Raw genomic sequence first — 57,671 nt, 5'->3', positions numbered from 1 at the left:
ATGGGATGGTAATGGTCATCGGGGGCTCCGATCATCGTTGGGAGCGTTGCGGTTCGGGCATGGTGGCGCACCCGTCGGGCACGGTCAGGGTTGATCTTGCTGTTCGAGGGTGTCGGCGGCGGTCCGTAACCCCGTGGAATAGTCATTCAGCAGATTCGTCTTGGACTGAATGGAGTTCTTCACCCACTGCTCCTGGCCAAGGTACCCATGTGTGCCATTGGCGAACGAATGCCCGATGCTGTCATCACCCCACGGGGTGCCCCCGGTGTTGGACATCAAATCGCTGAGTATCGCCGACATTTCGCCACTGACCTCGGCGAGATGGTTGGATGTCGCGCGAAGTTGTGCGGGTGTCACATACAGATCGGGCATCATCATCTCCTCGTGATGATCGGGTGCGCCGGCGGTTCGGCGTCCCAGTCGTCGTCGTCTGCGGCCGGCGGCGCCGTGGACGGTATTGATTCATCGGTGCGGGTAGGAAACAGGTCGCGCAGGTCGGGTAGGCCCGGCACGATGTCGGACATCGGCGGCATCTGCTGGCGGCGCTCGGCCAACGGGCGCAACAGCTCTGAGGCTCGCTGGTGCAGTTCTTGCGCAGCCCCCTGCGCCGCAGCAGCGACATAGCTCCCGAGATCGGTGAAGTCGAACTCCTCGAGGTACGCCGGGTCGATCACGACCTTGGTCACGACGCCGTGAGCGTCGACCGTCACCTCGACGGTGCCGTCGGCGACGGCGTGACGAGCGGTCAGGGCCGCTCGCTTTCGTTGTATGTCGGCGAAGTCGGCCATCTGCTCCTGCGCAAGGGCGAGCACATCAAGCAATTGGTGGCGGGCCTGGTCGTTGTTCACTGCCCGGTCCTGCCACCATTGATCAGACGGTTGACCTCCGCCTCGATCTCCTGGCCGATAACCGCTATCGACGCTTCAATCTCTTCGACTATATTGTTGCCGTTCTTGATGTTTCGCAACGCCTTGCTGGCCTTGTAGTCCTTGCCCTGCGCGCCGTGTCCGGCGCCATGACCGGCCGCCCCGGGTGCACCGGGTGAACCCGACGATGTCGAGGCGGCGGCGGGTACCGTCGCCGATCCCGCCTCCGCCGCAGTCACCGCATGGCTTGCCGCAGCGGCGAGCCCCGGCACCTTGGGCGCGCCGAGCCCGCCCGCCGGCGCCGACAACGCCGCACCCCCGCTGCCGGCCGCCTTCGGATCGAGCGCCGGCTCGCCTCCGAGGGCGCCCTTTCCGAGGTTCAACTCCCCTTCACGCAGCGGCATCTTCATGTTCGCGGCGTTGGCTGAGGTTGGCGTGGCGGCACCGGTTGCGGCGCCGAGCGCCTGCTGCACAGTGCTGGCCAAGGTGCTCAGAAGCCCGCTGGCGCCCATTGACTGCATCGCGTCGGTCGGAGTCGTGATTTGGCTATCCTGCGTCGAAATCGCTTGCCGGCCCGCGTTTCTGCTCCCGCAGGTGCAGGCGGACTTGCCAATGCTGGTCGCACTCAGACTCGGGGTCAGGGAGCCGCCCTGGCAGGTGCAGGGGCAGGGGTCGCCGGCTCCGGGCGTCGGCATGGTCGGTGTACCGGTGCCAGGGGTGTGCGGTGACGCGCTGACCGGGCCCGGGCCGGTGGGGGTACCGCCGCCGGGGCCATTGGACGGCGACGCCGATGGCCCGACCGGCCCACCCGGGCTGGGCACCGCTGCCCCCGGTGCGGGCTGCCCGAATGTCATGTTGGGGGGTCCGGGAAGATTCGGAAAATCGTTGGTCACCGCCTCCACGGTTGGGTTGTAGGTATCCCGAAACAGCTGCACGGCCAGTTGATAATCCGCGATGGACCGCTTGATCTGGTTGAGTTGGTCGACGGCTTGCTGGGCGGCGACGTAGCCGTCGCTGTTGTTGCGCAGGCGCCCGCCACCGTCCAGGTGGTATTCGGAATTGAATTGGTGGATGGCGTCGTCGAGCGTCGCCTGATTGAAGTTGCCCGAGTCGATCAGCTTGTCATTGGCGTCTGTCGGAAATCGGCTCTGGATGCTGCGGAACGCGCCGCTGAGCACTTGCAGACGGTTGGCCAGCGCGTCGGCCGACGGGGTGAAATCGTAGATGGAGGTCTGCGTGACGGCTTGGGAGGCAGCGTTGGCGGCGTGGGCGCTGGCGCCCGTCCAGTGGCCGTTGATGGCGTGGTTCATCGCATCTTTGAACGCGGTGGATTCGGTCTGCAGAGTGTTTCCGTGGTTGTGCCACGCGCTGGACAGAGTATCCACCTGAGCGGGCTTGAGCGCGTCGTTTTCTTTGCGGAGATCGACGAAAGTCTTACTCTCCCAGTTGATCGCGCCCGGGCCGTGCAGTTCGCTTTCGACTTGTTCGTAGGTGCCGTGGTCGGACAGCAGCCCGGGAACCTCGCCGAGAAGCTTGCTGTCGGGGGTGTACTTGTTGCCGGCGGTGTCGGTGGGCACCGCGAGGTCCGGCAGGTGGATGAGCTTACCGTCGGGACCCAGAAGCGCTTGTCGCTCCGGGTAATTGGTGTTGGTGACCCATGAGTCGTCGTACTCCCCGCCCATGCAGGCGCCGACGTAATTGGCAAATCCGCCCATGATCTCCTACTTCGTCCCCGGTACCGGGTGTTCTAGTTCTGGTCGGTCTTGGTTGTCGCGTTGGCCGCGTCTTGAGCGGTCTTGATGAGGTCTTTGGCCGCGGACAGTTGCGCAGTCAGATAGGTGGTCAGCGCCTTGCCGCGGGCGTTGAATGCGGACTCCAGGTTCAATGCCAATGGGTTTTGCGGTGTGCCGAAATATCCCTGCGTGTTATCGAGCCGGTCGTTGATCAGCGTCTGCAGCGCCGATTCGTAGGGGTCGACGGTTTTGGTGATCTCGGTGACCGCCGACGGGCTGAGGAACAGATTGTTGTCGCTTGTTGCGGCATCGAGCGGTCCGAACGGGTTGGTCATGTTGTCCTCCTAGGTGGTGGCACTGGGCACCAGCTGTTGTGCAATGTTCGAAGGTGAGGTCACCGCGCTGTGGCGTTCAATGGCAGCACCACCTCCTTCTCGATCCGGATCAGTACGGCCGCGCAGTTCACGAAGTTGCCGGCGGAGAACAGCAACACCAGGTCACCGACCTTGGCGAGTTTGCCGTTCATGAGATAGGCGAGATTGAGACCGAAGTCGGTGACGGTGAGATGGCCGAACTGCTGGGCGAATTCGTGTAGTCCCGGGGTTGGTCGCAGGCCCGATTCGCGCGCGAGCGCCTCGGTGATTCGGCGTGGACCGATGAACGATGGTGCAAACCAGGCGATTTCGTCAGGATCGCGCTCGGCGCGCCGGTAGCACTCGACGATGACGGCGATCGCGGTCCGGAAGCTGGCCATCGCGTTGGCCGCCACCGAACCGCCGGACTGCCGGTCATACTGCTCGAACCGCGCGATCCAGTTGTCCAATGTGGGGAAGGCCGGATCGTCGGGGCCGCGGTCGGCTCTGCTGCGCATCATGTCCGCTGACGGATTGTGTGATCGCGCGGCGCTCGAGAGTATCTGTGCGAAGCCGTTATTGCGGTTCAGGATCGCGCAGAACGCGCTGTCGCCCATGAGCGAGCCCTCGGTGACAGGGCTGGCCGCGTAGTCATAGCGGTCGAAGTAGTGGAAGCTGTCGCCGCCGGTGACCATCGCGTAGTCGCCGGCCCAGCCCTTGTCCAGTAGCGCGTCGGCGAGCATCAGCCCGTAGAGGCCCCCGGAGCAGAACTGGCGCAGTTCGGTGGCGGCGCCAGCAGAGATCTGACCGAGGAGGGACTGTTGGATCGAGTTCTGCAGCGGCCAGAAGTGCTCACCCTGATAGAGGGTCCCGCAGTGGAATGAGGCGGCCATGCTGGCCCCGGCGGCCGAGAGCAGTTGCGGGTCGAGCTGGGCGGCGGCCAGTTCGACCATCTGGTGTACCGACAGCATGTCCGCCGGGCAGCGCGATAGATGCCGCGGCCGCCCGGCGGTGTCGGTTCCGTCGGGGATGTATGCCGAGACGGCGCTAAGGTAGGCCAAGGTAATCCCGGCCTGTGTTCGTGAGCGCCCACTTGGCGGCGACTTCCATTTGGCGTTGCTTGACTCGGTCGAAGGCCTCCAGCAGGTTCGGCACGGTGGCCGGGACGATCTGGAAATCGCTCGTGCCTTCGTGCACCAGGTAGGCGCCGTCGTCGGCAACAATGATCAGGGTCAGGTGACTGGGATCGCGCAGTTCGTAGTCCAATGAGAAGTCGACAGCGGCCGACAGCAGTACCGAACCAGTGATCGCCGCATCACCAAGGACCACTTCAGGTGTCCGGTAGTCGTAGCGGCCTTCGCGTCGGGCCTCGCGGCCGGGAGGCGACTGTGGAAGCGCGTCGATGACGACCTGGGGGAAATCGTCACTCGCGCAGCCGGTGATGTGGATGTCCTGCCCGAAGATCAGCTGGTCCCCGGGATCCTGTGTGGCAATCGCACACTGACCGGTGCGCCCGATCACCGCCCACAACCGGTAGACGTTCTCGTCTTCGCCTTCACCGATGCGGCCGAATCCTTGCACCACGAAGATCGGGAATCGCAGTGCCTCGAGCATGCTGACGCGGGCTGGGGTGAGTTCGCCGCGCAGACGCGCCAAGGCTGCGCGACGCTCGGCCTCGACTTCACGCATGAATTGCGGCTCTGCGTGCCGGTAAGCCAGAGGGAACGGCAGATAGTCCAGGCCGAGGGACTCCCACGCGCAGCGGAATTCGAACCCGCTCAAAGACCACCGCTCGATACCGTAGCGCAGCGGCACGACGTCGTCGGTCATTGTGCGACACCGCCTTTGGCTGGGATCGATCGGAATGCGGCACATGGGAGGCCCGGGCTCGCCGGGCGGCGAACCCGGGACCTCACACGCACGGTCAGAACGATGCGGCGTTCGCCCGGTCCATCGCCTGCATGGCGGCTTGCTGATCCTGGGCCTGCAGCGTGGTGTTGCCGATGTGGTTGAGGGCGTCATCCATCATCTGGCTGACCTTCTGGTGGGCCTGCAGCAGAGCGGTGGAGCCTTCACCTTCATACACCGACGCCAGCGTGGTGAAGATGCTGTCGATGTCGCCGCGCACCTCCTGGATGGCCTGCACGCCGCTGGACACGTCGTCCAGCGAGGCGGCGTTCTGTGCGAACTCGTAACGAATTTCCATTGCTGTTGTCTCCCTTAACCGTTGTCCAGATTGGCGATCGAGCGCATGTGGGTGGAGCCCTTCTCGACGATGTCGTTCAGGGTGGCGATGAGCTGGTTGAAGTCCTCGTGCTGCTGTGCCGAGGTGTTTCCGTAGCCACCGGCGTAGGTACCCCGCCACGCGGCGGCGAGCATGGTCTGCTGCGTGTCGGCGATCTGGTGGAGCTTGGTGACCGCCATGTCCCGGGCGTGGGTGATCTGCTGAATCTTCTGCTCGGCCTCGGCCGGGGTGAGCTGCACTGTCATGATTCCGTGTTGCCTTTCTCGGGTGATCCTTGCATCCAATGGTGTTGCGGCTCAGACGATCTGCGTGCGGGCCTAAAAGTCCCCCCATCTCTCGCCGGAAAGCTCGACAAGCCGGTCGACGGCCTGGCTGATGGCGTGCTCCGAGCCCGCCTTCAGCGTGGTCCACAGCTGCCCGGTCGGCGAGGCGCTCGGTGTCGCGATGATCCTGCCCCGCGTGGTGTAGAAGACGCCGACGGCCGCCGAGGTGCGCGTGACCCGGTCTTGCCCAGCGACCACTGCGTGATAGTCGATCTCGGCGAATGCCTCTCGAGCCGCCAGAGCGATGCCGAGCGCCATCGCCGAGCGGGAGTCAGCACCAAGTGCGCGGACCCGATCGGCCATGACCGTCGGGTCGTGGGACCCGCTGAGTGCGTCGGCCATGGCGTCCAGTGGCGCGCCGATCGCCTGAATCTGGGCGGCTGCTGACGGAGGCAGTTCACCGAGCAGTACCGCGGTGGCATCGCAAAGTTCGGCGACGCAGCCGATGTCGCGAAGCAGCACCTGATCACCGATGCGGCGGGCCAGCACGCCGGTAGACCCGGTCCGGCCGAGGCAGACTCTGCAGGTGCCCTGTGGGGTGACCAGACGCATTGCCAGGGCGCGCTGCGGCCGTTGCAGCGTCTGCAGCAGTACAGCCAGATCGGTGTCCACCGCCCCGTCCACAACCAGCCCGCGACGGGTCAGCACCACGGTGGCCCGATCCCAGGCCGCCTGCTGTCCGCTGACCGTTGCGTGCCGCCGCCTCATCGCGAGTACGGCCGGAAAACTTTGTACGCCAACGCGAGCTGCCGCCGCGTGTAGCTCGTCGTCGGACAGCGTGAACTGTGGTCGTAGCGCGGTGGTCATAGAGTCAATTTCTTGTCGACGCCGATCACCGCAGGCGCAACCCACCGGTCCGACACCGCTTCCAGGGTGCGCTCGGGATGGTCGAACTCCGGTGCCGCTGGTTCATCGGCGGTCACCAGTTCATCGAACAGCGCGGTGTTCGCGCCCCAACTCACGTGGGACACCACGAACGGCGCGTCGGTCTGCTGCGCGGCGGGCAACCAGTTCTGGCCTTCAGGTGCCCCGATACCGGCTTCACCGCCACCGTCGAGGGCAGCTGCCGGGCGCGCCGACTCGAATTCGCGGTCGGTGTCGCCGCGGACGTGCCCCGCCAGCGGCGCATAGGGTGCGCCAGCCCCGTAGCCCGTGCCTGCGGCGGTGACCGCTGACGGCATCTTCTGGGGCGCCTTGGCGTCCTGGGAGCTGTTGGCGCCGTTGGGCTTCCACGGGGTCAGCGGTGGTGGCGGTGCTGCAGCGCCACCACCGATACCCGATGCCGCCGAACTGGAACCTGCGGTCCCGCCGGAATGCGCGCCGGCCGGCGATGTGGCGTTCTTGTCCGCGGCGCTCCCGGTGAGGTGCGGTGGCATGGGCTGATCCCACCGCTCGGCCAGGGTGCTGCAGGCGTCCTCATACTGGTGCATGACGGTCGCGGCGTCGGACTGCTGACCTGCGGCCGCCTCATCGAATTCGGCGAACTGGCCGGTGAGTATCGCGCCGTTGTAGGCCGCCAGGGAGTCCATCACGTCGTGCGCCGCTTTGGCCTGTATGGCTTCGGCCACCGTCGGCATCGCCAGTACGGCAACGGTATTGGCGACGGCGGCGGCCTCGGCGCGCTGACCGTTGGCCGCCGCACTCAAGCTGACCGCCTGCAGCCAGCTGCCGAATTCCTCGAGGCGGCGCACTGCGGCGGCAGCCCCCTGGCTGTCGTTGGCGGCCTTGAACCGCTCCAGAACCGCGTCGAAATCTGTAGACACGCTGGCCAATTCGTCGGCGACCCGCACCCAGGCCGCTCCCGCTTCGCCGACCGACGACGGGCCAGGCCCGTCGGTCAGGTCACGCGCGAGCTGCTCGGTGCTGCGCGATTCCCACGCGACGTCGGTGAAACCCACGCTCGATGTCCCCTTCAGATCGGCGCCTGCCGGCGCCCGTCGGATCGGCGGTTCAGACCACCGTGTCCTGGTCTGCGTCCACCACACCGTTGTTCTGTGCGCGCAGCGTCAGTGCTGCACCGCGCAACTGGTCCACTCCGGCATCGGTGGACGTGGTGAATTCACTGTGTACCTCGTTGAGAGTGGTGGCCACGCGCTGGGACACCTCGTCGCGGCCCGGCGCCGTCACCGTGAGCGCGGGCGCCTCGGTGCGCATCACATGCTCGATCCGGGCGGCCAGCGTTTCCAATTGCTTTGTCGCATCGGCTACTTCGTCGGGCTGAAGCGAAAGACCGGTGTTGGTTGGCATGGGCGTGCTCCTCGCGTCAAATTCGCAATTCGATATCAGGTGTGTCGTTGAACTCGACCTCTCCGATCACCGGAGGGGCCGCCGTGCCGAGATCGCCGACGATCTCGTCGCCCTGGTCGGAGGTGTGCAGGAACGAGGCAGCCTGGTGTCCGCTGACACTCGCTTTGCCGGCGGCCGGCGAGCCGGCGCCCATCATCCCGGCACCGCCCATCCCCACCCCGGTGGACGCAGCCACCGTGCGGGCCCCGCCAGTCTGCGCCGGGGCCACCGTGGCAGCGACCTCGGTCGGCGGCGACGCAAGCGCCACCACCGGGCGGGAAGTGGGCGTGGCGACCGCAGGGCCACCACCGAAACCGCCGGGACCAAGGGCCGCCGCGGCCGCGCCGCCGCCTGCACCCCCCGGCAGTGCGTCGGACGTTGACACGTTCTCGCCCATGGGATTCTGGCCGGGGTCAGCGGGCGGATGGTCCTGGGACGCTTTGCCCGCGGATTGCACGCCGCTGCTGATGGCGCCGGTCCCGCTGGAAATGCCACCGGCAGCCAGCTGGGCCACCGGCGCGAGCGCGGACAGCACCTGGGGGGCCTCGGCCACCAGCACAGGCGCCCCTGCCGTGGTGACCGCCGCCGCCTCCGTGGCCAGCGCGCCCTGTAGTTGGGTGACCACGGTCGCGCCCATCGAGATGGCCTTGGTGGCCGCGGAGACCGCTGCGATCCATCCCCACGGGAAGATGATGTTCGGGCCGATCGCCGCCATCGTGGCCTGAAAGTCGCCGATGATCGTGAGCAGGTGGATCTGCCCTTGGTGCACCTGGGCGGCGGCGTTTGCGACGCTGCGCCGCAACTCCATCGACTGCTCACTGACCCGCGAGCCGTCTTGCATTGCGGCGGTGGTTTTGCTGGCCGCTGCAGTGCCGGCCTGCCCAGTCCAACCGTCCTGCAGGCCGGCCAGCGCCTGCTGCAACGGACCCGCATTGCTCTCGAACGCCTTCGAGATGCCGGTGAACATCTGGGTTGGGTCGGCGTTGCCGAAATTACCCGAACCCAGCGTTCCGAGTGCGTCGGTCACCGGCTGAATCAGCGACATCGGGTCGAATCCGCCTGTCCCCGGCGCAGACTGAGGCGTGGGGCTTGGCTGGTTGGGTGTGCCGGAGTCGTGCGAGGACGTGTTGTCGGCCGGGGCGTCTGGTTTCGGGGCGTCGGGCCGGACCGGGGCCAGGCCGAGCCGGGACAAGACGTCGCGCACCGGCAGATTGAGGTAGTCCACCAGGTTCTGTTCGTGCGCTGCGATGACGGGTGCGGCGTCGCCAACCGGCAGGTGGTGCGCCACCTGGCCTGTCGGGTTCGCCTGCGGCGTCACTACATCGGCCATGGGCGGTCCCGGTTCTAGGCCTGATCTGTCTGCTGGAACGCGACTTTTGCCGCATCAGTTGCGGCGCCGACCCCGGCGTGCACTGCGCCCACCAGCAATGTGCTCGTCAGGTTATTGGCCTGCGCCGGTGCATAGGCGGTCAGGTATGTCGCACCAATGGGGCCGACCGCCGCAGCTGCCGATCCGAGCATCGCGTTCGAGTCCGCAGCCCCTGCCGCGGAAATGGCTTCCGACGCCGCCGCGTTAACCGCGGCGAACGCGTCTAAAAGTGTTGGCACTACCTCAAATTCGGTTGCCACCACGGATACCCACTTCCCCCATCGGGATGGCCGCTGACCATTGCAACGTAAAACGGATTCGGCACGCGTGCAAATACCCGCGCAGCCGGTGCAGGCGATTTAAGTCGGACGCTGCGTAGTCTTCATTCGCCGGTAACCTTGCGCCCGCGGTCCAAGTGCACGGTGGTGCCGTCCCAGCGGGTCAACGGCTGGGCGGCGAGGTCACCCATTCGGACGGTGAATTCACGCAGCAGGAACTGCTGGCGCTCGGCCGCGTGCGTAGCCGCGGCATGGGCCGTGCTCACGATGATGTCGGCCAGCGCGTCGGCACCGTGCCGGTAAGCCGTTGGCGCCAAAAGCAATCCAGTCATCGCGCCAGAGCCGTCGACCTCGACGCTCACCGATTGGTCGGCGCTGCTCATCCGCACCCGGATCGATCGGCAGTGCTCGTCCATGGCCTGCATCAGATCGCGCTGCTTGACGATCCGCGCGATCACAGCATCAGCCAGACCACCGGTCATACCGGCCTCAGCCATGAACCCGGCGGTGCCTCGTCGGCAGCGCGCAATCGATCCTCCGCTTCAGCCAACTCGTCTTCGGTTGCCAGGCCTAACGTGCCGATCACCGGGTCGGCTACGCCTTGGCTGGTCAGCGCGCGGCGCATGTGGACCTGGGCACGCATCGCCGAAATCCTGCTCAGCAAAAGGATTTCGTGCGCCAGGTCTTCGGGCGCTCGGCGCAACTCTGCGGCATCGATCTTGATCGCGGTCGGCAGTCCACGATCGGTTGTCGTGACGCGAATACCACCGCCTGGCGAACTGACCGGCCCCAGCGCCATATGTCTCACCCCCGGCTGCCTCGAGATGCACGCATTCGCAAACTTAGTACACTCGCCCTCGATCCGGCATCGGCGATACAGTGAGGCGGATCCTCTGGATGAGATCAGGCAGCCAAATTCGCATCGTGGGCAACGTTCGATGAACGCGTGTGCGCGGCCACTAGCGTGGCCCCCGGAGTCCGACCCGAGAGAAGGTAGGAACCGACGTCGATGAATGGCACCAGGGACGCGCAACGGGTGTTCGACGCCGGCGTGTTGTCGCTCGGGATCCCCATCGACGGTATTGAGGCCGAACGCGACAACCACTATGCCGCTAGAGCTTTCAAGCGTGCCACCGAGTGCGACCCGGGCATGTGCGACGCCTGGTTGGGCCGCGCTGCGACCGGTGAAACCACCGCCGAGGTACTGCACCACCTCTACCGCACCAGTGGGGCGCTGTCACGCGAGCAGCGCCGACTCGGCCTGCCGCCGCGCGCGCTTAGTGGCCGGTTTTCCACCGGCCTTTACCTGGACTACACGCTGAGCACGTCGACTGAGGTGCATCTGGCCTATGCAGCCAGCCTCATTGCGGGCAAGGACTACGCCGAAGCGGAACGGGTGCTCAGTGAACTCGACGCGATGCGCGCTGCCACGCCGGGCGGGGATACCGAATCCGCCGAGATTTACGACTACATGTGCGGAGTGCTTCACTTCACCACTCAGCGGTGGCCCGACGTACTCAACGCGCTGACCCGCTCGCCGTCCTTCACCGACGACTATATCGCCGCCGGCGCGCACCTGATGGTGGGCTCGGCCTGCGCTCAGCTCGGGCTGTTCAGCGAAGGCTTGCGGCGACTTGACCAGGCGATCGACGGGCCCATCCCGGCGGCGCGGCGCGCAGCAGAATTCTGCAAGGGGCTCACCCTGCGCGAAACAGGCGATGAAGCCGAGGCCCGGCGGACCTTTGAGCGGATCTATAGCGAGGAGCCCGGATTCGAGGCCAATCACACCGCCCTCAACGACCCGAAATACCGGCTCATCGTCACAACCAAGGAAATCATCGACTCCCGCACCGACAAATGGGATCCCGCCAGCGTCCCGTCGGCGACGGGCCTGGACGCGGCGACCCTCTCCGAGCGTGGTGACGAGTACCTGCGCACCGCGCAGGCTGAGCTGGACCGCCAGGTCGGGTTGGCCGAGGTCAAGTTGCAGGTCGCCAAGTTGCGTTCAGCGGCTCGGCTGGCGAAAGTCCGGGAGGACAAAGGACTGACCACTGCGGCACGCAGCCTGCACCTGGCCTTTACCGGACCACCAGGAACCGGCAAGACGACAATCGCTCGAGTGGTCGCTCAAACGTACTGTGGCCTCGGACTTTTGAAGACACCCGCAGTCATCGAGGCCAAGCGGCAGGACTTCGTCGGCCAGCATCTGGGTAGCACGGCGATCAAGTCGTCGGCGCTGATCGACAGCGCCATGGACGGTGTCCTGTTCATCGACGAGGCCTACACCCTGATCCAGACCGGTCTAGCCGGTGGTGATGCGTTCGGGCGGGAGGCGGTGGACACCCTGCTCGCACGAATGGAAAACGACCGGCACCGGTTGGTAGTGATCATCGCCGGGTACGACGCCGACATCGACCGGCTCCTGGCTGCCAACGACGGATTGGCATCCCGGTTCACCAAGCGGATCCGGTTCGCGTCGTACAGTCCCGCCGAACTCGGCGACATCGGCACGGTGATAGCTCGCAGCCGCGACGCCGAACTGTCTGCCGAAGCCCACACCGAGCTGGTTTCGGCGTGTACCCAACTGTGTCGCGCACAATCGGTGGACCGCGACGGTCGCGCGCGGCCGGCCATCGACCTGGCCGGCAACGGACGGTTCGTGCGGAACGTGATCGAATCCGCCGAGGAAGAACGCGAGTACCGGCTGAGCGAAAGCCACGGCTTCGACCTCGAGTCTCTCGATGAAGCGGACCTGATGCGCATCGAAGCAGCTGACATGAAGGCAGCGCTGCATAGTGTCCTGACCAGTCTCGGCCTCAACACCCAGCAGGGAATCTCGTGACACCACATAACGACGGCGCCGACCTCGACACCGGACCAATCGAGGTTCGGACAACAAATCCGAATGCAACTGCACAGCAGCGTGATTCGTTTGCCACGAGCTTCACGACTGCCGAACCCGACGTGCCGCCCGGGCACCCCAAGTCCCTGTTGCCCACGGCCAGAGAACTAGGTCTGGCTCGAAAATCCAGACCTCAACACGGCTGGCGCAACATAATTCGCCAACTTGGCGGAGACACGCTCAACTTTGGCGACTCCGCCGGCGCATCAGTCACCATGGCATTCACCAACCGGGCCATCCGCCCCATCAGCGGGTCGTTCAGTGTCGCCGTACTTTCGTTAAAGGGTGGCGTCGGCAAAACAACCACTGCCGTCTCGCTGGGCGCCACCTTGGCCTCCATGCGCGGCGACCGAGTCATCGCCGTCGACGCCAACCCCGACCTCGGCACCCTGGCCCAACGGGGCCCGAGCGAGACCCGCGCCACGGTGCGGGACCTCCTCGCAGACCAGCGGGTCGACCGGTACTCCGACGTCCGACGGTACACCTCGCAGAGTTCATCACGACTGGAACTGCTTGCCTCAGAACGTGATCCGGCAGTATCAGAGGCTTTCTCGGAAGCAGACTACCGAGCCGTGCACGACATTCTGCAAAGGTTCTACAACATCGTCCTCACCGACTGCGGGACCGGGCTCACCCACTCGGCGATGGCCGGGGTGCTCGACGAGGCCGACGCGTTGGTTCTGGTGCTCTCACCGGCCGTCGATTCGGCGCGTAGTGCGTTGGCCACCTTGGACTGGCTACAACATCACGGTTATGCCCGGCTGGTACCGAATACCCGCGCGGTGATCAGTTGCGCTCGCCCCGGCCCGGTGCCGGTCGACATATCTCAACTGTCACAACACTTCTTACCCAGAGTGCATTCGGTGTGCGTCATCCCCTACGACCGCCATCTGGCCGCGGGCGCGGAAATCTCACTCGAGCTGATGGGCCGCAAGACCAGGCAGGCCTACGCCGATCTCGCGATGTCAATTACCCAGGACTTCGCAAAATGACGCGGATCAGGGTTTAAGCCTGCAAGACCTTGAGCTGCCCGCCGAACCCGGCCTGCACCTCAACGCCTACACCGCACCCGCGGGCACGCCGACGGCGGTGGATTTAAGGCTTCTAGCGTCTGTTGGGCGGCCACCCAACAGACGATCGCGACCGAGCTCGAAGCACCCAACGGATAGTCCAACCCGTTCAGCGGTACCAGTTGGCGGACCGGCAATTCGCCACGCGCCAGCCTCGGTAGGTGATCGGGTAGCCAACAAGCCAATCAGACGACGATTCCGTACGTTTTGACCTTCCGGTACAGGCTGGACCGTGACATCCCCAAATGAGCCGCTGCGGCAACACGATTCCCGCCCGTGTCTCTCAGTGCCGCAACGATCGCGTCGCGTTCAGCCGCTTCCAACGGTGTCAGCGCGTGTCGCGGCGCCGTCTGGCAGTACCCCGGCAGATCCGATTCTTGAATCTCCCCCGCCGGCCTGCGTCGCAGTGCATGGACCAACGCCTCACGTAGCTGAGAAATGTTGCGCGGCCACGAGTAACGTGCGATCAAGCGCTGCGCCTGAGGACTGAGTCTCACCTTTCGTTTAGGCGCAATCCCTCTCAACAGCGCTGTAGTAAGCGCCGGCAGATCGTCGGTACGGCACCGCAGCGGCGGGATCGTTATGGACGCCTCGAAATGGTGCAGCAGTTCGCAAAACGGCAGGTCGGTGGTCGCCTCGGAATCCGAACTGGTGGCCGCCACCCATACCGGCCCGTTCGCCGCAGCAACCGCGGTCAGGTACGCATCCAGCAGTTCGACGCCGTCAGTGCTCACCTGATCGATATCACGGATGATGTGCAGCGTGGGCTCAGCGGATTCGCCCAGCAGTGAACTGAGATCGGAGAGCGCACCGTCGACTCCCAATTGGCCGGCGTCCACAGAAATCGCTCTTCCTCCCGGATACACCGAATGGAACAACTCCGCCACCAAGGTGAATTTGCCCGACCCAGACTCACCGACAACGAGTGCGGCCTGGCTTCGTTCGAGGACCTGTCGCAGGTCAGCGCAGGCCCGCGTCCAGGCTGGCGTGGCGCCGGCGGCCATGGCGTCACGCGAATGCCACAACCCGCCGACGATCTGAGACGTTTGCGGCGTCGCAACCGCAACCTGGGGCAATTGCTGATCGCTGAAATCATCCGGCGAACCAGTTTGACTCGAGGTCACCGTCTCAGCGATCACCACCATGCCGGCCACCTCAACGCCGGCCAAAATTCGGACTCCTCGAACACGGACAAGGCGATCCCCCGGCAGAGTAATCGTGTCGCTCACCCGGTCCTTACCGGCCATCAGAAACACTGCGTACTCACGCATGATGCGCTGTTCGTCGGCGTCGAACATCTGCTGTGCGGCGGAGCTGGCTACGAATACCGAATCCCCGAACGCGAAAACGGCCTGGCGCGCTGAGCGCGCAACGACCTTGAGATAGGTCTCGAAGATCGCTCGCTGTGCTTGACCGCGGTCAAGCAGAAAGTTGCGCCCGATATCCTTCGCCGCGCTCTTGACCAGGGTATGCATCAACGGACTCCACGAGGACGACAGCGTCGAGATGTCCAGCACTCCCTCGACACGGCCTGTCACGGGGTCGATGACCGGGGCCCCAGTGCAGGCGAAGAGGTGCAGATTCTCACTGAAGTGCTCGGGTCCCACCACACTGATCGGCTGTCCCGATTCGAACACGGTGCCGATTCCGTTGGTGCCCATCGTCGACTCGGCATAGCTGAATCCAGGCGCCAGATGCACCCGGTCGAGCAACCGGGCCACTGCCGGCGAGCTGTCGATGCGCTGAACCACTCTCGCTTTCTTGTCAGTCAGAGCAATCACCAGCGGCATATCCGCGGTGTCGACTTGCAGTTGCTGCAGCACCGGCCGGGCGCACCGCACGAGCAGCGAGGCTGCGTCGATTTCCTCGGTGAACTGCGCGTTCGGATGCGAAATGTCCACGCCCGCGGCTTGGCTGCGCTCCCACGACGCGACCACTACGTCCGAGACCCCGGCGGCGCCACTGCCGCCGTACTCCAGGAAATCCGCACGGGCGGCCGCAACCCGCAACATGCGGGCGGAACTGTTGGGCATGGCTCACCTCCTGAGGTCATATCCAGTCTGAACGAGACGCGCATCACAGCCAAGGCAATCGGTGTCCCATCTTGGGACACCCCCGATGGCTGAGACATGGACCACGCTTTGTCCAGCGGTGTGGCGCAGAGCACAACATGCCACCCCAGTCCACGCATTCACATATGCGAAATTCCATGAACGGAGCGCCATGGGCACCCTCATAAACATCGACAACGGCGGCACGCTGACCGACATCTGTGTCTGGGACGGGAACGCGTTCGCCTTCACCAAAACGCTGACGACGCCCCACGATCTATCGGAATGTCTTTTCACCGGCATCGAAAAAGCGTCAGATGCACTGTACGGCGAGGCCGACATCACCAGGCTCTTGCACGCCACGGAGCACATTCGCTATTCCACAACGCAGGGCACCAATGCGCTGGTGGAACGACGCGGTCCAACGGTCGGCATTCTCACCACCATTCGCGGCCTGGATACCAGCATGCAGCGTGATGGCGCTGAGAAAAAGTTGTTCTCCGGACTGGTGGGCGACCGCTTCCTGACGGTCGACACCGAGGCCGACCCCGAATTCGACGCAGTGCAGAAGATCAACCGGCTCACCACCCTGGGTGCCGCCCGCGTCGTGATCGCCGCGTCCTCTCCCGAGGAGGAACGACAGCTGCGGCATGTGCTGCTGCGCAAATTCCCCCGCCATCTGCTCGGTTCGGTGCCGCTTATCTACAGCTGGGAATTGGCCGGCGACCGTAACGACGCCCGACGAGTGTGGTCGTGCGTGGTCAACGCCTTCCTGCATCCCACGATGGAACGGTTTCTCTACAGTGCAGAACGACGATTGCAGACCTACAAGGTGGCCAATCCCCTTCTGGTCTATCGCAACGATGGCGCATCGTCCAGGGTCGCGAAATCGATTGCGCTCAAGACTTATTCATCGGGACCTCGCGGTGGACTGGAAGGTACCGCAGCCCTGGCTCAGGTCTACGGCTTTCCGCACGCCCTCATGATGGACATCGGCGGCACCACCACCGATGTCGGCGTGGTCGAACATGGTGCGGTCGCTGTTGCCGAGCGAGGCGCCATTGAGGGCGTACACATCTCGTACCCGATGAGCGACGTAACCTCCTCGGGCGTCGGCGGATCGTCCGTGATCCAGGTAGTCAACGGCGAGATCACCGTCGGCCCGCAGTCGGTCGGCGCCGCACCCGGTCCCGCCTGCTTCGGCTTCGGTGGCAAACAGGCCACCATCACCGACGTCAATCTGCTGCTGGGCATCCTGGATCCCGACACCTACCTCGACGGCACTTTCACCCTGGACTCCAGCCGATCGCGCGCGGTGATCAGTGAGACGATCGCGCAGCCGCTCGGAATGTCGTTGGAAGAGGCGCTGATCCAGATGGAGCGCGCTTACTTCCAGGCGTTGTCGGAGTCGTTTGCCGCACTGGTCACCGAGGACACCACGCTGCTCGCGTTCGGTGGCGCCGGACCAATGAGCGCCACCGGCGCGGCCCGGCTGGCAGGCGTCAAACAGGTGCTTGTCCCGCGCACCGCGGCGGTGTTCTCGGCTTTCGGCATCTCTTTCTCCGACATCGGCAAGACCTACGAGGTCGCCGTCGGCGAACCCACTACCAAAGCAGCCGTCGAAACCCACAACGCGTTGCTGGCCCGTGCTGAACGTGACATGTTCCAGGAGGGTTATGCGCTGGCCGATTGCGAGACGTCCTGGCAGTTGCTCGTCGAGAACCTTGACGACGGATCGGTATCGCGACTGCCTTACCGGCCTGGCGACGAGGTGGATTACCCGGGTGCCGCGGTTTCGCTGCAGCTGACGGCGGCTGCGCCGCTGTCGCATCCGCAGCTGACCGCGGATGCCGCAGTAACCGCCACCGCGGCAGCCGCGGCGGGGACCCGGCAAGTCCGGTCTTCTGCCGCCTGTGTCGAGGACGTCGCAGTGTACGTGCTGGACGACCTGAACATTGGTGACGGAGGCGAAGGCCCCGCGATCATCGAGGGCCCCTTTTTCACCGCGCGAGTGCTACCCGACTGGTCATTCCGCGTCACCGCCGCCGGCGACCTGCTCCTCAACGATAAGTCCTGACCGCCAGACCGAAAGAAAGGAGACTTGCCATGCGAGTCCCAATGACCGAGTACCTCGTCATCGACCTGGACACCGAACGCTGGGTATGCCGGGTATGCACTCAGGACATGGGTTCGGCACACGACACCTACAAGTCGGGAACCCTTGTCTACGACCGTGATCCGCGCGAAATCCATCAGCCGATCATCGATCCCGAGCGCTACGAGTACACCTTCAGTCCAGACCCGACGTACTGCCGAATCTTGGAGTACTACTGCCCGGGATGCGGCACGCAGATCGAATGTGAATATCTGCCGCCGGGACATCCGCCGGCGGTGGACATGCTCATCGATGTTGCGGCCCTGCGCAAGCAATGGGCGGCCCGCGGCCAGGACGCCGAAGCGGTCTTCAACTACGGGCCGGGCGACGACGCCCAGAAGTACACCGCCGCTCTCAAGGCCGCCGGCCACCTGCATTGACCTTTCGACTGACCTGTACAGGAGAACACCAGATATGAAACGCATTTCGGTCGACATCGGTGGTACTTTCACCGACTGTTTCTTCGTGTGGGACGACATCTACGTCGACGCCAAGGCGCTTACCACGCACCACAACCTTGCCATCGGCTTCAACGATGCTCTAGACCTGGCGTGCAAACGCGCCGGGCTGGACCGTTCCACGGCGCTGTCTGAAGTGGACTCAGTCCGCTACGCCACCACTTTGGGCACGAATGCGCTCATCGAGCGCAACGGGCCCAGAGTCGCGGCGATCGTCACCCATGGGTTCGAGGACACCATTCCGCTCTCGAGGGGCCGCGGCTACGGCGAAGGCCTGGATTACGGTATGCAGCAGAATCTTCCGGCTGCGGAGCGTCCCGAACCGCTGGTGCCGCGGGCGATGATCCGCTCGGTCAAGGAGCGGATCAATTCCGCCGGAAAGGTTGTGGCACGCCTCGATTCCGAAGATGTCCGCACCATGGTGCGCGAGCTGGTGGACGCCGGTGCGGAAGCGATCGTGGTGTCGCTGGTCAATGCCACCGAAAACCCCGAGCACGAACTGGCGATCCAGGAGATCATCCTCGACGAGTTCCCGCCGCACGAGCTGGGCGCCATCCCGGTGCTGCTCGGCCATCAGGTGTCGGGCCGCAAGGGCGAATACGTGCGCGCGACGTCGACGATCATCGACGGCTACCTGCACGAGATCATGTTCCACGCGCTAGCACAGCTGTCGAGCAACCTGCGCGACTTCGGCTACGACAAACCGATGTTGGTGATCCACAACTCAGGCGGTATGGCGCAGATGAACTCCACTGACGCGCTGCAGACCATCCACTCCGGTCCAATAGCCGGTGTCGGTGCGGCCGAACACCTTTCGAACGAAACGCGGCTCGGCCACGTCATCGCCACGGACATGGGCGGCACGTCATTCGACATCGGCCTGGTGCCCGAGGGTGGGGTCAAGCACTACGACTTCCTGCCCACCATCGACCGCTGGCTGGTATCGGTACCCATGGTGCATCTCGACACCCTGGGCGCCGGCGGCGGTTCGATCGCCAGCTATGACCGCATCCACAACTCGGTCAAGATCGGCCCGAAGTCGGCCGGTTCCAATCCTGGTCCGGCCTGCTACGACCGCGGCGGATTGAAACCCACCGTCACCGATGCCGATCTGCTGCTGGGCTACCTGGACCCGGACAACTACGCCAACGGCTACATCAAGCTCAATCCGAAGCGGTCGTTGTTCGCCATCGAAGAGGAACTCTGCGACCACCTCGACATGGACCCCATCGACGTCGCCCGAGTGATCAAGGACGGCGTCGATGAGCAGATGGCCATCGGTATCGGTAAGGAGCTGCGTGTGCGCGGCTACCTTCCAGAGGATTTCACCATGCTGGCCTACGGCGGCAACGGGCCGCTGCACGCCTGCGGGGTGGCCCGGCACGCCGGGATCAAACGCGTTCTGGCACCGCCGTTCTCGTCGGTATTCTCCGCGTGCGGTGCCGGCAACATGAAACAGCTGCACTTCCACGAACGCGGTGTGCACGTGACGATGTACAACGCCACCACCCGGGCCCTGTTCGAGGATTACGACGAGTTCAATTCCGTGGTGGCCGAATTGGAGGCCCGCGGCCGCGAAGACCTGATCCGGCAGGGCTTCTCCGCAGAGGACGTCAAGTTCCGGCTCGAGTTGGACATGCGCTACGGCAATCAGTTGCTCACCCAGGCAGTAGCGCTCTCGAACATCAACCGCATCAACGGGGTTGGCGACGTGCTGGAGATCATCAAGATCTTCGGCGACGTCTACAGCCATAGGTTCGGCGCGTCCTCGGCCGCACCCGAGGCCGGGATCCGCTGCAGCACCGTACGGGTGGCGTCATACGTCGACGGCGACGTGGTGAACTTCGAACCCCTCGAGCACGGCGGAACCCGCGCCGCCGCGGCGCCGGTAGGCACCCGCAAGGCCCACTTCATCGGCATCGACGACCCGATCGACACCCCGCTCTACGACGAGACGGCGCTGACCTCCGACAGCGTCATCGCCGGCCCGGCGATCGTCACCACCGAGAACACCACGTTTCTCGTCGAACCCGGCTGGCGGCTGGAGCCCACCGCCCAGGGCGCCGTCTGGTTCCTGCAGGACTGACCCGAACCTCCACGTAAGGACAACACATGACCACAGTCAACGACCGCCCGGCCGGCAAGCTCACCGCGACCGAGCAGCAGTGGGTCGACCAGTTCATGGACGAGACCACCCTGTTCCTGGGGCCTGACCCGGAAATCATGCGCAGCCACAGCATCTCGGCGCGCTCACTGCACGAGGAGGTGGCGATCGCGGCCGGCGTGGACCGGCTGCAGGTGGAGCGCATCCGCAAGCGCATCGCCGGCGCCCTGGACGAGGGCTACGAGATGTGCGAGGCCCAGGGTGCGGCGCCCGGCGCCAAATGGGGTGACCTGACCACCGCCATCTACACGGGTTCCGGCGACGTGTCCTACCTTTCGTGCCACGGCGTCATCGCCTTCAGCGCGATCCTGCACCACCCGATCCGCTACATCATGAAGTACTGGAAGGACGAGCCGACCGTCGGGATCAACCCCGGTGACGGCTTCATCCACAACGACGCCCGGTTCGGCAACGTGCACAACACCGACCAGTCGATGATCATGCCGATCATCCGCAACGACGAGATCATCGCCTGGGTTGCGGCCACCATCCACGAGGGTGAGAACGGGGCCTGCGAACCCGGCGGCATGCCCTCGGGTTCGGAGACCGCGTTCGACGATGGGCTGCGGATGAGCCCCTTCAAGATCGTCGAGCGTGGCGAACTGCGCCGAGACCTGCTGACGTTCCTGCAGCATTCGGTGCGCGATCCGAAACTTCAGCTCGCGGACCTGAAGGTGAAGATCACCGCGGTGCGCAAGATCATGGAGCGCATCGACAAGGTGATCGACGAGGTGGGGGTCGACACGTTCGTGGCCGCGCTGCGCACCACGGTGGAGGACGTCGACGTCGAGGTACGGCGGCGCATCGCCGAATTGCCGGACGGCACTTACCGTTTCGACCAGTTCATGGACAGCACGCTGAAAGAGAACATCCTGATCAAGTTCGCCTGCAAGATCACGGTCAAAGGCGACCACATGACCGTGGATCTGCGCGGAACCGGTCCGGAGATCCTCAACCGGGCCATCAACTCACCGCTGTGTTCGGTTAAATCGATGATGATGCAGGCGATCCTGGCGTTCTGGTGGCCGGACCTGCCGCGCTGCACGGCCGCGATGAGTTGCATCGAGATCATCTCCGACGAGGGCACCTGGGCCGATGCCTCCTACGACGCCCCGATGGGACAGTCGCTGCAGGCCTCGTTCCGCGGCTTCTCCTGCATGCAGGCGCTCTACAGCCGGATGTCGTTCTCCACCCCGCACAAGTACTCCAACGTGGTGGCCAACTGGTTCAACCAGATCAACACGTTCTTGTGGGGCGGCATCACCCAGCACGGCGACATGGTGGGCAACCTGTGCGCCGACCTCAACGGGATGCCCGGCGGCGCGAAACCGTTCCGGGACGGCGAAGACGCGGTCTCGCCGCTCTTCTGCGCCATGGCCGACACCGCCGAGCAGGAGGTGATGGAGGAAGAGGTGCCGTTCATGCAGCTGGTCGCCAAGCGTCTGGTCCGCGACAACATGGGCTTCGGCAAGTTCACCGGCGGCATGGGTTACGAGATGATCGTGGCCGCCGAGGGCACGCCGCAATGGGGATTCATGACGGTGACCTCGGGCGCCAAGTTCTCCTCGATCTACGGTATGTACGGTGGCTACGGCTGCGGCACCTACCCGTTGGCAATGGTCAAGGGCACCAACGTGTACGAGCATTTCCGGCGCGACAACAAGACCTTCGACCTGTCCATCGAGAAGGTGATGAACGAACGCCCGTTCCCCGACGGCCGCTACTCCACCTATCACATGGGTCTGCAGTTCGACCTGGCCAAGGACGGCGAGCTCTACATGATCAGCCAGGGCGCCGGCGGCGGTTACGGTGACCCGTTGGAGCGCCTGCCCGAATCGGTGGTCCGCGACGCCGAGCTGGGCCGGATCAGCCAGAAGGTCGCCGAGGACATCTTCGGGGTCTGCTACGACGCGTCGACGTTCCGCCTCGATGTGGCCGGCACCGAGGCGGCTCGCGCCGCGGCACGCACGAGCCGGCTGCAGCGTGGAAAGCCGTTCGCCGAGTTCTGCAAGGAGTTCGTCACCCCCGAACCGCCGAAAGATCTGCCGTACTACGGCTCCTGGGGAACGTGGACCGAGGACGATCAGGACATCACCGCGACCGTGTACTCCATCGACGGTCCTGAGCGGGTATGCGCACCGCTGGCCGACCTTCCCATCGTGATGGTTCCCGACCGCCGCGAGGTCAAGATCGGCAAGCTCCAGGCTCGCATCGCTGAACTCGAGGCCAAGTACGGCGAGCAGACCACCCAACTCACCTGAGAGCGATGGCGGCCCCGGCACTTCCCGGGGCCGCCGCCACCCAAGCCCCGAGAAAGGCAGTTCCATGAGTGTGACAGCGTTGACTGCCGCCACGCCGAGCGGGCGTAGGCGACCACTGTTGATCGACGACGCCGACTACTGCACCGCGGTGGTCCGCCAGGGCGCACCGATTCCGTGGACCGACACCACCCTGGCGGCAGGGCATTTCGGCCAGGTGCGGGCCCTGCTCGATCCCGATGCGCTCTGGATCGACGTCAGCCGGCTGCTCGGCGCGCACACCGACGCACGCCCCGACCTGGTCGCCGCTATGGGTGCCCGCACCCGCACCGGCTATCCACTGCGCACCCTGCTGACGGATTCCGAAGTGCTGACGGCCAGCCGCGAGATGCTCGAGACCGTGGCGCGCACGGCACGACGCCCGTTGCTCCTGCACCTGCCGTCGCCGGCCTGCTGGCTTGCCTCGGCACACCGGCTCGCGGGCACCCCGCTCGATGAGATCGACGCCGACCGGGGCGACAGCGCGTCGATGTACATCGCCGAATGGCTAGGGCAGCTCGGTTCCCTGCCCATCGCACTGATCCTGCTCGATGCGCGCGACTCCTCTTTGGCTGAAACCTTGGCGCCCTACACCGCCGTGGCCAACGTGGCGTCGCACTTCGACTGGACGCTGGCGATGTGGAACACCGACGGAATATGCACGGCGGCAGGTGATCCCGGTATCGATATCCTCGGGCCCGAGTTCTGGGCCGACGATGCGGACCTCGCGCACACCGTCCCGGACGCCGACGTGCTGGTGACCTGCATTCCCGCGTCGGCATCACCTGAACGCGTCCTCGACCAACTCGCGAAACTGACCTGACGACGGTCATCAAACACACATGGTTCAAAACGGCGTGAGCGCGGAGTAGGCGTCGTGAATCAAGTCGCGACGCCGCCGGACCGCCGGTTCCGCTTCTCCACGTCGGCGAGCACCTCAATCTGCTCGGCCTGCTCGCGTTTGGCTTCCGCGGCGGTGCGCTTGTCTCGGGCGTCGTCGAGCGCGGTTTTGGCCGCAGCCGCCGCCTTTTGTTCCGCCGTGTTGATCCGTTGCAGCCGTTGCCGTTCGGCGACTTCAGCGGCTTCGCGCTTCCGGTCGGCGTCGACCCGGCTTGCCTTGGCGGCCTGGGCAATGCGCTTGTCTGCGTCTTCCGCCGCTTGCCGCTTACGCTGCTGCGCGCGCTCGCGCGCATCGGCCACCGCGTCCTGCTTGGCGGCGATGGCTTCGTCGCGGTCGTCGGCGGCCTCTTCCAGCGAGTCCTCCAGTTGGGCGCCCGCCTGTCGACGCCGCTGGGCAGCAGCCATGCTCCGCACAGCGGCCTGGCCACGAACTTCGCTTCGCCGAGCCAGCACCGCGCCCTGCCTGCGCAATGCGGCATCGCCCAGCGCTCCGCCGATCGCCGCGTCCAGCATGCCAAGCGACCGCTCATAGATCAGTCGGGCGGGCGCTTCAGCGTCCAGGCGGGCGATCCACCGCTGCTCGACGAACTGCAGGGGAAACCGGGCCAGACGGTATTGCGCTCGTAAAACCTGCAATGGCAATTCAATGATGCTCACGATATCTCCTTGGTTCTCAACATCTCTCAGGGAAGGTCGGTTCGATCTGTGAGGGTCTCGGCGCGTTCACGTAGGCGCTGCGCTTCGGCTTGCTCCGCATCGGCTTCTCCCAGCGCGGCACGACGTTCGGCGAGCGCTTCGCCCGCCTCCCTGCCTGCAGCCGCGGTGTCGACCGCTTCCCGGATCTCTGCCCGGCGCTCCTCGCGCTGCTCCTCGACGCTGGCGCGGACCTGCTCCTCGGCAGCGCGGTGCCGCGCTGCCTGCGTCGCTTGCTGGACTTGGGTCACCTGCTGCTTCTGCGCAGCCTCCTCTGCAGCTTCGGCGCCGGACCGCACCACGTCCCGGGCACCGGCTGCCTGATGGCGGGCCTGAGACAACAGATCGGCTGCGGACTCGGCTTCGGCGTCCGCGACCGCCTCGATGGCGCCTGCTTCCTTGCGAGCCCGCGCCTCGGTCTGCTCCAGCTGCCCTTCGGCGGTCAGTGAATCGTTGCCGGTCACCGCGCCGGCGATCTCCTTCGCCTTGCCCTTGATCGAATCGATCAGGCCTTTACGTGCCTCATCAGCTTTCTCATGTTCGCCCATGACCTCTGCCATGCTCGTTTTACGCGTCCTTGAAACCACCGCCCCATCGAGCGTCGGGTCGCCCCGCAACAGCACAGCGCGCTGAACAGGCGCATGACCGTCGCGAGAGCCCTCGATCCGGCACATGTGATTTCGATCAACCCACGTAGCCAACCGCCTCAGCGTCGGTCGTAGGTCAGAAAGAGCCCAGTAGACGCGTTCGAGCCGGCTACTGCGGTGCGGCGGTGATCCGGAAGCCGGTGACGATGTCGGGTTCGACGGCGACGACGGTGTCGGCGTGGTTGACCCACGGTTGCAGGCGTTGCTCGTACTGGGCGATCTCAGCGGGGTCGGTCAGGGAATAGGCGCGGCCGGTGACGACCACGCTCCACCCGGTGCGGGTGGAGCGGTCCATGGAATCAGCTTCGTAGGCCACGACGAGCGAATTGCTGGCCGATATCGCATGATTGAGAGCCGACGACAGGCTGGTGCGGATGATCACCCGGCCGCGGTCAACGAGGTGGTTAACCGGCCGAATAGCGGGCAGGGCGTTGAGGGTGAACACGATTCGCCCATAGTCGGTGCCGGCCAGCAGGCCGACGGCCTCGGAGTGACTGATGCGCTGAGCGCCAGCGGGCAGGCGAGTCAAGCCCAGGCCCCCGTCATAGGCCCGTGCTTCTAGGTCGCCGGTGTTGTTCATCCGACAGATCTTCGGGCTGGCGGCTGGGCATCACTAGGGCCGTTGGACCCAATGATGGACGCGTACGGGATCGAGACCGATCACGCGTTCGACGAGGCGCCGGTGTCGAGATACCACGAAGATTGTCAAAGCACGCCTGCCTGCTTTGACAGATTTCGCTCACTTGGTGGTTATGCGGCCGCCCGGTGCGGGCTGGCTGGCCAGTTCCTGCTGTGCTGCGCGCCAACTGGTCTCATCAACGCCCAGGACGGTGCGCAGGTAGGCGGTGGTGACGCGCTGCACGAGCGCGACGGTGGCTGGGTTGTCCGAATCCGACTGCGGCACCGTTCCGTAGCCGTGGATGCCGCCTTGAGCGTGGTCGGCACCGAAGAGAGTCAGCAGATCTTTGCTTCCCGGGCTGTACACGTAGGCGTCCTCCCACCAGTCCGGGCCGCGGGTGGACAGTGGTGACTGGTCGGCATCGCCGGCGGTGATGAGCGCGGGAGCGCTGAAGTGCTCGAACCCCGGATTCATGAACGGGAACAACTGGGTCGCGATCGGTGTGAGGTCGTTGTTGGCCAGCCCGGCCAGGCTCAGCAACACCCCGGCGCGAATGCGGGGGTCGGTGAAGTCTTCACTCGCATCACCGGCCGGGGCCAGCACGCGCGCACCCAGCAGCGCGCTCGCGGTGGTGGCGCCGTACGAATGCCCGGTCGCGGCGATCCGGCTGCGGTCCACGCGGCCGGGCAAGTCCGGTACAGCCGCGATGACCGCCTCGAGGTTGTCAACGATGTTCACCAGATCCCGGATCCGGTCGCGCCAGATCTGCGGTCCGCGCGCGTCGGTGGGAGCCAGCCCCAGCGACGCTGAGTCCAGGTGGGTGGGCTGGATGACGACGAAGCCGTGCGCGGCCCAGAAGTCGGTCAAGGGGCCGTAGGCGTCCATCGAGAAGCCGAAGCCGTGCGAGAACAACACCACCGGCAGACCCTCGCCGCCTCGGGGTGCAGTGACACGGACCTGCAGGTCATCGCCGCGTTCAGGAGCAGGCAGGATCACGGGCCGGGTGGACAGCGTCGCGGTCGGCGCGCCAATGACGCGGTCGATGGGTGCTGGGGTGTGGGTCATGACAGAACTCCTGGGTGATGCGCGGGCGACCAGCTGGTGACGTACGGGTCCGGACGGATATTGTCCAAGTGGGCAGGATGCCCACTTAGACAATACGGAGGCCCTCCCCACTTGTCGACCGCAGCTTGAAAGTGTGAGGTGAGAGACATGACGCCCGAGGACACCGCAGCTCGACCCGTCAGTCGCCGCGTCGACGCACAGCGCAATCGGGAAAAAATCCTGGCCGCCGCTCGGGCCGCGTTCGCCGACCCCGAGGCGGACGCGTCGATGGCTGATATCGCGCGCCGCGCGAACATCGGCTCGGCCACCCTGTACCGAAATTTCGCCGACCGGCGCACCTTGTTGGAAGCGCTCTACAGCGAGGAAATCGCCGCGATCTGTCACGCTACGCAGACGTGTGACGGCGTCACCGCGGGTGCGCGGCTGCACTCCTGGCTGCGCCACTTCTACGCGTACTTCTTGAACAAGCGCGTTCTGGCCGGCGAGCTGCTCGACCTGACCGGCGCCGAAAGTCCCGTTTTCCGTGAGGGTTTCGCCCTCGTGCTCGGCGCCGCCGATTCACTGGTGCAGGAGGCGCACCGATCCGGCGAGCTGCGCAACGACCTCGACACCGAGCAGATACTCGCGCTGGTCGCCTCGATCGCCAACATCCCCGGAGACCCGGTCTTCCGGGCACCCATCCTCACAGCGGCGCTCGACGCGCTGTGGGCACCGAATGCGGCGCACTGAAACGCATGACAGGCGAACACGGTCAAGCGACGTCGACTTTCCTGTCAATTCGCTTGCATGGATAGTTAAACCAGAACGGCCTACTGGTCAATCTTCGTTGCGTCTCGACAAACGGGACTGCACACACCCACGCGGGGACTCTTCACGACATCCTCACCCGATTGTCTCGACAGCAGCAGCGGCGGGGTCAGAATCGATCCGCTTTGACATGTTGTCTCCCAGTGACTCTCGTGACCAAACGGAAGAAGCGGGTGAGCCCGAATATGCATGAATCACAACTCACTTGGCGGGGTCCCAAGCAAGATCTCGGTCCATTGAGCGGACCCACGACCCCGTAATGACCCAACTGCAGGCCGGCCGGCCGCGTCGCCGGTTGTGTTTGGCAGGACCCGGATGCCTGCGGCCCGGTCCGCTCAACGGACCGGGCCGTTGCGCCAGCCGAGGCCGTGAATGCCCAATTTGTTGACCGTCGAAATCCTTTGACAACGAGGTGATTTAAAGTGACCGACACCGACACCGTCGACACGACTGCCACAGATAGCAGCGGCTCGGACAGCACCGACCCAACTGCGGGCACGGAACCGAGTGACACTGACAGCTCGAGCAGCGGCACAGATCCGAGCGACAGCACCGAAGACCCCAGTGCCGGCTCCGACCAGGGCGGCGGCACAGACAGCCCCAGCGGCGGCACCGACCAAAACGGTACCGACCCCAACAGCAGCAGCACCGACTCAGGTGGTGCCGATTCGGGCAGCAGCACTGAGAACCCCAGCGGCAGCGCGGATCCAAGCGACAGCACCGACAACTCCACCGGCGGCACCGACCAAAACGGTACCGACCCGACCGACAACGCCGACCCGGGCAGCAGCAGCGACCAAGGTGGCACTGACAGCTCCACCGGTGGCACCGACCCGAGTGGCACCGACCCCAGCGGCAGCACCGGCTCTGGTCCTGGCACAGGTTCGGGCTCAGGCAAGCCCGGTTCGAGCACCGGCGGTTCGGGAAGCCAGCAGCCGGCTTCGGGCAACTACATCGCCACCTTGTTCACCTTCAAATCCAACCCCGGCGAATCGGTAGGAGCCCGAATTGTGCGGTGCTGCAACCAGGCTCTGAGCGCCGGACCGATGGGTCAGACGCAGCGAAGCGACTTCTACCGCGACTTCATAGCCTGCAACCAGGAGAAGACCCAACAGGCCGCCCAAGCCCTGACGGGCGTGAAAACCAGCTGCGCCATGTTCGTTCGTGCCGTCCGAGAATGGTGCGGCGCGCCCGCGGCCGGCCCGTACAAGCCTGGAACTGGAATGTTCGTGAGCATCGGCAACGTCAGCTTGGCGAGCCCCGCCTTTGTGAAGGCTTCTGCTGGTACGAAACCGAACCCGGGCGACTACTTCTACCTTGCCTCGAGCCAGACAAGCAACGACGGTCACACCGGGATCTTCGTCAGTCAGAACTCCGATGGGAGTTGGCAGACGGCTGAGGGTGGCGGTGCGCCCGACGGCACGACATGCCGCTTGACCTCCCGCACCATTTCAGGCACGAAATTCACCAATGACGCCCGGACGCTGTGGGGCTGGTTCGACTGCACCAAGGTGGGCCTGCCCACGTCCTGAGCCGTCGGCCTCACCGGTAGCAACACTTCGATACTCAGCGGCTGAGCCACATCGATCAGCACTGACGCCCAACGCAATTGAACACATACCTACCTGAGTGCTCCCGGACGGGAGTGCCGGGTTGAGAAACCGCCACCACACAAGATGAGGAGCACCCCATGACCTCCGGAGTACAGCAGATCGGCAACGTCGGCTGCATCACCAAAGCCCTGCTTGATGCCCTGAACCAGATCGAAAACCAGGTTGCCTCAAGCCAAATCGGCCCTGACGGCAAGCCGCTCGGCACCGCCATCTATATGCACCAGATGACGGGCTATCCGATCGACCCGAAGGACTACGCCCACGCGTGGACGCCTGGCGGCGGGGATTCGGCGGCCAGCTTCGGCGATGACGGCACGTTCAACGCGCCTGCCCAGGCCAGTTCGTCGACTCCGGCCGCGGGGCCGCCCGGATCGGTGTACCCGCCGCCGGCGGCGCCCGATCCTCAAATGGAGGCCTCGATAAACGCGGCGTTCAACACGTCACAGCTGGTCGATCACATGCTGGAGGTGACCCAGAACGGAGTGGCGACGGCCTGGCCTGATCGGGACGTGAGCGTCGAGTACTACACGATCATCACCGGCATGCAGCCCATCGATCAGTCGCCGCCGGCGCAAGACGTGCTCAATCGCGTTGCGGCAGCGCAGAACCTGCTCTACCTTAAGGACTCGAACGGCAACTTCATCGGATACACGCCGCTGTACGCGCAGTTCCGGCGCAATCAGCAGGCGTGGACCGACGCCATCGCTGCGCAGGCCCAGGCTTATGCGCAGGCGATGGCCGACTCCGTCGCCGGTCAGTCCTGGCCGATCGTGGCGGAGAGCTACGCCAGCAAGGTCACTGCAGCCCTCAACGACTTCAACAGCATGGGTCGCCAACAGGTGCAAGACGCTCTCGACATCATCGCGACCGAAGGCGAGGGCGCGGTCACCGCTCTGGCGGCGATGGCGAAACAAATGTACGGCGCCTATCAGGTCCAGCTGGCCGGCGGCATCTCGGCCAATGTCCCGTGGTCCTACATCAGCCCGTCGTCGTGGTGGGACTACGCCGACGATTCCTTTGGCGTGCAGAAGATCACGGGCACGAGCCAGCACCACGAGGCCACGACGGGCACGGCCGCGGGTTCGTTCGCCGACAATTGGCAACACCAGCAGTCGCAGTCCAACAGCGGCAGCGGCGGGTTCAACATCGGCTGGTTCGGCGCGTCGACGACCGACAGCCACAGCGACGCGAACAACGCCTCCGGCAGTCACGCGAACCAGTACAACTGGACGAGCCACGAAGACAATTCGAGCTCGGCCAGTGTGCAGTTCGAGTACTTCGTCGCGACCATCGAGCGGCCGTGGTTCCTCGGTGACCTGTTCAACATCAAGGGTTGGTACATGGTCAAACAACGGGCGAACTGCATCAGCGACGGCACCGTCGCCAACCAGATCGGCGACAAGACCCCGGCTCTCCTGCCGATGGTCCCCAAGGCGTTCCTGATCATCCGGAACGTCAACATCACCTGCGACGACTGGGGCGATTTCGGTGACGCCTTCAACAAAGCGAACCAGGCCGCCCAGAGCTCCGGACAATCCAGCTCCAATCAGGTTGCCGTGTCCGCCAGCTATATGTTCTGTGTCGCCAACGCCTCAGCGCAGCACCAGGATCAGCAGTCCTCGGGCGCATTCGGGTCGCAGCAGACATCGTCGGGATTCACCTTCACCTCCGACGGCAAGAAGGGCGGAACACTGCAGCTGCTGGGTTCCCAGATCGCCGGCTGGATCGGCCAGATACAGCCTGCAGCCCCGCTGATGGACGACCCGACGCTACCCAAGCAGAACTCGACCAGCTCGCCACAGGCGATGGCAGGCGGTGCCGCGCCAGCCGCAGCCGTGGGAGCCGCAGCAGCACCGGGGAGCTGAGCACCGTGGCCGACGACACCCTGGCGACGCTCGGCCAGAAGGTGACCGACGTTTTCGTCAACGCCTTCGCCAGCGGCAACCCGAACATCTCGCTGGTCTTCCTGCCCTTCGCATTGCCCACGCCGGACGACATCGTGCAGGACGGCGTGGTCAACCCGACCCGGTTGGCATCATTTCTGCTGCCGAATTTCGATGCGCCGTACCTGATGTCGCCAACGCAGTACTCGGTGAACGGTAAGGACCTCTACTACGGCTCGGCGAGCCAGATCTACAGTCTGGCGGTCACCGCGGCGCAACCAACCGCGGCAGCAGGCAGCGATGCCTGGAAACGACTCGACGCCGAAATCGCCATGGCCAAGTCAGTGTTGAGCCCACCGGGTGTCTCTCCGGAGTTGGCCTGCGTGCCCGACGACTGGCCGTTGGACAACACCAGTTATTGGTCGGTGTTCGACTCCACCCAAGTGCAGTCGACACCGACGACTCCGGCGGCCGGCACCTCGACGGGAGGCCATCCACCGATCGCTCCGCTGGCGCTCAATCCTTCGCTGTGGACGATCAAACCGGCTGAGGCGCAACAAGCTCCACTCCCGAGTCTGGCATACCTTCACGAGCTGAGCCCGGCGATGACCGCCACCCCGCTAACCCGAACCGCCACAGCAACCTCGGCGCCGGAAGCAACGATCAATCCCGCGATGATGAAGGTTGCTGTCGCTGAAGCGGTTTCACCCAGGTCGTTGCTGTCGGTCAATCCGGCTCTGGCCGCCGCGGCGACAGAAGTAAGCAAGCAAGGGCCCGTCGCCAGGGATTGGGTAATTCGTCGCCCGCTTCCTTTTCCCGTGCCGCCGCCCACACCCCCGCCGCCCACACCCCCTCCGCCTCCGCCTACGTCGAGCATGTCGGTGACTTTCGACTACATGTCGGCGACCATCGGGTTCACGTCGGCAGGCATTTCGATCTGGGATGGCGTGTTCCTGGCCGATCCGAATTGGTGTGTGCCCGGCATGCCACGCGGCGGACTGTTGCCCGCCCCGAATATCGCTGTGCCAGAGGGGCAGGCGCCCCTCGTCTATGGTCTGCCCACCGCGATCGTCGTGGTCAAGAACCTCAACATATCGGTGCAATGGAGCGGCCAGGACCAGGAAGCCCTGAGCGGCAATGGGTTTATCGGCCCGTTCTCGCTCGCGGGTGGTCTGCCGCCGACCGACTCGAACGGCACGTGGACATACTCGCGGCCGGGCATGCAGATCATCGCGCTGTTGTGCAGTCACCTTCCGGTGCTGCCGCCGGCCGATGCGCCGGACGTCGCGCAGGCACCCCCACCTGCCCCGGACTCGACCACGGCCGACACCACCGATTCGGGCACCGGTGTTTCCGCGACGTCCTGAAACCTCAGGGCGGCATTACCGAGACACGCCATTCCTGGGCGCCAAGTAAATATCGAAATCCGTTGATTCTCAACGTCAAACCATAAGGAGAAAGAAATGCAACCGAGCGTTCAACAGGCCTTTGTTCCGTTCAGCAAGCCCTTTGAAGGGTCTGTGCCATACATGTACCTCGACATCCTCGGGAAGGTTACCGTCGGCATCGGCAATCTCATTGACTCTGTGGCGGCGGCGTCGGCCCTCCCGTTTGTGCACAACTCCGACAGCTCAGCTGCTTCGCAGAGCGAGATCCAGGCCGAGTGGAACAAAGTCCATACGACCGCCGGCCTTGCCCAAAAGGGATACAAGGCGGCCGCACCGCCCTTCACCACGCTGCACCTCACCGACGACGCGATCGCCCAACTGGTTGCCAACGTACTCAACGCCAACCAGGCCATCCTCAAGCGGACGTTCCCCGACTTCGAGAACTGGCCTGCAGACGCCCAGCTCGGGGTGCTCAGCATGGCCTGGGGCCTGGGCGCCGGGTTCCCCGCCACCTGGCCGAAGTTCAAGGCCGCGTGCCTGGCCCAGGACTGGGCGTCGGCGGCCCAAAACTGCCAGATCAACACCGCCGGTAACCCCGGCGTCATACCGCGCAACGCCGCCAATGTCCTTCTGTTCAACAATGCTCAAGCAGTTGCCGCCCAGAAGCTCGACGTGTCGGTGCTGCACTGGCCCAACAGCGTGCCGGCCGCGGCGCCAGATTCAGGCACCCCCGGCAACAGTGACAACAGCATGTCTGGGAGCGACGGAGCGTCGGGATCGAACTCGACAGCGGATCCTGGAACAACTGACAGCTCCACCTCGTCAACGGGAACTACCGATCCTGGTACCACCGACCCCTCGAGTAGCTCCGACGCAACCACCAACGACGACAGCACAACCACACCAACCACCGATAGCAGCGACTCGAGCACCACCGACCCCTCGAGCAGCTCCGACGCAACCACCAACGACGACGCAACCACCGAAACCGGCGACTCGAGCACCGGAGTCGACTCAGGTGGCGCTGCAACAAGTTCGCCTGACGGTTCCGACGATGTGGACGTCACGCCAGATGCCACCGCGGTGGCGTCGGCAACTGCATAAAGTGTTGTGTTCGAATCGGTTTCCCCGCTGGCCGCCTGACAGCGGCCATCGGGGAGACATGACCGTCGTACAGAAGACGACTGCTATCGCAATCCAGCACCGATACTGCGCGCGGCACGCACCACCAGATCACGCAGATTCGGCGCGGGCTTGGCCGCCTGCATCAGGACGGTGACCGCTCCCGCACACGTACCGTTGGGCCACCACACCGGCGCCGAGACGCAGCAGATTCCAGCGAAAGCATCCTGCTGGTCAACCACTACAGCATGGTGGTCACGAATGGACTCGCGAAGCCGCCGCCATTCCAGTCGCGTCCAACAGTCAGGCAGCCCAACGTCGCTCTGCCCCTTGGTGGCATACAGCACGCGGCCCGACGCGGTACGGCCGGTCGCTTCTCGGCTCGCGGGGTTGGGCATGTAGCCGCGGCCATGCGGCGCGGCGGTACAGATCGGCAGCAGTCGGTCCTCATGCAAAATCCGCAACGAGGCGACCGCACGCGATTGTGCAGCCAACGTGCGCACCGGCCCCTGCCCGGCCTGACGTAATACCGGATTGGGTTGCCAACTCTCCCCGATCCGCCCGATGCGGGCACCGATGTAGTAGCGGTTGTCCACTCGCTGAAGTGCTCCGAGGGCCACAAGTTGTTCGGCGAGCCGAAAGGACGACGTCTTCGCCAACCCGCATGCACTCGCCAGCGCGGTCAATCCCAGTCCGCCTTCGGCGGTGGCCAGGGCGTCCAAGATGGCGAACGCGCCATCCAGCACTCCCCTTCGGCTCGCCGACGTCGGGAGCGCCACTGTCAGCTTGTCTTGCGCCGCGCCGTCGTGGTGCGACAGCAGGCCGGCCGCCCCAACCGGGCGTTGATCCAGGACATTGCCGACTGCCGCCGATTCCGCCATGGTGACCTACTTCGTTTGACATCGAGATGTTTGGTCAAACGCACATTAGGTCGCTCATTGACAAAGAACCCGAGTAGTCAACTACGCGGGTTCTTACGGTCCGGCACTTGGATTTCAGGTGAATTACGCAGCTGAGCCAGCTCAATAGTTGCATTGTTCACAACAATTTCACGGGTATTTGACAGCAAGCGCAGCCGCAGTTTCGGCGCAAATTTGAGACCCGAGGTGTGAGAAGAGAAGCGACACACCTTGGATTAGACATCGGTGCCGCGTCTGGAACAGATGAGCCAGTGCGCCGAATCGTAGAACACGCCGCGGTCGGTCAGATGCTCGATGATGCTGCTTCGCAGGGCTTGCATCGCCCTCGTGCGGGACTGGTCATTAAGTTCTGCCAGCGCCGCCGCGTTATGCGCGGCGATGAAGTTGAACGCGTCATCAACATTGCCGCCGTAGTACATGGGCGCGGTTAGTCCGGTCATCTCAATATCAACGAAACCCGCACGATGTAACAGGTGATGGACTCGATCGGGATCACTGAGTGAGAACGGGCTGGGGCACTCCGGCGGAGGCGGGGGAACATCCTTACCACCAGCGGCAACGCGACGGAACGTGTGAATGCCCTCGTTACGATCGAGAGGCTGCCACACCAACTGCACCAACCGCCCACCTGGACGCACTGCCCGCGCGATGTTGACGAACGCTGCTAGAGGGTCTCCGAAGAACATCGTTCCGTGTCGACTTAAAGCGACATCGAACCGCGCTGCGCCGAGGTCATACACCTGGGCGTCCGCCTGGGCGAACGACACATTACCGACACGTTCATTGGCAGCAAGCTTGCGCGCAACTTCCAACAGCGGCGACGAGAGATCGACCCCCAAGACGGAGCCGCAGCTGGCGATTCGTGCTGCATCACGAGTGGTTTGTCCTGCCCCACAACCGATATCAAGTACCGCCGAATCCTCCGCGATCTCAGCAGCTTTCAACAGCTCAGCATGAACGCTCGCGATACCTTCATCGAATCGTCCGGAGTGTCCGGACCAGAACTCCCCATTGGCTCCGTCCCATGAGTGGAACTGATCGACGTTGGTCGAGTCGACCGATATCTGGGGCACAAGGTCTCTCCGAGTTTCTTTTTGACGGGAATCACGTCGAATCTAACGCACGAAAGTCGACTGAAGGATTGCGCGGGGCAGGCGAAGTTCCGAGCATGCAGGTTCCCTGAGGACGACGCGACGCTTCACGATGACATCACACCGGACCGCGCAAACAGCCGAGTCCATGTGCGGGCACGCGCGACCCGCGCCGACATCACCGATCCAGACGGATCGCATATTCCGCGAGAACCCTAAGGAAAGCGGGTTTAGATGGCGCGACTATTTCGTTAGCCGACGGCCTTGTTTAACAACCAATGCACTTTGTCGATCCTCGTTGTATCTCGAGAGCCGCCGCCATAAGCCACATCTAAGCGTGCCGGGACGTCACTCCCCCGTCGACGACAATCTGCGTACCCGTGATGAACGACGCCTTGGGCGACATCAGGAACGCGACGGTCGCCCCGATCTCCTCCGGCTGTCCCAGCCGGCCCAACGGCGCCGCCGCCACGAACGCCGTCTTCACCTCCTCGACCGCCAAAGCATCAGCGAGCATCGGAGTGTCGATGAAGCCCGGGCACACGGCATTGACGCGAATCCCCAACGGCCCCAACTGACCTGCCATCGACCGGGTGAGCCCCAGCAGGCCGGCCTTCGATGCGCAATACGCCGGGATGAACGGATTGCCCACCAGCCCTTCGATACTCGAAATCCCCACGATCGCCGGTGCCGCGCCACCAGCAATGGCTTTCTCGAAATACGGCAGCAGCAGTTGGGACAGCAGCGCCTGCGCGCGCAGGTTCACGTCGACGACGGCATCCCACGATTCGACGGTGAACATCCCGACTGGCTCCGGCAGCACGCGGCCCGCCGCATGCACCAGACCGTCGACGCCGTCCATGGCCGCGGCGGCCTGCGCGACGGCGGCGGCCATGGAGTCGGTATCTGCCACGTCGACGACGACGCCGTGCGACCCGAGAGATTCAGCCACCGACACCACGTGCGGTGAAATGTCGAACAGCGAAACCGCGCGACCGTCGGCGATCAGCGCCTTGGCCGACGCCAGGCCGATACCCGATGCGCCCCCGGTAACCACCACACCACTCATGCCAGACCCCACTCACTCAATACGATCCACCACGTAGCGGAATGACCGCCCGCCCCGGACACTAGCCGATGCCACCGCTCCCCAGCGTTTCAACGCCGGAATTCATAGCCACTCGTGGTTGGCTCAGAGGGTCATGACGAAACGTATTGCGCTGCTGCTGACCTGCACGCTGCTCCTCGGCACCACCGGATGCTCGATGTTCAACGGCCCGGAACCCGAAGACGCCTTCAACGCGTTTGCCGATGCGTTGCACCGCAAGGACTCCGGCGCCGCCGCCAAGGACACCACCGACACCACCGCATCGGAGCCGGCCATCAAGTCCATGTTCGACGGTATGGGCAAAAACGCCACCCTCGACGTCAAGGCCACACCCGGAGAGGGCGACAACAAGTCGACCGCGAAGCTCGCCTACACCTGGTCATTCGGACCTGGCCGCGAATTCCGTTATGACACAACGGCAATTGCCACAAAGGTCGGGGAAGAGTGGAAAATCCGCTGGGCACCGGCGCTTTTGCATCCGAAGCTCCGGCAGGGCGGCACGTTCCAGTTCAGCGAAGACAAGGCGCTGCTGACGCCCGTCATCGACCGTAACGGGCAGCCGCTGCTCACCTGGCAGACCGTCGGCGTCGTCACCCTCAGCCGCGACCACCTCGACTCCGCTGCCGCGCTGGCTCCGGTGGTCGCCCGCTTCGACGACACCATCACCGCCGAGTCGATCACAGGCGAGTTCAACGGCAATCAGGACGACCGCGTCACCGTCGTCAAGCTCCGCGAGGCCGATCTCGCCCAGGTCGCCGACGAGCTCACCCAGATTCCCGGCGTCACCGTCACCAAGCAGGGCACGCTGCTGACCGCCGATCCGAACCTGCACTCGCCGGCCATCAGCGGACTGCCCGACGTATGGCAGAAGGCCATCGACGCGACCGCCGGGTGGTCCGTAGATCTGGTCGACGACCAGGGCCAGCCCACCGACGAGCTCGTGAAAAACGCCCCCGCGGACACCAAGCCCGTGCGCACCACCCTCGACCCGCGACTGCAGCTCCTCGCTCAGCACGCCGTGGCCACCGATCCGCGCCCCACCGTGCTCGTCGCCATCGCTCCGAGCACCGGCGCCATCCTCGCGGCGGCCCAGAACGACGCGGCCAACGCGCAGGGACCCATCGCCTTCACCGGCCTGTACCCGCCCGGGTCGACGTTCAAGACCGTCACCACCGCCGCGGCGCTGCAGGCCCACCTCGCGACCGCCGACTCCCCCGAGGCCTGCCCGGGCACCGTGACCATCGAGAACCGCACCATCCCCAACGAGGACAAGTTCGACCTCGGCACCGTGCCGCTCGCGCAGGCCTTCGCGCATTCCTGCAACACCACCATGGCGGCCCTCGCCGACAAGCTCCCGGCCGACGCCCTGCCCAACACCGCCAAGAACCTCGGCATCGGCGTCGACTTCGTCATCCCCGGCATCACCACGGTGACGGGCAAGGTGCCCAACGCCGACACCCCGGCGCAGCGCGTCGAGAACGGCATCGGCCAGGGCACCGTCACCGTCAGCCCGTTCGGCTTGGCGGTCGCCGAAGCCAGCCTCGCGCACGGGTCGACCATCACGCCCACGCTGCTGCCCGGTCAGCAGACCACGGCCAGCTCGCCGTCGGCGACCATCGACAAGCCGACCGCCGACGCCCTACGGGCCATGATGCGGCTGACCGTCACCGACGGCACCGCGACCGCCCTCAAGGACATCGACGGCCTCGGCGGCAAGACCGGGACCGCCGAGTTCGGCGACAACACGCACTCGCACGGCTGGTTCGCCGGGATCGTCGGGGACCTCGCATTCGCGACGCTGGTGGTCGGCGGCGATTCGTCGGCGCCCGCGGTCACGGTCAGCGGAGACTTTCTGCGGCCCGCGCTGGCCGGGTAACGGCGTGCCAATTTCGCCAACTGGCCCTCAACTTGGGATTCTGAGCTGATGCGGGTTGACGGACGCGAGGTCGCGGTCTCGGGCAGCCTGCTGCAACCGATCACCCGCCGGACCAACGACATCCTGCGACTCGTGGCCGCGACGGCCTTCCTGGTCACCGTCGTCACCAGCTCGCTGATCACGCGTAACGACTGGGTCCGGCTGGAACGGTCGGTGTCGCGGATCGTCGGCGTCCTCACACCGACCCAGTCGAACCTGGTCTACCTCGCCTACGCCATCGCGATATTGGCGCTGCCGTTCGTCATCCTGCTGAGCCTGCTGGTCACCCGGCAGTGGAAGCTACTCGGTCCGTATGCCGCCGCCGGGCTGCTCGCGGTGCTGTCGCTGTCCATCAACTCCAACGGCATCGCCGCCCCGAACTGGCATTTCGACCTGTCCGACAGGCTCAACACCGTCTTCTCCCAGTTCCTCGACGACCCCCGCTGGATCGCGCTGCTGGCCGCGGTGCTGACGGTCTCCGGCCCCTGGCAGCCGGCCAGGTTGCGCCGCTGGTGGTGGACGCTGCTGCTGGCGTTCGTACCGATTCATCTGGTGGTCAGCGCCATCGTGCCGGCCCGGTCGCTGCTCGGCCTGGCCGTCGGCTGGTTCGTCGGCGCGCTGGTGGTTCTGGTCAGCGGCACCCCGGCGCTGGAGGTTCCGCTGCCCGGCGCAGTGCAGGCCCTGGCCCGTCGCAAGTTCGAGGTGTCGGCGCTGACGGTCATCCGGCCGGCCGGCACGGGACCGCTGGTGCTCAGCGCCGATTCGGCCGACGGCACGCGCGCCGTCATCGAGCTGTACGGGCCGAACCAACGCGTCGGCGGCGCCATGAGTCAGCTCTGGCGCAAGATCACCCTCCGCAATGACGAGACGGCTCCCCTGCAGACCTCGATGCGCCGCGCCGTCGAACACCGCGCCCTCATGACCATCGCGGTCGGCGACCTCGGGCTGGCGAACACCCGGACCGTCGCGCTGTCCGCGCTCGATCGCGGCTGGACCCTGTACGCGCACACCCCCGCGAGTGGCGCTGCGCTGACCAACGAGACCCCGGTCGAGGCGGTCTGGCATGCCCTCGGGTCACTGCACGCACACCAGATCTCCCACGGCGACCTCCGCACGTCGCAGATCACCGTCGACGACACCACCGTGTTGCTCGGCGGGTTGGGCAATTCCGAGTACGGCGCGTCCGATGTGCAACTGCAATCCGACGTGGCGCAGCTGCTGGTGACGACAACAGACCTGTACGGCGCCGAGCCGGCGGTGGCGGCGGCCATCGAGCAGTTCGGAAAGGACGCCGTGCTGACCGCGTCCCGCCGGCTGACCAAGTCGGCGATGCCGTTGCGGCTGCGCGAGTCGCTGCCCGATTCGCGTGCCGTGATCACCGCGGCCCGCGACGAGGTGAAGCATCAGACCGGCGCCGACCGCATTCAGACCGAGACCATCACCCGCTTCACCCGCAACCAGGTGATCCAGCTGGTCCTGCTCATCGCGCTGGTGTACGTCGCCTATCCGTTCATCAGCACGGTGCCGACGTTCTTCTCCGAACTGCGGTCTGCCAACTGGTGGTGGGCGCTGCTCGGGCTTGCCGTCTCGGCGCTGACGTACCCCGGCGCGGCCATGGCGCTGTGGGCCAGCACCTCGGAATCGGTGAACTTCGGGAAGTTGACCATCATGCAGGTGGCCAACACCTTCGCCGCGACGACGACGCCCGCCGGCGTCGGCGGCCTGGCCCTGAGTACCCGGTTCCTGCAGAAGGCGGGGCTCGGCGCGCTGCGCGCGACGGCCGCGGTGGCGCTGCAGCAGTCGGTGCAGGTGCTCACGCACGTGGCGCTGCTGATCTTCTTCAGCGCGGCCGCGGGTGCCTCGGCAGATCTGTCGCACTTCGTCCCGTCGTCGACGATCCTCTACCTGATCGGCGGCGCGGCGCTCGGCGTGGTGGGCACGTTCATGCTGGTGCCGCGGTGGCGGCACTGGCTGGGGACATCGGTACGACCGCGGCTGACGGAAGTCTGGGCCGACCTCGTCGAGCTCGGCCGCGAACCGCGGCGCCTCGGCTTGATCGTGTTGGGCTGCGCCGCAACGACTCTGGGCGCGGCGTTGGCACTGTGGGCGAGCGTCGAGGCCTTCGGTGGGTCGACATCGTTCGTGACGGTGTGCGTCGTGACGATGATCGGTGGGACGCTCGCCTCGGCCGCCCCGACGCCCGGTGGTGTCGGCGCTGTAGAGGCCGCGCTCATCGGTGGTCTGGCCGCGTTCGGGCTACCCGCCGCGGTCGCCGTGCCGTCGGTGCTGCTCTACCGGATGCTGACGTGCTGGCTGCCGGTGTTCATCGGCTGGCCCGTCATGCGCTGGCTGACCCAGAACGACATGATCTGAGTAGAGGCTCCGCCTCTCGAGGGCCGAAGACGGTGTCACCCGCTTGCTGCGGCGTGTCGTCGTCGGCGTGTCGTTCTGTCTTGTGACACATGCGATCTGGAGCCGTCAACTTTCCCTGACGAGTCAGGGAAAGTTGACGCTTCCCAGCGAGGGTCGCCTACGGAGACCGGTGCTGAAGCTACCGATGTGACCGCCCGTATCGGCGGTCGTCGGTTTACATCTTGGCGAGCATGCCGTTCATCGTGTCGATCTCAGCCTGCTGCGTGGTGACGATCGACTCGGCCATCTTCTTCGAATCGGCGTTGGTGCCGTTCTTCAACTCATCGCCCGCCATGGTGATGGCACCCTGATGATGCGCGACCATCATCTGCAGCCACATCTTGTCGAACGCCGCGCCGGACAGGCCCGTCAGGTCGGTCATCTGCTGCGGGGTCATGAGACCCGGCATCGAGTGGCTCATGGTGGCCGACGGCGCGGGCTTGCCGAAGCCGGCCAGCAGCGTCGTCATCTGCTGCATCTCCGGAGCCTGGGCCTTCTCGATGGCCGCGGCGAGATCCTTGACCTGCTGGTTCTGCGAGCGGGTCGGGACCAGCTTGGCCATCTCGACGGCCTGCGCGTGGTGCGGATACATCATCTGCAGGAACGTCACGTCGGCGTCGTTGAAGTTGGCGCCTGACATCCCGGGCATGTTGGTGCCCGACATCCCAGGCATGTTGCCGCCCGACATCCCAGGCATGTTGCCGCCCGACATCCCAGGCATGTTGCCGCCCGACATCCCGGGCATGTTGGTGCCCGACATGGGCATGGACGAACTGGTCGGGGCCTGGGTCGAGTCGTGCTGGCTCGGCGGGCTACAGGCGCCCAGTGCGATGACGGCAGCGGTTCCGGCGACAGCGATCGATGCGATTTTGAACATGGTTGAACTCCTTGAGAATTGGATGGGGTTGACGCGGAGCGCGGCCCATCAGATTCGAAGGAGGGACATTTCCGCGAGGGTCAGCACTGTCCACGGCGGGGCTCGTTGCCTGCGCCGCAGCGCTTGGCGGATCCGGGCTTGCGCGTTCTCCTGGGGCGTGACGCCCAGCCAGTACAGCAAAGCCAGACCTGCGATGGTCAGCAGTTCGGTCATGACGAAGACGCAGGCGTGAAAGCCGTTGTGTCCGTTGCAGTTGCAGGCATCCGACATGGATGTTTGCACCGCCGGGGCGCCGGCGTGGTGCTGAACAGCCGCCTGCGCGTGATGCGACGGGGCGTGCGCCGACGTGACGGCCAGCGAATGCATGCCGGTGATGCCCGCGATCAAGACCAGCAGACCGACGACCCAGCCGATGGCACGGAATCGCGTGCTGCCATGCATCACGTCGGCCTCCGGTTCGGTATTCGGTATTCTCAACCATAGTACCCGAGGGGGGTATATCCGCGGGAATAATCTTCGGAGCCGACGCCAGCAGAACCGTCTCCCACTACCGATCGCCAGTGGCCCGCGTCACATCACCGCTCCCGCAGTGGCGACTTTCATAAGTGCCCGACTCGTCGGTTAGTTAGATCCGCTACTAGTGTCGACATATGGGTCGGGAAGCCTTGAGTCACAGCATTATTGGGGCAGCGGAATCGCTGGAACAATACGTTCAACCGGACGGCAAGATCGTCATACCTGACGGCATCACGCTGACGTCGTTCCTGGAGCGCAACCGCGCGGCGATGGGTGATCAGCCGTCGTATCGCTTCATCGACTACTCGCAGAATCCCGACGGCGAGATCATCGAACTCAGCTGGAACGGGCTCTGGACTCAGGTCAATGCCGTCGCGGCCCGGCTGCAGCAGGTCACTTCCCCCCGCGACCGCGTCGCGATCCTCGCGCCGCAGGGCATCGACTACGTCGCGGCGTTCTTCGCCGCCGTCCACGCCGGCAACATCGCCGTCCCGCTGTTCGCGCCGGCTCTCGCCGGCCACACCGAACGCCTGGCGGCCGTGTTATCAGATGCCAAACCGTCCGCGGTCCTCACCACCACCGCCGCCGCCGAAGCGGTCCGCACGTTCATCAAGACGCTGCCCGCCGCCGAGCGCCCGCGCGTCATCGCCGTCGACGCCGTGCCCGGCACCCTGGCCGAGATGCACGTCGACCCGGGGTCGCGTACCGACGACGTCGCCTATCTGCAGTACACCTCGGGCTCGACGCGCACCCCGGCCGGCGTGGAGATCACCCACCGCAACGTGTGCACCAACGTCATTCAGATGATCCTGGCCGGCGGGCTGGACACCGACATCCGCAGCGTGAGCTGGCTGCCGCTGTACCACGACATGGGCCTGATCATGATCATGTTCCCCGCACTGTGCGGCGGGCAGATCAGCCTCATGGACCCGATGGCATTCGTCCGGCGGCCCTACCGCTGGATCAAGCGGCTGGCCGACGAGGCCGCGCACGGCCGGACTTTTGCCGCGGCACCCAATTTCGCGTTCGAGTTGTGCGCGCAGCGCGGCCTGCCGCCGGCCGGTGAGCCCCTCGACCTGAGCAATGTGGTGACCCTGCTGAACGGGTCCGAGCCGGTGACGCTGCCGTCCATCGAGCAGTTCATGGCAGCGTTCACGCCGTACGGGCTGCCCGAGACGGTGGTCAAGCCGTCGTACGGCATGGCCGAGGCCACCCTGTCGGTGGCCAGCATCGCCGCCGACGAAAAGCCGTGCGCCACATATCTGGACCGCGCGCAGCTCGCGGCGGGCCGGGCCGTCGTCGTGGGCCGGCACGCCGAGGGTGCGGTACCGCAGGTGTCGTGTGGGCGGGCCATCCCCGACCAGTGGGTGGCCATCGTGACCCCCGACGGCGACGAAGCGCCCGACGGCGTGGTCGGGGAAATTTGGTTGCATGGCAACAACATCGGCCGGGGCTACTTCGGCCGGCCGGACGAGTCGGAACGGGTGTTCGGCAACAAGCTGCAAACTCGCCAGGCCGTCAGCCACGCCGACGGTGCCGAGGACAACGCATTGTGGTTGGCCACAGGGGATCTCGGCGTGTACGTGGGCGGCGAGCTGTTCGTGACCGGCCGGATCAAGGACCTGGTGATCGTCGACGGTCGCAATCACTACCCGCAGGACATCGAGGCGACGGTCAGCAGTGCGTCGCCGGCGGTGCGCTCCGGGTACGTGACAGCCTTTGCTGTTCCGGGCGATTCGGGTGAACAACTGGTCGTGGTGGCCGAGCGCGCGGTAGGTGCGGGCCGGGCGGCGTTGGAGCCCGTGGCCGAGGCCGTGCGGGCCGCGGTGTCGCGTCATCACCAGGTGCGCGTCGCCGATGTGCGGCTGGTTGCGGCGGGGCGCATCCCGCGGACCACGTCGGGCAAGCTGGCGCGCAATGCGTCGCGGACGGAGTACCTGGCCGGGCAGTTCGACTAGGTATTGCTCGCCGCCTCCCCAGCGGCACTACCGTTTTGGGCTGTCCGGACGCAGTGTTCGGTTTCGGCGCACCGTTTGCCGGGTATGGCTACCGCCTCAGCTCTGTTCCCGGGAGGCCGCCATGACCGATACCGCCAACGCCGCGAATCACGGTGCGGAGTTGCCCAGTGATGTAACCCAAGAAGTGCCGTTCTTCGACCGGTTCGCGACACAGGTGTCGAAGTGGGCTTCCAAGGCGTGGTTCTTTGCCGCCTGTGTTGCCATCGTGGTGATCTGGGCACCGACGTTCCTCTTCGTGAACTTCGATACCTGGCAGCTGATCATCAACACGCTGACCACCATCATCACGTTCCTGCTCGTGGCGCTCCTGCAGAACACCGAGACCCGCTCGACCGACGCCCTACAGCAGAAACTCAACGCCATCGCGGATGGTCTGGCCGACCTGATGCGCGAAATTGACGCCTCCGGCAAACTCGAGAAGGACCGGAAAGAATTGCTGGCGGCGGTGGGGCTCGAGGAGCACGAAAGCACCAGCTAATTCAGGAAAAAACCCGGCCGCAGAGGTTGTCTGCAGTTTCACTGCGCAGCCGCGTTCGTTGGTGTTTCATGGCGCTGTGGACCAGCGCCCCGACATCGTCATTTTGATGACCGACGAGGAACGTGCGGTCCCGCCGTACGAGTCCGACGACGTCCTCGCCTGGCGGCAACGCACCCTGACCGGGAGACGCTGGTTCGACGAACACGGCGTCCGTTTCACCCGGCACTACACCGGCTCGCTGGCGTGCGCCCCGAGCCGGCCGACGTTGTTCACCGGTCAATACCCGGATCTGCACGGCGTCACGCAGACCGACGGTCTCGGTAAGCGGTACGACGACTCGCGGCTGCGCTGGCTGCGCCAGGGCGAGGTGCCGACGCTGGGCAACTGGTTGCGCGCCGCCGGCTACGACACCCACTACGACGGCAAGTGGCACATCTCGCACGCCGACCTCGAGGACCCCAAGACCGGCAAGCCGCTGGCCACCAATGACGCCGACGGCGTCGTCGACTCCGCGGCGGTACAGGCGTATCTCGATGCCGATCCGCTGGGACCGTACGGCTTCTCCGGCTGGGTCGGACCGGAGCCGCACGGAGCGGCCATGTCCAACAGTGGTTTTCGCCGGGATCCGTTGGTCGCCGAACGCGTCGTCGCCTGGCTCGAAGACCGCTACGCACGGCGGCGCGCCGGCGACGCCGACGCGTTGCGGCCGTTCCTGCTGGTGGCCAGCTTCGTCAATCCCCATGACATCGTGCTGTTCCCGGCGTGGGTCCGCCGCAGCCCGCTGCTCGACTACCCCGTGCTCGAACCGCCGCACGTCCCCGCGGCGCCCACGGCCACCGAGGACCTGAGCGACAAGCCGGCCGCGCAGGCTGCCTTCCGCGAGGCCTACTACTCCGGTTACGGCCCGGCCGCGGTGATCGAACGCACCTACCGCCGCAACGCGCAGCAGTACCGCGACCTCTACTACCGGCTACATGCCGAAGTCGACGGTCCGCTGGACCGGGTCCGCCGGGCCGTCACCGAGAACGGCTCCGAAAATGCCTTGCTGGTAAGGACTTCCGATCACGGCGACCTGCTCGGCGCGCACGGCGGGCTGCACCAGAAGTGGTTCAACCTGTACGACGAGGCGACGCGCGTCCCGTTCGTCATCGCCCGGATCGGCGCAGACGCGACCACGGCCCGCGAAATCGACGCCCCGACCTCCCACGTCGACCTGGTCCCGACCTTGCTCGGCGCCGCCGGGGTCGACGTCGACGCCACGTCCGAGACGCTCGCCGCCTCGTTCACCGAAGTACATCCCCTACCCGGCCGCGACCTCATGCCGGTGGTGAATGGTGCTCCGGCCGAGAAGGATCGGCCGATCTACATCATGACGCGTGACAACATCCTCGAGGGCGACACCGGGGCGTCGGGCGCGGCGCAGGCCATCGGCGCCAACACGAATCCGCCTGCGCTGCTGCGGATCAAGGTACCCGCGAACGTCGCCGCCAACTTCGAGGGACTGGTCTCGCGCGTCACCAACGCAGAGGCCGCCGGCGGCGCCGGCCACCTGTGGAAGCTGGTGCGCACCTTCGACGATCCGGCGACGTGGACCGAACCGGGCGTGCGCCATTTGGCAGCGAACAGCCGCGGCGGCGACACCTACCGCACCGACCCGCTCGACGACCAGTGGGAGCTCTACGACCTGACCGCCGACCCCATCGAAGCGTCCAACCGCTGGGCCGATCCCAGCCTGCACGAGCTGCGCCGGCATCTGCGGACGCAGCTCAAACTGGTCCGGACCGCGTCCGTCCCGGAGCGCAACGAGCCGTGGCCGTACGTCAGCCGGCGGTCGCCGGAGCCCGGCAGCGCCGTCCGCCGGCTGCTGTGCCGGTTCCGCCCGTAGCCAAACCTGCTGGTCACGCCCTCGCGATTACAGGTTTTACCTGGTCGGCCCATAGCATGTCTGGTGCCATGACCGACACCGCCCCCGCCACCAGTTCCGCCCCAGCTACCGGCTCGACCAGCCGGGTCGCCACCGAAGCCGCCCGTCGCCGCACGTTTGCCGTCATCAGCCACCCTGACGCCGGTAAATCGACGCTGACCGAGGCGCTGGCGCTGCACGCACGGGTGATCACCGAGGCGGGTGCGATCCACGGCAAGGCGGGCCGCAAGTCCACGGTGTCGGACTGGATGGAGATGGAGAAGGCCCGCGGCATCTCGATCACGTCGACGGCGCTGCAGTTCCCGTACCGCGACTGCGTCATCAACCTGCTGGACACCCCCGGCCACGCCGACTTCTCGGAGGACACCTACCGGGTGCTGACGGCCGTCGACTGCGCCGTGATGCTCATCGATGCCGCGAAAGGCCTTGAGCCGCAGACCTTGAAGCTGTTCCAGGTGTGTAAGCACCGCGGCATCCCGATCATCACGGTGATCAACAAATGGGACCGCCCGGGCCGGCACGCGCTGGAGCTGATGGATGAGATCCACGAGCGCATCGGGCTGCGGACGACGCCGCTGACCTGGCCGGTCGGCATCGCCGGCGACTTCAAGGGCGTGATGGACCGCCGCAAGGGCCACTACATCCGCTTCACCCGCACCGCCGGTGGCGCCACCGCCGCGCCCGAGGAACACATCCCCGCCGACAAGGCGCACGACGCCGCCGAGGGTGACTGGGACACCGCCGTCGAAGAGTCCGAACTGCTGTCGATGGACGGCTCGGACTACGACCGCGAGACTTTCTTGTCCGGCGAGTCGTCGCCGGTGCTGTTCACCTCGGCAGCGCTGAACTTCGGTGTAAACCAGCTGCTCGACGTGCTGGTCGACCTGGCGCCCTCGCCCGGCGCGATCGTCGACGTCACCGGCCAGCCGCGCCCGGTGGATTCGCCGTTCAGCGCGTTCGTGTTCAAGGTTCAGGCCGGCATGGACAGCTCGCACCGCGACCGGATCGCCTACGCGCGGGTGTGCTCGGGCACGTTCGAGCGCGGTGATGTGCTGACGCACGCCGGGACCGGCAAGCCATTCGTGACCAAGTACGCGCAGTCGGTGTTCGGGCAGCAGCGCTCGACACTGGACGACGCGTGGCCCGGCGACGTGATCGGCCTGGCCAACGCCGCGGCGCTGCGCCCCGGTGACACGCTGTATCGCGATGTGCCCGTGGAGTTTCCGCCGATTCCGAGCTTCTCCCCCGAGTACTTCTCCGTGGTCCGCGGCAAGGATCCGAGCAAGCACAAGCAGTTCCGTAAGGGCATCGAGCAGCTGGACCAGGAGGGCGTCGTCCAGGTGCTGCGCTCGGACAAGCGTGGTGAGCAGGCACCGGTGTTCGCGGCCGTCGGCCCCATGCAGTTCGAGGTTGCCGCGCACCGGATGGCCACCGAGATCGGCGCGGCCATCACGCTGGAATCGTTGCCGTATCAGGTGGCGCGGGTCGTCTCCGCGGAAGACGTGGAATTCATGAACAAGCAGGTGTCCTGTGAGGTGCTGACCCGCACTGACGGGGTGCACCTGGTGCTGTTCTCGACGCCATGGCGCCTCGAGGGGTTCCAGCGGGACAACCCGTCGATCAAGCTGCGGTCGTTGGTGGCTGCGGCCGAAAGCTAGTCGGCACGTCCTCCTCGAAGGTGCGCGCACCTTGGCGCTCAGCGCTTACGGTGTAGAGCACCCGCCAGAGAGTTGACGACGAGTTGGCCACTGCCGCTCCAGAAACCCCCGCCACTCCAACCCTGCGTGAACTGACCGTCCGCGGCATCCTGCTCGGTGGCGCCATCACGCTGGTGTTCACCGCTGCCAACGTCTATCTCGGGCTCAAGGTCGGCCTGACGTTCGCCACGGCCATCCCGGCCGCCGTGATCTCGATGGCCGTGCTGCGCAGCTTCGCCAACCACTCGATCGTCGAGAACAACATCGTGCAGACGGTGGCGTCGGCGGCGGGCACGCTGTCGGCGATCATCTTCGTGCTGCCCGGGTTGATCATGATCGGCTGGTGGACCGGCTTCCCTTACTGGACCACCGTCGCCGTCTGCGCGGTCGGCGGCACGCTCGGCGTCATGTACTCCATCCCCCTGCGTCGCGCGCTCGTCACCGGAACGGAACTCCCCTACCCCGAAGGCGTCGCTGCGGCCGAGGTGCTCAAGGTCGGTGACGGCACCGAAGGAGTGGAGGCCAACCGCACCGGGCTGAAGGTGATCACATTCGGGTCGGTGGTCTCGGCGGCCTTCGGGTTGCTGGCGAATCTCAAGGTGCTCGCCAATTCGGTTACCGCATATACCCGTATCGGTGCGGGCGGGACGATGTTCAGCGCGGGGCTCTCGATGGCGATGATCGGCGTCGGGCACCTGATCGGCATGACCGTCGGTATCGCGATGCTGGTCGGGCTCGTCATCTCGTTCGGGGTACTGCTGCCGATCCGCACCAACGGCGCTCTCACGGGCAATGAACCGATCGGCGACATCATCGACGGCATCTTCGTGCACGAGGTGCGGTTCGTCGGCGCCGGAGCCATTGCCGTCGCGGCGATCTGGACGCTGCTCAAGATTCTGCGCCCCATCATCAAAGGCATGACGGACGCACTGGCGTCAGCGCGTGACCGGCGGCAGGGCCAGGTCGTCGACCTCACCGAGCGCGACATCCCCTTCCCCATGGTCGTCGGCACCGTTGTGGTGATGCTGCTGCCCATCGCACTGCTGCTGTGGGATTTCAGCCGCGGCACTGTGCTGCAAGGCCATTCGGCCGGAATCATCGCAGCCAGCCTGGTGTTCATCTTCGTCATCGGCCTCGTCATCGCGTCGGTGTGCGGGTACATGGCTGGCCTGATCGGTTCGTCGAACAGTCCGATCTCCGGCGTCGGCATCCTGACGGTACTCATCGCGGCAGTGCTGCTCAAGGTGGTGTTCGGGCGTGCCGACGCCGGCCAGTCCACCGCACTCGTGGCGTTCACGCTGTTCGCGGCGGCCATCACGTTCGGCGTCGCGACCATCTCCAACGACAACCTGCAGGACCTCAAGACCGGCCAACTGGTCGGGGCGACGCCTTGGAAACAGCAGGTGGCGTTGGTGATTGGCGTGGCGTTCGGATCGGCGATCATTCCGCCGGTGCTGAACTTGATGCAGCGGGCGTTTGGGTTCCTGGGCGCTCCCGGGGCCGGCGACCATGCCCTGGCCGCTCCGCAGGCCGCACTGATTTCGTCGTTGGCCAAGGGCGTTTTCGGCGGGTCGCTCGATTGGGGACTGATCGGCCTCGGTGCGGTGATCGGGGTGGCGGCGATTGCCGCCGACGAAATCCTCACCCGCACCTCGCGATTCGCCCTGCCGCCGCTGGCCGTCGGAATGGGTATGTATCTGCCGATGAGCCTGACGCTGATCATCCCGTTGGGCGGGCTGCTGGGCTGGTTCTACAACCGCTGGGCTGACCGGACGGGCGGCGATGTCGAGCGCAAGAAGCGGATCGGTGTGCTGCTGGCGACGGGCATGATCGTCGGCGAGAGTCTCTACGGCGTGGTGTTCGCAGGTTTCGTGGCCGGGACTGGCTCCGACGAGCCGTTCGCACTGTTCTCTGGTTTCGGCGGGTCTGTTCCTGAACTGATCGGCGTCGTGGCCTTCGCGGCGGTGCTCGGGTGGATGTACAAGCGGACGCAGACGATTGCGGGGAGTGAGCCGGTCATGGATGCTGAGCACTGATTGCTTGAGCGTTCCGTCCGCGCGCCGGTGATTTCGTGGTGCCTGCGCACGCTGCGGCGACGGGCCGCCTCTCCTGACATGTTCGATTTGGAGCCGTCAAGGATCCTTGACGGCTCCAAATCGTGTGTGCCGCAGGAGAGGAACGATTTCTAGCCGGCCTCGTCGTATCCCCAAAACTCTCGCGCCTCGCTCAGAAGTTCGCGCCTGTAGCTCGGCCGCAACTCGTCGATGACGGCAAGAGTTCGCGAAGTCAGGTCGTCGCCAATCGCACTCTGCGCGTGCGCATATGGGATGAACGCACGTAGCAGGTCGGGCACATTCAGCGCGACCTCCAACGGAATGTCATCGCCGTCGTCGTAAAAGTAAGCCGGGTTGCGCATTACGTCTCGGACGCGTTTTTCACTCCACCGCAGCGGGTCCTCTGTGCCAGTCTCGAAAAGTTCGAGCAGTTGATCCCGATACACGGGTCCTGCGAACGGACCAGACAAGCTGCTGGCAATGAAGGCATCACAAAGCTGTTCGGCAACTTGCCAATCCATAGCAGGGGGCCGATGTTCACCGCCTTCGGGCAGCTGGCCTACCAGCCACCGAACCAAAGGTTCGTAGAGCGGCCAATCATAGCCTTCGTATGCGAACGTCGGTCTGGCGAACGCATCTTCAATCCACCTTCGGGCGTCAGCCGACGACATCGCGACCACCTCGAGCTCGTCATCGGATTCGGCCATCAACGCGACAGCCTCATCGATCGGACCTGGAGCCGCGGCCGCGGCGACAATTCCCCCGAATCTGTTGTGGTCAATCAACACCACGATGGTCAGCTCATGCCCACCATCGAGTCGCGCACCAAGGAAGAGTTCGTCGGCATCTCCGAACACGTCGGTTCTGCGGACCGCACGGTAGACGTCAATCCGGGATAGCTCGGCAATCCATCGCGGCAGACGCTCGCGGCGCTCTGCCAACTCCTCCCTGCATCGCAGCTGCAGTTCGGGCTCGTCAAGGAGCAGCTCCGCGATCACCGCGATCACCGCCGTCGTCTCCCGATTCCTCACACCGATCAAGGCATTCAGAGTTTGATCCAGAGGCAAGGGATCGCGGCGTTCGGATTTGAGAAACGCCAGCTTGTCGGGCTTCGACAGGTGAATTAAATCGCTGGCCAACCGGAGTAGGCCGAGCGGATGGCCACAGGACATGGCGCGCCGTATGAACTCCGTGGCCCGTCTGGCGGCCGCGCCGCCGGCGTTGCGCTTCTTTGCTCGCCGCACATCGCGTCGAGCCTGTTTGAGGCTCCGTAAACGTCGTTTGTCGGTCATGTCGCGGACGCTACGCCCGGGCTACGACAAGTCCGCCGCAGCCGTTGTTCGCCCTCCCGCTGACACGCGGACGTACATCACATGACATCACGGCAAACAAGCCCGCGTGCGTCAGCCACCGCCCGCATCGCGGCGGATAGTGACAATTGTGGACGCTGTAATTCACCCGAACACCGCGTCAAGGGTTTCGCCCCCACACCCGGTGTCATCGAATGCCGCTGAACAACACGGTGCCGTCATCGCCGACCGGCACCCGCGAGAAACCTCATCCACCAACACAATCGATGCCCGCGACGAGCTGATCCTCGACGGTCAGGCCGTACCGGGCGCATGGGTCACCGTGTCGTTCAACGGCGACCCGGACGACACCGACGTCTTCCAGCTCGTCCTGCCCGCCGACGCCAAGCCGCTGGGCGACACCTGCTCCGTGGAGTGCCCGCTAGGAAAGGCGCTCGTCGCCACTCACGTCGGCGAAACTCGGAGATACGTGACAGAATCCGGGCGAAGCATGGCGATCACGGTCCTGGCCGTCGACAGCGTGAATCCGCAGGAGACAGCCGGGCGCTGACCGCTCCCCGACCAATGATGTTCGGGGAGCCCACGGCACTACTCCGCGGCCCGGCCACCCACCACGGCGTGGAAACGCCCCTGCGGGTACGGCAGCGCGATGTCGTGTTCGTCGTAGGCACGCAGAATCTCGCGGCGAAGCCGGCGCTGCACCGCACCTTGGGTGTTCGGCTTGGTTTTGATGGTCATCCGCAGGGTGAGCAGGTCGGGCGAGAGTTCCTGGATGCCAAGCATTTCCGGGTCTCCCAGGACGTTATCGGAGATCGCCGGATCGGTGATGGCGGACTCGGCCGCCTCGAGGGCCACCTGCTCGGCCCGGTCGAGATCCGCGGTCAGCGCGACCGGAACCTCAACGTGCGCAACAGCGTAGTCCTGGCTCATGTTGCCGACGCGCTTGATCTCGCCGTTGCGGACGTACCAGAGGGTGCCGTCGCCGTCGCGCACCGTGGTGATGCGCAGGCCGACGGTCTGCACCTCGCCGGTCACGTCGCCGAGGTCCACGTTGTCGCCGACGCCGTACTGATCCTCGAGCAACATGAAGATGCCGCTGACGAAGTCGCGCACCAGGTTCTGCGCGCCGAAGCCAATCGCGAGGCCGACCACCCCAGCTGAGGCGATGAACGGCGCGATGTTCACGCCCAGGACGCTCAGGATGGCGAGGACCAGCCAGATGAGCAGCAGGATCGAGACCGTCGACTTGAGCACCGAGCCGATGGTTTGGGCGCGCTGGCGGCGCCGTTCGGCGGCCTTGCGGGCGTTCGACGAGGCTGTGCGGTCGCGTAGGTAGCGCAGCAGCGGCGGGCGGTTGGCCTGCGACTCCTCGTCAGCGGCCACGGTCTTGCCGGCCCGGCCGGTTGTGGCGCGGTCGATCACGCTGTGCAGGGCCAACCGGGCGATGAGGGCGATGACGCCGTAAGCCACGATCCGGATCGGCACCTCGACCAGCCAGTGTCGGTTCGTTTCCGTCCATTCGAAAGCCAGTTGGTAGACATGCACGGTTTCGACCCTACGAGAGGCGGTCGAACTCGCTGGCCACGGCGATTCCGAGTCGCAGCCGGGATCAGCATCTTTGTCGGGTCGCGAGATCCAGTCGGTTGGCGACGCTGGTCGTAGCCTGGCTCACAGTGACGGCGCTTTTAGCGGGCCGCTTCTGTCAGAAATCTGACAGAATCCTGTATAAATCCTGTGAGCGACAACGAAATTCGCGTCAGCGACCCTCCGGGGGCCTCGGTAAGCTCCAACCGTCAGCCAATCGCGTTGGGGGTATCGCATGGCCGAGTTACAGGTCGAACCGTCGGAGTTGGTGGCGGTGTCACACGAACTGGCGACTGTCGCCGACGGACTCCGGACCGGTATCACGTCGTTGGACAACGACGTGTCCGGGCTCATGGGCACCGGATGGACAGGATCCGCAGCCTCGGCGTACGGCGACGTGTGGAAGGAATGGCACGAAGGCGCGTCCCAGGTAGTGGCCGGCCTGAGCCGCATGTCGGCGCTGCTCAACGACGCGGCAGCGCGGTACACGAGCACCGACGCCGCCGGTGGCGCCCACATCGCAGGATCGGGCCTCTGATGAGCGAGTTCAGCGTCAACCCCGCGGCACTGGCGGCGGTCATCGACCGGATGACGGCGTTCGATTCCGACCTGGAAGCGCACCTGGCACAGGCAGCCGGGTCGGTCGCCCGGCTGGGTTCCAGTTGGTACGGCGACGCCGGCGAAGCGGAGCGGTCGGCGCAGGCGCAGTGGAACGAGGGCGCCCGGGAGATGAGGGAGGCGCTGGCACGGCTCCGCCAGATCGCGGAGGGCGCTCACGAGAACTACTCGTCCGCTGCGAGCAAGAACCACCAGATGTGGTCCTGAGCTGTGACCGGCCCGATCACGGTCGACCCGACGGCGCTCAATTCAGCCGGTGCGTCGGTCGGCGCTGAGTCCAACGCCGTCACCAGCGCCATATCGACGCTGTCGGCCGCGCTGTCCGGGCACGAGTCCGGCTTCGGCCATGATGCGGCCGCGTTTGTCTTCTCCCGCAGCTACACCAATGCGGCGAACGCACTGTTGCACTCGGCGGCGTCGGCCGTCAACGCGTCACGGCGCACGGAGCAAGGCATCCAGATGTCGGCCTACAACTACGGAATCGCGAACGCGCACTCCACGGTTGGGGGCGGTGAGTCGCCCGTGTCGAAACCGGGCGATCCCGGAACCTTCTCGGCACCGGCGGTGCCGTCGGTGTACGGCGGTGCCATCGCCGCCCCGATCGGCTGGAGCATTGTCGAGGCCTTCGTCGGCGGCGTGTGGCCGGACGGCGATCCCGCACAGATGCGCGCGACTGCCGCCGCATGGCGGACCTTCGGCTCCTCGGTCAGCGGTGGTTCTGGCGCAATGACCGCGGCGGGAACAACTTTGGGTGGGTTTCAGATTCCGGAAGCGCCGCAGATGCAAAAGGCCGCCAATGACATCGGCGGCGGCTTGACCGGTATCGACAAACAGGCACAAGCGCTGGCCGGCCAGATCGATTCATTCGCAAATACCGTCGAGAACGCGCAGAACGCCATCCGCGACCTGCTCCACCAGTTGAGTCCGAGCGGCATTCTCAGCACCATCGGCGGCATGTTCGAGGGTCACAATCCCATCGAGAAGATCAAGCAGATCGCCCACGACATCGACACCGTCCTGAACAACATGAAGCGTGAAGCCAACGCCATGGATCAGGTTGTCAGCCAAGGCATCAACGATCTCGACGGGTTGACCAACAAGCTCGAGGCGTGGGCGAACAAGGAATTTGTCGCGGTGTTTGGCCCAGAGGTCGGCGGCGCGCTATCCATGAACTTCACTGCGCTGGTTGATCCACTTGAAGGCGGCTTCAAGTTCGTCGCGCAGACTGCCGAAGGGCTCGAACAGCTTGATCCGACCCGCTTCCTGTACGACCCGGAAGGCGCAGGCAAAGCGTGGCTGGGAACCGCCAAGACGCTAGGCGAAGCGGTGCTGGTCGGCGACCCCTTCACCGCTCCGTTGGCGCTGGTGACTCCTGGCATCCGCAACGACTTGACGAATCTCGGCAAGTCGATGTTCGACGTCGAGGATTTTAAGAACGGTCACCCATTACGCGGACTCGCTTACAACGCAGCACAAGCCGGGTCACTCATCATCCCCGGCGTAGGTGAGGCGGCACCGGCGGCCGACGCCGCGGGCGGGGCGGCGCGCGTAGGAGCGGCCGGCGCCGAAGCGGAGACGCGGGTGGGTGGCACCGTCGCACGGGACACAGGTGCAGTCGCGTCGCGCGGTGGTGCCGCGGCAGCGGGCACCGAAGAGGTAGCCACTAAGGCCGGAAACATCACCAAGAACCTCGACAAGGTTGGCGTACCCGAGGCGGCGCCTGGGCCGAGCGCTGCGGGGAAGGCCCCGGTGGAGCCTCCGCCAGCAGCGCCTAAGCCCGAGGCAGTGCCGACGCCCAAGCCCGAGCCTGCGCCCTCCCAGGGGCCGACACACGAGGCGCCCGCGCCGCACACTCCGCCCGCGGGGCCGGCCGAGCCGCACACTCCAGCACCCGTTGAACACGGCCCGGTCAATCACAGCAGCCCAAGCGAACACCACACCGGTGCTCCATCGGAATCCCCCCACGCCGGAGATGGCCCGGTCGAGAATCACCCATCGTCGCCTGAGCCCGGTCACAACCCGCCGCCCTCAACTCCTCCACCTCCCGTTGCTGGTCACGACTACGGCTTCCCTCCCGACAGCGCTTTTGAGCACGTGAGGAACCCCGCTGACGACATCGCCCGACTTCACGAAGGCGGTGTCCCGCCCAGCGTCACCGACGGATACGACCCGCTAGCGGGCCGGACTGAAGAGGAGTTCAAGCGCGAGTTCACTACAGTCGACGCCAAGGGCCGCCTCCAATGGGATTGGGACGGGCAAGCTCCCAACAACGGGTTCGATGGGCCGCCTTCGGTCTCGGACCACATTCCTGCCGGGCATCAACTCGATAGGCTGGGATCGAACGGAGGCGGGTTCATGGGAGATGAAGGAGCACCGCTCTCCACCCGTTCGATGCCGCCTGGAGTCGCCAATGACTATCACACGTTTGTCGGAACCGGCCGGCCGATACCTGATGGCCTCAATTGGAGGGTGGAATACGGACCCGCCAAGGCAGCCTTCGGTCAGCCCGGCGGGGCCGAGCAATGGGCAGTGATCAACTTGGACACCGGCAGACCGGTTTCAGTCGAAGAGCTGAAACTATGGCGTCTGATTCGAGAAACAACAGGGGAATAGACCACGAGGGTGAACATGACAGGAACTGAATCAAGCTCCGATTCGCGACTGGAAGAGCTGATCAATCAGTACAACAAATGGCGGGACATCTACGCGTACGCCGACCAACCTGCACCCGATGCACCCGTGTGGGAGTCGGGTCGTCTACATCTTCGACGGGGATATCCGTACCCGGATTGGACGTCATACATCGTTGAGCCGACCGACGGTGGATATAACGTCCTCACCGCAACCACCGAGCGCCGAAACGAACCGCTTGAGAGCCTGTCTGGATTCTTCACCGATGCCGAAGATGCTGGGAAGTATGTCATTTGGAATGTGGGCGAATCACTCCGAATGTCATGTCGACTGGACCCGATAATGTGGGCGTGGGAGGATGCCGGACTGGACCCGCGTGTCCAACAGACTTCGCTTGAAAAGTTCGTGTCTAAGTACGCACTGAAGTCAGATCCAAGCCGCTACTTCATCTTGCGCGCCGGCGGCGTTCAACCCGTGAACCGCTTGCTGCCTTTGACATACGCCGAGCTGGATGCCCAGTTGCTCGCTGGCATGCCCGAATCTGTCCTTTCTCGCCTGTAGACGACACCGACTAACGGCACTGATGTCTATTTCGCAAGAACTGGAAGAATGGGCGAATCTTGCCAAATTTTCGTTGACGAGAAACGCCGAAGATAGCGGCGCTGACATTTTCTGGAACCTAGGCGGCGAAGTTCGATATTTTGTCCGTGACAGGACAGACGGATGGACGCAGGTCACCTGCTCGGACAGGCTTGGACCCGAAGAATTGGAGTTCGCAGGCGCGTCCCCTGCCGTCGTCGAGCGATTCTTATTCGGTTGGTTTGGGGACACCTATAGAAGCGTCAGGGCGTTGCCAATCTTGGCAACGCCCGTAGCAGCCAAAGAACTGACCAATGGCTATCACATATCGGTGCAAGAGTTCGAAGGAGTCGACCGATACTCGCTAGTCGATGCGACCGACGAGCAATGATCAGAACCTGTGGATGAGCCTCGGTGTGGGGGCGTGAAAGTGGGCGCACCTTCCCGAGGATGATCTGAATATCCGAAGGTCCGATCATGAGCCGGCGTTGGCGCGCTGGTTCGGGAAGGTACGCCCATGCTCACCGTAGTTCACGATGCCGCCGAGGCCAACGAAAGTGCCGGCGGTGCTGGTCTGGCGGTGACAGTCTGATTCGGGACCAGTGTGACGGTCTGATTCGGGACCCACCCGGGCTTCGGCGTGGCGTCGTGA

At 65.2% G+C, this 57,671-nt stretch carries 53 protein-coding genes (1 of these 53 running past the window's edge); 25 read left to right on the top strand and 28 right to left on the bottom strand.

Annotation, left to right across the window (positions count from 1 at the left end):
* The 16 genes from AC3WTE_RS23150 to AC3WTE_RS23075 form a co-directional block, all read right to left on the bottom strand.
* Positions 1-19, bottom strand: the 5' end (the start) of a protein-coding gene (locus AC3WTE_RS23150) for a WXG100 family type VII secretion target (RefSeq protein ID WP_492441271.1). 950 nt of this gene lie to the left of the window's left edge; only the first 19 of its 969 coding nucleotides appear in the window; its start codon is at positions 17-19; its stop codon lies off the left edge, out of view.
* Between the two features lie 65 nt (positions 20-84).
* Positions 85-372: a WXG100 family type VII secretion target gene (locus AC3WTE_RS23145; protein WP_492441269.1), complete on the bottom strand. Its 288-nt coding sequence runs from the start codon at positions 370-372 to the stop codon at positions 85-87.
* A gap of 2 nt (positions 373-374) precedes the next feature.
* The gene (locus tag AC3WTE_RS23140; RefSeq protein WP_492441267.1) at positions 375-848 is read right to left on the bottom strand and encodes a YbaB/EbfC family nucleoid-associated protein; all 474 of its coding nucleotides are present in this window, start codon (positions 846-848) and stop codon (positions 375-377) included.
* The gene (locus tag AC3WTE_RS23135) at positions 845-2,581 is read right to left on the bottom strand and encodes a hypothetical protein (RefSeq protein ID WP_492441265.1); all 1,737 of its coding nucleotides are present in this window, start codon (positions 2,579-2,581) and stop codon (positions 845-847) included. Before AC3WTE_RS23135 ends, AC3WTE_RS23140 begins: the two co-directional genes overlap by 4 nt.
* Before the next feature lie 32 nt (positions 2,582-2,613).
* Complete coding sequence (locus tag AC3WTE_RS23130; RefSeq protein WP_492441263.1) at positions 2,614-2,934, bottom strand: hypothetical protein; 321 nt, start codon at positions 2,932-2,934, stop codon at positions 2,614-2,616.
* Between the two features lie 59 nt (positions 2,935-2,993).
* Positions 2,994-4,013 carry a 3-oxoacyl-[acyl-carrier-protein] synthase III C-terminal domain-containing protein gene (locus AC3WTE_RS23125; RefSeq protein ID WP_492441261.1) on the bottom strand — a complete coding sequence of 340 codons (1,020 nt, stop codon included), beginning with the start codon at positions 4,011-4,013 and terminating at the stop codon, positions 2,994-2,996.
* Complete coding sequence (locus AC3WTE_RS23120) at positions 4,000-4,782, bottom strand: ESX secretion-associated protein EspG (protein WP_492441259.1); 783 nt, start codon at positions 4,780-4,782, stop codon at positions 4,000-4,002. The genes AC3WTE_RS23125 and AC3WTE_RS23120 overlap by 14 nt, the downstream gene beginning before the upstream one ends.
* A gap of 94 nt (positions 4,783-4,876) precedes the next feature.
* Positions 4,877-5,158, bottom strand: a complete 282-nt coding sequence (locus tag AC3WTE_RS23115; RefSeq protein ID WP_492441257.1) for a hypothetical protein — start codon at positions 5,156-5,158, stop codon at positions 4,877-4,879.
* Between the two features lie 14 nt (positions 5,159-5,172).
* Complete coding sequence (locus AC3WTE_RS23110) at positions 5,173-5,442, bottom strand: hypothetical protein (RefSeq protein WP_155903443.1); 270 nt, start codon at positions 5,440-5,442, stop codon at positions 5,173-5,175.
* Between the two features lie 72 nt (positions 5,443-5,514).
* A complete protein-coding gene (locus AC3WTE_RS23105) occupies positions 5,515-6,327 on the bottom strand; it encodes an ESX secretion-associated protein EspG (RefSeq protein ID WP_492441255.1) in 813 nt (270 codons plus the stop codon).
* A complete protein-coding gene (locus AC3WTE_RS23100) occupies positions 6,324-7,418 on the bottom strand; it encodes a PPE domain-containing protein (RefSeq protein WP_492441253.1) in 1,095 nt (364 codons plus the stop codon). The genes AC3WTE_RS23105 and AC3WTE_RS23100 overlap by 4 nt, the downstream gene beginning before the upstream one ends.
* Positions 7,419-7,470: 52 nt before the next feature.
* Positions 7,471-7,767: a PE family protein gene (locus AC3WTE_RS23095; RefSeq protein ID WP_492441251.1), complete on the bottom strand. Its 297-nt coding sequence runs from the start codon at positions 7,765-7,767 to the stop codon at positions 7,471-7,473.
* A gap of 16 nt (positions 7,768-7,783) precedes the next feature.
* Entirely contained in the window at positions 7,784-9,136 is a 1,353-nt protein-coding gene (locus AC3WTE_RS23090; RefSeq protein ID WP_492441249.1) for a hypothetical protein, read from the bottom strand.
* Between the two features lie 14 nt (positions 9,137-9,150).
* Complete coding sequence (locus AC3WTE_RS23085; RefSeq protein WP_492441247.1) at positions 9,151-9,438, bottom strand: hypothetical protein; 288 nt, start codon at positions 9,436-9,438, stop codon at positions 9,151-9,153.
* A gap of 119 nt (positions 9,439-9,557) precedes the next feature.
* Complete coding sequence (locus tag AC3WTE_RS23080) at positions 9,558-9,950, bottom strand: YbaB/EbfC family nucleoid-associated protein (protein ID WP_492441246.1); 393 nt, start codon at positions 9,948-9,950, stop codon at positions 9,558-9,560.
* The gene (locus AC3WTE_RS23075; RefSeq protein ID WP_492441244.1) at positions 9,932-10,252 is read right to left on the bottom strand and encodes a hypothetical protein; all 321 of its coding nucleotides are present in this window, start codon (positions 10,250-10,252) and stop codon (positions 9,932-9,934) included. The genes AC3WTE_RS23080 and AC3WTE_RS23075 overlap by 19 nt, the downstream gene beginning before the upstream one ends.
* Positions 10,253-10,462: 210 nt before the next feature.
* Between AC3WTE_RS23075 and eccA the strand changes: the two genes are divergently transcribed.
* Together eccA and AC3WTE_RS23065 are read left to right on the top strand one after the other, a co-directional pair.
* Positions 10,463-12,295, top strand: coding sequence for a type VII secretion AAA-ATPase EccA (gene eccA / locus AC3WTE_RS23070; RefSeq protein ID WP_492441242.1), 1,833 nt, complete (start codon positions 10,463-10,465; stop codon positions 12,293-12,295).
* A gap of 275 nt (positions 12,296-12,570) precedes the next feature.
* Positions 12,571-13,347 (top strand): MinD/ParA family ATP-binding protein, encoded by a 777-nt coding sequence (locus AC3WTE_RS23065; protein WP_492441240.1) that lies wholly within the window; start codon positions 12,571-12,573, stop codon positions 13,345-13,347.
* A 263-nt stretch (positions 13,348-13,610) separates the two neighbouring features.
* Here AC3WTE_RS23065 and AC3WTE_RS23060 read toward each other — a convergent pair whose 3' ends face one another.
* Positions 13,611-15,458 carry a sigma-54-dependent Fis family transcriptional regulator gene (locus tag AC3WTE_RS23060; RefSeq protein WP_492441238.1) on the bottom strand — a complete coding sequence of 616 codons (1,848 nt, stop codon included), beginning with the start codon at positions 15,456-15,458 and terminating at the stop codon, positions 13,611-13,613.
* Positions 15,459-15,648: 190 nt separating this feature from the next.
* Between AC3WTE_RS23060 and AC3WTE_RS23055 the strand changes: the two genes are divergently transcribed.
* The 5 genes from AC3WTE_RS23055 (at position 15,649) to AC3WTE_RS23035 (ending at position 23,373) form a co-directional block, all read left to right on the top strand.
* The gene (locus AC3WTE_RS23055) at positions 15,649-17,553 is read left to right on the top strand and encodes a hydantoinase/oxoprolinase family protein (protein WP_492441236.1); all 1,905 of its coding nucleotides are present in this window, start codon (positions 15,649-15,651) and stop codon (positions 17,551-17,553) included.
* Positions 17,554-17,582: 29 nt separating this feature from the next.
* A complete protein-coding gene (locus AC3WTE_RS23050; RefSeq protein ID WP_459368947.1) occupies positions 17,583-18,011 on the top strand; it encodes an acetone carboxylase subunit gamma in 429 nt (142 codons plus the stop codon).
* Between the two features lie 34 nt (positions 18,012-18,045).
* On the top strand, positions 18,046-20,175 hold the full coding sequence (locus tag AC3WTE_RS23045) for a hydantoinase/oxoprolinase family protein (protein WP_492441234.1): 2,130 nt from the start codon (positions 18,046-18,048) through the stop codon (positions 20,173-20,175).
* Positions 20,176-20,201: 26 nt separating this feature from the next.
* A complete protein-coding gene (locus AC3WTE_RS23040) occupies positions 20,202-22,514 on the top strand; it encodes a hydantoinase B/oxoprolinase family protein (RefSeq protein ID WP_492441232.1) in 2,313 nt (770 codons plus the stop codon).
* A gap of 64 nt (positions 22,515-22,578) precedes the next feature.
* Complete coding sequence (locus AC3WTE_RS23035; RefSeq protein ID WP_492441230.1) at positions 22,579-23,373, top strand: hypothetical protein; 795 nt, start codon at positions 22,579-22,581, stop codon at positions 23,371-23,373.
* 59 nt (positions 23,374-23,432) lie between these two features.
* On the opposite strand, the gene AC3WTE_RS23030 is transcribed toward AC3WTE_RS23035, so the two are convergent.
* From AC3WTE_RS23030 to AC3WTE_RS23015, 4 genes are all read right to left on the bottom strand, one after another.
* Complete coding sequence (locus tag AC3WTE_RS23030) at positions 23,433-24,107, bottom strand: IF2 family translation initiation factor (protein WP_492441229.1); 675 nt, start codon at positions 24,105-24,107, stop codon at positions 23,433-23,435.
* Between the two features lie 26 nt (positions 24,108-24,133).
* A complete protein-coding gene (locus AC3WTE_RS23025) occupies positions 24,134-24,703 on the bottom strand; it encodes a CsbD family protein (protein ID WP_492441227.1) in 570 nt (189 codons plus the stop codon).
* A gap of 196 nt (positions 24,704-24,899) precedes the next feature.
* Positions 24,900-25,370 carry a pyridoxamine 5'-phosphate oxidase family protein gene (locus AC3WTE_RS23020; RefSeq protein WP_492441226.1) on the bottom strand — a complete coding sequence of 157 codons (471 nt, stop codon included), beginning with the start codon at positions 25,368-25,370 and terminating at the stop codon, positions 24,900-24,902.
* Between the two features lie 159 nt (positions 25,371-25,529).
* Positions 25,530-26,474, bottom strand: a complete 945-nt coding sequence (locus tag AC3WTE_RS23015) for an alpha/beta hydrolase family protein (protein WP_492441224.1) — start codon at positions 26,472-26,474, stop codon at positions 25,530-25,532.
* Between the two features lie 147 nt (positions 26,475-26,621).
* Here AC3WTE_RS23015 and AC3WTE_RS23010 point away from each other — a divergent pair, with 147 nt between their 5' ends.
* From AC3WTE_RS23010 to AC3WTE_RS22990, 5 genes are all read left to right on the top strand, one after another.
* Positions 26,622-27,203, top strand: coding sequence for a TetR/AcrR family transcriptional regulator (locus AC3WTE_RS23010; protein ID WP_492441222.1), 582 nt, complete (start codon positions 26,622-26,624; stop codon positions 27,201-27,203).
* 500 nt (positions 27,204-27,703) lie between these two features.
* Complete coding sequence (locus tag AC3WTE_RS23005; protein WP_492441220.1) at positions 27,704-28,813, top strand: hypothetical protein; 1,110 nt, start codon at positions 27,704-27,706, stop codon at positions 28,811-28,813.
* 158 nt (positions 28,814-28,971) lie between these two features.
* On the top strand, positions 28,972-30,759 hold the full coding sequence (locus tag AC3WTE_RS23000) for a hypothetical protein (protein ID WP_492441218.1): 1,788 nt from the start codon (positions 28,972-28,974) through the stop codon (positions 30,757-30,759).
* A gap of 5 nt (positions 30,760-30,764) precedes the next feature.
* Positions 30,765-32,144 carry a hypothetical protein gene (locus AC3WTE_RS22995; protein ID WP_492441217.1) on the top strand — a complete coding sequence of 460 codons (1,380 nt, stop codon included), beginning with the start codon at positions 30,765-30,767 and terminating at the stop codon, positions 32,142-32,144.
* A gap of 96 nt (positions 32,145-32,240) precedes the next feature.
* Positions 32,241-33,269 carry a lysozyme family protein gene (locus AC3WTE_RS22990; protein WP_492441216.1) on the top strand — a complete coding sequence of 343 codons (1,029 nt, stop codon included), beginning with the start codon at positions 32,241-32,243 and terminating at the stop codon, positions 33,267-33,269.
* An 83-nt stretch (positions 33,270-33,352) separates the two neighbouring features.
* Here AC3WTE_RS22990 and AC3WTE_RS22985 read toward each other — a convergent pair whose 3' ends face one another.
* The 3 genes from AC3WTE_RS22985 to AC3WTE_RS22975 form a co-directional block, all read right to left on the bottom strand.
* A complete protein-coding gene (locus AC3WTE_RS22985; protein WP_492441214.1) occupies positions 33,353-34,168 on the bottom strand; it encodes a helix-turn-helix domain-containing protein in 816 nt (271 codons plus the stop codon).
* A gap of 254 nt (positions 34,169-34,422) precedes the next feature.
* Complete coding sequence (locus AC3WTE_RS22980; RefSeq protein ID WP_492441212.1) at positions 34,423-35,280, bottom strand: class I SAM-dependent methyltransferase; 858 nt, start codon at positions 35,278-35,280, stop codon at positions 34,423-34,425.
* Between the two features lie 349 nt (positions 35,281-35,629).
* Positions 35,630-36,367: an SDR family NAD(P)-dependent oxidoreductase gene (locus AC3WTE_RS22975; RefSeq protein ID WP_492441210.1), complete on the bottom strand. Its 738-nt coding sequence runs from the start codon at positions 36,365-36,367 to the stop codon at positions 35,630-35,632.
* Positions 36,368-36,500: 133 nt separating this feature from the next.
* On the opposite strand from AC3WTE_RS22975, the gene AC3WTE_RS22970 reads away from it, so the two are divergent.
* Positions 36,501-38,282, top strand: coding sequence for a penicillin-binding transpeptidase domain-containing protein (locus AC3WTE_RS22970; protein WP_492441208.1), 1,782 nt, complete (start codon positions 36,501-36,503; stop codon positions 38,280-38,282).
* A 48-nt stretch (positions 38,283-38,330) separates the two neighbouring features.
* Positions 38,331-40,694, top strand: coding sequence for a lysylphosphatidylglycerol synthase domain-containing protein (locus AC3WTE_RS22965; RefSeq protein ID WP_492441206.1), 2,364 nt, complete (start codon positions 38,331-38,333; stop codon positions 40,692-40,694).
* A 214-nt stretch (positions 40,695-40,908) separates the two neighbouring features.
* Here the strand turns inward: AC3WTE_RS22965 and AC3WTE_RS22960 are convergent, their stop codons facing one another.
* Positions 40,909-41,610: a DUF305 domain-containing protein gene (locus AC3WTE_RS22960; RefSeq protein ID WP_492441205.1), complete on the bottom strand. Its 702-nt coding sequence runs from the start codon at positions 41,608-41,610 to the stop codon at positions 40,909-40,911.
* A 48-nt stretch (positions 41,611-41,658) separates the two neighbouring features.
* On the bottom strand, positions 41,659-42,087 hold the full coding sequence (locus AC3WTE_RS22955; protein ID WP_492441204.1) for a DUF6153 family protein: 429 nt from the start codon (positions 42,085-42,087) through the stop codon (positions 41,659-41,661).
* A gap of 173 nt (positions 42,088-42,260) precedes the next feature.
* Here AC3WTE_RS22955 and AC3WTE_RS22950 point away from each other — a divergent pair, with 173 nt between their 5' ends.
* The 5 genes from AC3WTE_RS22950 (at position 42,261) to AC3WTE_RS22930 (ending at position 50,279) form a co-directional block, all read left to right on the top strand.
* Positions 42,261-44,084: a fatty acyl-AMP ligase gene (locus AC3WTE_RS22950; RefSeq protein WP_492441202.1), complete on the top strand. Its 1,824-nt coding sequence runs from the start codon at positions 42,261-42,263 to the stop codon at positions 44,082-44,084.
* A gap of 121 nt (positions 44,085-44,205) precedes the next feature.
* Positions 44,206-44,622, top strand: coding sequence for a low affinity iron permease family protein (locus AC3WTE_RS22945; RefSeq protein ID WP_492441200.1), 417 nt, complete (start codon positions 44,206-44,208; stop codon positions 44,620-44,622).
* Positions 44,623-44,698: 76 nt separating this feature from the next.
* Entirely contained in the window at positions 44,699-46,507 is a 1,809-nt protein-coding gene (locus AC3WTE_RS22940; protein ID WP_492441198.1) for a sulfatase-like hydrolase/transferase, read from the top strand.
* 68 nt (positions 46,508-46,575) lie between these two features.
* A complete protein-coding gene (locus AC3WTE_RS22935) occupies positions 46,576-48,204 on the top strand; it encodes a peptide chain release factor 3 (RefSeq protein WP_492441196.1) in 1,629 nt (542 codons plus the stop codon).
* A gap of 83 nt (positions 48,205-48,287) precedes the next feature.
* Positions 48,288-50,279 carry an OPT family oligopeptide transporter gene (locus tag AC3WTE_RS22930; protein ID WP_492441194.1) on the top strand — a complete coding sequence of 664 codons (1,992 nt, stop codon included), beginning with the start codon at positions 48,288-48,290 and terminating at the stop codon, positions 50,277-50,279.
* Between the two features lie 149 nt (positions 50,280-50,428).
* Here the strand turns inward: AC3WTE_RS22930 and AC3WTE_RS22925 are convergent, their stop codons facing one another.
* On the bottom strand, positions 50,429-51,589 hold the full coding sequence (locus tag AC3WTE_RS22925; protein ID WP_492441192.1) for a hypothetical protein: 1,161 nt from the start codon (positions 51,587-51,589) through the stop codon (positions 50,429-50,431).
* 148 nt (positions 51,590-51,737) lie between these two features.
* Between AC3WTE_RS22925 and AC3WTE_RS22920 the strand changes: the two genes are divergently transcribed.
* A complete protein-coding gene (locus tag AC3WTE_RS22920) occupies positions 51,738-52,157 on the top strand; it encodes a GreA/GreB family elongation factor (RefSeq protein ID WP_492441191.1) in 420 nt (139 codons plus the stop codon).
* 38 nt (positions 52,158-52,195) lie between these two features.
* On the opposite strand, the gene AC3WTE_RS22915 is transcribed toward AC3WTE_RS22920, so the two are convergent.
* A complete protein-coding gene (locus AC3WTE_RS22915; protein ID WP_492441189.1) occupies positions 52,196-53,152 on the bottom strand; it encodes a mechanosensitive ion channel family protein in 957 nt (318 codons plus the stop codon).
* Positions 53,153-53,426: 274 nt separating this feature from the next.
* Here AC3WTE_RS22915 and AC3WTE_RS22910 point away from each other — a divergent pair, with 274 nt between their 5' ends.
* The 5 genes from AC3WTE_RS22910 to AC3WTE_RS22890 all read left to right on the top strand — a co-directional run bounded on the left by AC3WTE_RS22910 (position 53,427) and on the right by AC3WTE_RS22890 (position 57,410).
* A complete protein-coding gene (locus AC3WTE_RS22910) occupies positions 53,427-53,729 on the top strand; it encodes a WXG100 family type VII secretion target (protein ID WP_492441188.1) in 303 nt (100 codons plus the stop codon).
* Positions 53,729-54,016 carry a WXG100 family type VII secretion target gene (locus AC3WTE_RS22905; protein ID WP_020102348.1) on the top strand — a complete coding sequence of 96 codons (288 nt, stop codon included), beginning with the start codon at positions 53,729-53,731 and terminating at the stop codon, positions 54,014-54,016. Before AC3WTE_RS22910 ends, AC3WTE_RS22905 begins: the two co-directional genes overlap by 1 nt.
* A 252-nt stretch (positions 54,017-54,268) precedes the next feature.
* Complete coding sequence (locus AC3WTE_RS22900; RefSeq protein WP_492441186.1) at positions 54,269-56,422, top strand: TNT domain-containing protein; 2,154 nt, start codon at positions 54,269-54,271, stop codon at positions 56,420-56,422.
* Between the two features lie 15 nt (positions 56,423-56,437).
* The gene (locus AC3WTE_RS22895; protein ID WP_492441184.1) at positions 56,438-57,001 is read left to right on the top strand and encodes a hypothetical protein; all 564 of its coding nucleotides are present in this window, start codon (positions 56,438-56,440) and stop codon (positions 56,999-57,001) included.
* Positions 57,002-57,023: 22 nt separating this feature from the next.
* On the top strand, positions 57,024-57,410 hold the full coding sequence (locus AC3WTE_RS22890; RefSeq protein ID WP_492441182.1) for an Imm61 family immunity protein: 387 nt from the start codon (positions 57,024-57,026) through the stop codon (positions 57,408-57,410).
* The last annotated feature ends 261 nt before the right edge of the window (positions 57,411-57,671 follow it).

It is taken from the genome of Mycobacterium sp. FW102-FHT13B02, from assembly GCF_058790275.1.
Note: the sequence above shows the minus strand (reverse complement) of the source record. Positions and strands in the feature narration are given on the sequence as shown.

Bases quoted from the DNA above. Each gene is read 5' to 3' on its own strand.
- AC3WTE_RS23145 (WP_492441269.1), bottom strand. From the start codon at position 372: ATGCCCGATCTGTATGTGACACCCGCACAACTTCGCGCGACATCCAAC.
- AC3WTE_RS23135 (WP_492441265.1), bottom strand. From the start codon at position 2,581: ATGGGCGGATTTGCCAATTACGTCGGCGCCTGCATGGGCGGGGAGTAC.
- AC3WTE_RS23130 (WP_492441263.1), bottom strand. From the start codon at position 2,934: ATGACCAACCCGTTCGGACCGCTCGATGCCGCAACAAGCGACAACAAT.
- AC3WTE_RS23120 (WP_492441259.1), bottom strand. From the start codon at position 4,782: ATGACCGACGACGTCGTGCCGCTGCGCTACGGTATCGAGCGGTGGTCT.
- AC3WTE_RS23115 (WP_492441257.1), bottom strand. From the start codon at position 5,158: ATGGAAATTCGTTACGAGTTCGCACAGAACGCCGCCTCGCTGGACGAC.
- AC3WTE_RS23110 (WP_155903443.1), bottom strand. From the start codon at position 5,442: ATGACAGTGCAGCTCACCCCGGCCGAGGCCGAGCAGAAGATTCAGCAG.
- AC3WTE_RS23105 (WP_492441255.1), bottom strand. From the start codon at position 6,327: ATGACCACCGCGCTACGACCACAGTTCACGCTGTCCGACGACGAGCTA.
- AC3WTE_RS23095 (WP_492441251.1), bottom strand. From the start codon at position 7,767: ATGCCAACCAACACCGGTCTTTCGCTTCAGCCCGACGAAGTAGCCGAT.
- AC3WTE_RS23090 (WP_492441249.1), bottom strand. From the start codon at position 9,136: ATGGCCGATGTAGTGACGCCGCAGGCGAACCCGACAGGCCAGGTGGCG.
- AC3WTE_RS23080 (WP_492441246.1), bottom strand. From the start codon at position 9,950: ATGGCTGAGGCCGGTATGACCGGTGGTCTGGCTGATGCTGTGATCGCG.
- AC3WTE_RS23075 (WP_492441244.1), bottom strand. From the start codon at position 10,252: ATGGCGCTGGGGCCGGTCAGTTCGCCAGGCGGTGGTATTCGCGTCACG.
- eccA (WP_492441242.1), top strand. From the start codon at position 10,463: ATGAATGGCACCAGGGACGCGCAACGGGTGTTCGACGCCGGCGTGTTG.
- AC3WTE_RS23065 (WP_492441240.1), top strand. From the start codon at position 12,571: ATGGCATTCACCAACCGGGCCATCCGCCCCATCAGCGGGTCGTTCAGT.
- AC3WTE_RS23060 (WP_492441238.1), bottom strand. From the start codon at position 15,458: ATGCCCAACAGTTCCGCCCGCATGTTGCGGGTTGCGGCCGCCCGTGCG.
- AC3WTE_RS23055 (WP_492441236.1), top strand. From the start codon at position 15,649: ATGGGCACCCTCATAAACATCGACAACGGCGGCACGCTGACCGACATC.
- AC3WTE_RS23050 (WP_459368947.1), top strand. From the start codon at position 17,583: ATGCGAGTCCCAATGACCGAGTACCTCGTCATCGACCTGGACACCGAA.
- AC3WTE_RS23045 (WP_492441234.1), top strand. From the start codon at position 18,046: ATGAAACGCATTTCGGTCGACATCGGTGGTACTTTCACCGACTGTTTC.
- AC3WTE_RS23040 (WP_492441232.1), top strand. From the start codon at position 20,202: ATGACCACAGTCAACGACCGCCCGGCCGGCAAGCTCACCGCGACCGAG.
- AC3WTE_RS23035 (WP_492441230.1), top strand. From the start codon at position 22,579: ATGAGTGTGACAGCGTTGACTGCCGCCACGCCGAGCGGGCGTAGGCGA.
- AC3WTE_RS23025 (WP_492441227.1), bottom strand. From the start codon at position 24,703: ATGGCAGAGGTCATGGGCGAACATGAGAAAGCTGATGAGGCACGTAAA.
- AC3WTE_RS23020 (WP_492441226.1), bottom strand. From the start codon at position 25,370: ATGAACAACACCGGCGACCTAGAAGCACGGGCCTATGACGGGGGCCTG.
- AC3WTE_RS23015 (WP_492441224.1), bottom strand. From the start codon at position 26,474: ATGACCCACACCCCAGCACCCATCGACCGCGTCATTGGCGCGCCGACC.
- AC3WTE_RS23010 (WP_492441222.1), top strand. From the start codon at position 26,622: ATGACGCCCGAGGACACCGCAGCTCGACCCGTCAGTCGCCGCGTCGAC.
- AC3WTE_RS23000 (WP_492441218.1), top strand. From the start codon at position 28,972: ATGACCTCCGGAGTACAGCAGATCGGCAACGTCGGCTGCATCACCAAA.
- AC3WTE_RS22990 (WP_492441216.1), top strand. From the start codon at position 32,241: ATGCAACCGAGCGTTCAACAGGCCTTTGTTCCGTTCAGCAAGCCCTTT.
- AC3WTE_RS22985 (WP_492441214.1), bottom strand. From the start codon at position 34,168: ATGGCGGAATCGGCGGCAGTCGGCAATGTCCTGGATCAACGCCCGGTT.
- AC3WTE_RS22975 (WP_492441210.1), bottom strand. From the start codon at position 36,367: ATGAGTGGTGTGGTGGTTACCGGGGGCGCATCGGGTATCGGCCTGGCG.
- AC3WTE_RS22970 (WP_492441208.1), top strand. From the start codon at position 36,501: ATGACGAAACGTATTGCGCTGCTGCTGACCTGCACGCTGCTCCTCGGC.
- AC3WTE_RS22965 (WP_492441206.1), top strand. From the start codon at position 38,331: ATGCGGGTTGACGGACGCGAGGTCGCGGTCTCGGGCAGCCTGCTGCAA.
- AC3WTE_RS22960 (WP_492441205.1), bottom strand. From the start codon at position 41,610: ATGTTCAAAATCGCATCGATCGCTGTCGCCGGAACCGCTGCCGTCATC.
- AC3WTE_RS22950 (WP_492441202.1), top strand. From the start codon at position 42,261: ATGGGTCGGGAAGCCTTGAGTCACAGCATTATTGGGGCAGCGGAATCG.
- AC3WTE_RS22945 (WP_492441200.1), top strand. From the start codon at position 44,206: ATGACCGATACCGCCAACGCCGCGAATCACGGTGCGGAGTTGCCCAGT.
- AC3WTE_RS22935 (WP_492441196.1), top strand. From the start codon at position 46,576: ATGACCGACACCGCCCCCGCCACCAGTTCCGCCCCAGCTACCGGCTCG.
- AC3WTE_RS22925 (WP_492441192.1), bottom strand. From the start codon at position 51,589: ATGACCGACAAACGACGTTTACGGAGCCTCAAACAGGCTCGACGCGAT.
- AC3WTE_RS22910 (WP_492441188.1), top strand. From the start codon at position 53,427: ATGGCCGAGTTACAGGTCGAACCGTCGGAGTTGGTGGCGGTGTCACAC.
- AC3WTE_RS22905 (WP_020102348.1), top strand. From the start codon at position 53,729: ATGAGCGAGTTCAGCGTCAACCCCGCGGCACTGGCGGCGGTCATCGAC.
- AC3WTE_RS22900 (WP_492441186.1), top strand. From the start codon at position 54,269: ATGTCGGCCTACAACTACGGAATCGCGAACGCGCACTCCACGGTTGGG.
- AC3WTE_RS22895 (WP_492441184.1), top strand. From the start codon at position 56,438: ATGACAGGAACTGAATCAAGCTCCGATTCGCGACTGGAAGAGCTGATC.
- AC3WTE_RS22890 (WP_492441182.1), top strand. From the start codon at position 57,024: ATGTCTATTTCGCAAGAACTGGAAGAATGGGCGAATCTTGCCAAATTT.